The sequence below is a fragment of the Microcoleus sp. Aus8_D2 genome (assembly GCF_036702665.1).
Taxonomy (GTDB): domain Bacteria; phylum Cyanobacteriota; class Cyanobacteriia; order Cyanobacteriales; family Microcoleaceae; genus Microcoleus.
The window spans coordinates 1-57,671 of record NZ_JAUBUN010000026.1 but is presented as its reverse complement, the minus strand read 5'-3'; the positions used below and the strand labels follow the sequence as shown (position 1 = coordinate 57,671).

Below are 57,671 nucleotides of genomic sequence, written 5' to 3'. Positions count from 1 at the left end.
AGAGTTTCGGCCATGACGATGCGGTTTTCGTAGGCGACAATTACTCTGATTAATGTTGGTAAGCTATTCCGTTCTGCTTCTAAATACAGAGGTTCTACGTACAGCAAAGATTGTTCAATGGGAATTACTAATAAGTTTCCTTGAATTGCTTTTGAACCTTGCCGGTTCCAGAGAGATATTTGTTCGGAAATAACCGGATCTTGATTGATTAAAGCTTCGATTTGTTCCGGGCCATAAACTGAGCGCTGTTTGGGGAATTGGTACAAGAGCAATTTACCGTAATCATCGTCGTCCGATCGCCCTGCAATCCAAGCAATTAAGTTATTGCGACTGACTGGCGTAAATGGTAGCAGCAAAATAAACTCTTCTGATGTTTCCGTCGGTAGTTTGGTAATCAAATAATACGGTGCTACTGGCTGCTGTTCGCCACCATAAATCTCGTTGGGAACTCGCCACAAATCCTCCCGATTGTAAAATACCTGCGGGTCTTCCATGTGATATGTTATTAACCGTTCCGATTGAATGCTCAACAAATCTATGGGATATCTGATATGTTTGCGGAGAGCGGGAGGCATTTTGTCAAGCGGTTTGAACAGTCCGGGAAAGATAGCTATCCAAGTTTTAATAATCGGGTCGGAAGGATTGGCAACGTAGAAGTCTACAGACCCATTGTATGCGTCTATGACGACTTTTACGGGGTTGCGGATGTAGTTAAATTCGTTTCTTCCTGGATCTGAATAGGGGTAGCGATCGCTGGCTGTATAGGCATCGATTATCCAGTAAAGATAGTTGGGATATTTATTATTTACGGAGGGTGACGGTTTAGTTTGGTTGCTACTTTTATCTAACTTCTTTTCTATTTCACCTTTACTGAGATTGGCATTGGCTACTACTAAATACGGGTCGGAATCGTAGCGCAAAAATGGAGCGATCGCCCGGACTCTTTTGTTAATATTGCGGCGGTACAGCACCTTAGTTTGTGGCGTAAAATTGCGGGTTAGGGCGATTGGCCAATTTTTGAGATAACTAGCAAATAGCAAGCGCCGCCAGATTGAGCCGATCGCAATTCCGCCCTTACCGCTGTAGGTATTGTAAACATTGTCTTCGCCACTGGGATAGTCGAATTCCTTGACTTTTGTCGGTGCGATGGCGTCTGTATCGGTGACTTCGCCGTAGTAAATGCGCGGATAGCCGATCGGGATACTGGCCCGAATGCGATCGCTAGTTACATCTAAAGGACTTTCGCCACCATCGGCATTAATGCCAATATCTTTGACAAAATAATCGGGTAAGCCGCCGACGCCGACTGTGTTTACGGGAGAAAGAGTAAAGCCGTAACCGTGAGTGTACACCAGATGTTCGTTTACCCAAGTTTGAGCTTCCGGCGCAACTGCTGCATAATCTAGTTCCCGCGCCGCCAGAATTACTTGCTGGCTTTCCACATCTTGCTTTTGTTCAGATGCTTTTTTAACTGTATAGCGATCGATATCGGCATCAGGAAATGTATAATAAGGTCGAATTTGCTGTAACTGTCGGTTGGTTTGCAGCAGCGGTCGCTTGTCCCAGAGGCGGATGTTGCTAATCGTCAGTTTATTTTTTTCTAAGTCTTGATATGTAAGTTTTCCGACTGGATCGAAAGTTTTAATTTCGATTTTTTTGAGGTCAAATGCTTCTTGGGTAAAGGCGATGCTGCGCTGGATGTAGGGCTGTTCCCTCGCTAGTTCGTTGGGTTTTACTACGAGTTGCTGCACAATTTTGGGCAGCAGCAAACCTAGAGATAAACTTAAAGTTAAAAATACTAAAATGATGTTTTTAAAGTTATTATTGTTGATTTTTAATTGGAAAACAGGCCAAAGCATGAAAAGCGCGATCGCCCCAGCCACCACACTCAAAAATCCATACACAGGAAGCCGCACTGTCACGTCAGCATAATTCGCCCCGTAGGTAACGTCTCCACGCGAGTACAGCAAGGCGTAGCGCCCCAGCCAGTACCGGAATGCGGTGGCTACCATGAAAGCGGCGCCTAGCCCGTACAAGTGCCGCTGTTGCGATCGCGAAAACCCCAAAAATATGCCTTGACTCAGGCTGTTTCCCGCCAGCAAATAGGTTAAAGCGCAAGATACTAAACCGTACAAAGATACAACCGTCAACCCGAAGCTTAACAACTCTAAGGTTGGCAAAATAAAGACATAAAAGCTCAGATCTTGACTAAAAATTGGCTCTGTGATGTTAAAGTTACTAGGGTGGAAAAATTGCAAAAGTTTTGTCCAGCGACTGGCGACAATTAGCCCGATCGCCAAACTGAGCACGAGGGCGATCGCCCGCAGCGACAAATCCGGCTTAATTGCTACAGCAAACATCATCCCCAGCAGCAAGCCCAACTGCCACGAGTTAGCAAATAGTTGCACCACCCCAAGCTGGATTGACTTAAATCCAAACTCAATTGGCGGTGAAGACAAACCGCCAACTATCCTAAAATCGCCGATGCTATCGGTAGCTAAGAGCCCGCAGTAAATTACTGTAAAAGTTGCGATCGCACTTAATCCAAGTACCGCCAACAGCAGCCAGGGAAATCCAATTTGAGATTTAGCAGCAGGCGATTGATAATTTTTCCCCGTGTTTCTGCCACTTCCTGAAGCGATTAACTGCCACAAAACAGGTGGTTTGATGTTTTCGGTGGGATTTTGCAGGCGGTGGGCTAGGGCTAAATTTCCCAGGAGAAAGGCGGAAGATGCAGAAATTGCGATCGCGCCCAGCAATCCTTGAGTTTTCAGTTTTAACAACAAAACCTGAAGATATCCAACTTCCTCAAACCACAGCATTTCTGCCGCAATTCGGGTAGAAAATTCAAAAACTAACCACAGCCCTAGAAGCAGTAAAGTTAGTTGAGAAATTCGCTTAATACTCATTAGTCATTAGTTGGGAAGAGTCATTAGTTGGAAAGAGTCATTAGTCATTACTCATTTAAACTGGTTCCAAGGCTCTGCCTGGGAACCGATATCCAGAGGCTCTGCCTCATCTAAAAATGGAGGCAGAGCCTCCGGATCTGCGTTACCAGGCTGGAGCCTGGTAACAAGTAAAACCCTAAATTTGAGTTAAGAAACCCCATTACTTAATGAGCAAATGGGTAATATCATGTCCGGTCGATTAGCATAACAATAAAAGTTCGTAGTGCGTCCTGGCGTCCGCTCTCAGGCTGCGGACGCCAGGACGCACTACGAACTAATCTTATCGCTCTCAATCGACCGGACATGATATAAGTCCTAATTATGCAAAACATCACCAATGACCAATGACTAATGACTAATGACCAATGACTAATGACCAACTAACTATACTGCTGATTCACATCCACATCCAAATTAAACAGCGTTTGCAAAGTCTGCATCGCTTGTCGGCGCGCCTCTATATCCTGCTGAGCGCGCAACTGCACCATCGGATCGTGCAAAATTTTATTCACAATCCCTCTTGTTAAAGATTCAATCACATCTTGATGTTTTTCCGAAAATTCCGAACCCAGACGCGATAAAGCTTTTTCTAACTCTTGTTCCCGAATCAATTCGATTTTATCTCGCAAACAGCTAATAGTAGGCACAGTTTCCAGACTGCGCCACCAGACATCAAAAGCCTCTACTTCCTGTTCCAGCAAGCCTTCAGCTTCCATTGCCATTTTGCGGCGGCTTTCGTGATTTTGAGCTACCACTGCTTTCAAATCGTCCACATTAAACGACTTGACGTTAGCGACTTCCTTTGCATCCGAGTCAACGTTGCGCGGTACAGAAATGTCCACCAACATCAAAGGGCGATCGGGTTTTAAAACAGCTTCTAATTTAGCTTTATTTAACAACGGATCTGTAGCGGCTGTACTGGTGAACACCAAGTCAGAATCCGCAATCACCTGCATCATGTCCGAGAGCAAATGCAAGTGCAATGTAGCATCTTTAAACAATCCCGCCAATTCTTCAGCGCCCCGCATCGATCGATTGACGATCGCAATATGGCTCGCTCCTTTCGAGAGCAAATGCTGCACCAACAAGCGCGACATCTTCCCAGCACCAATTATCGCAATCCGGCTGGTTGCTAAATGCTGCCCTTTCATGTGAGCCAATTCTGCCGCCGCCGAACTAATTGAAACCGCACCAGTACCGATGCTAGTTTCGGTGCGAACCCGCTTCCCGGCGGTGAGAGCTTGTTTGAACAAGCGCTCTAAAATTCTGCCAACACCTTTGTATTGCTGGGCGAGTTTGTGAGTTTGTTTCACCTGAGCCAAAATTTGTCCTTCTCCCAGCACCAAACTGTCGAGGCCAGCAGACACTCGCATCAAGTGCATTACCGCATCTTCGTGCAGCAAAATGAACAGGTGAGGGCGCAAAGACTGCAACGGAAGTTTACTGCATTCGGAAAGGAACTGGATCACCTCTCGCACCCCAGGCTCCGACTCGCTGGTAACAATATAAATTTCTAAGCGGTTGCAAGTGCTGAGGATGGCAACTTCTTGGATGTGGGGGTAGCCGCGCAATTGGGCGATCGCCGCTTCAATCTTTTGTTCTGGAATGCTGAGTTTTTCGCGAACTTCAACTGGCGCTGTTTTGTGGCTGAGACCTACGACTGCAATATTCATATTTGTGATTTGTCACTATTTATTTCTTAGTTATCAACAGTCACCTGTGATTAACTCTTAGTTTATCGCTAATTGTTAATCACCGGTGACCATCAACGGTTAACATTTAAAAATTAACATTTAAAATTCAACTGTTAACCGCTAACTAATGACTAATTCAATTGCAGAGATTTCGGATGGTCAAACATATGGATTGTATCCACAAACCGAGCAGTCTTCGACTGAGAAGAAATTACCAAGCTTTCAGTACGAGCGCCGCCGCCAAAGAAGCGAACTCCGTTCATCAGCGTTCCGGGAGTAATTCCGCAAGCTGCAAACAGCACAGTTTCTCCAGATGCCAACTCTTCAGCATTGTAAATCTTGTCTGGATCTGTGATACCCATCTCTTTAAGGCGGGCGAGATTGCTCTCTTTGCTTTCACCGATCAAACCAGTTTTGACAACAGCCGGATCGTAAATCAACTGTCCTTGGAAGTGACCGCCCAAGCAGCGCATTGCTGCTGCGGAAATCACACCTTCTGGTGCTGCGCCAATACCCATCAGGGCGTGAATGTTGGAACCAGAAAACGCGCAAGAAATCGCTGCCGAAACGTCGCCGTCGCTGATCAGTCGAACTCTTGAACCCGCTGCCCGAATTTCATTAATTAAATCTTTGTGTCGGGGGCGATCCATGACCACCACCACCAAATCTTCAATACTGCGGCCGAGACAATCAGAGATAATTTTGAGGTTTTCAGTTGGTGTTTTGCGAATATCTACATGATTTTTCGCAGCCGCGGGAGCAGCCAATTTGTTCATGTAGAAATCAGGTGCAGCAAACAAACCACCTTTTTCGGAGATTGCTAAAACTGCCATCGAACCGTTTTGACCGTAAGCAACCAGGTTAGTACCTTCGCAGGGGTCAACAGCGATGTCAATTTCGATCAATTCATCAATGTTGCAGACATCTTTAGCATCTTCGCGAGTACAAATACCTACTTGTTCGCCGATGTAAAGCATGGGTGCGTCATCGCGTTCGCCTTCACCGATCACGATGCGGCCGCGCATATGAATTTTGTTCATGCGTTCGCGCATGGCTTCTACAGCTACGCGATCGGCTTCATCTTTTTCGCCTTTGCCCATCAAGCGAGCGGAAGCAATGGCTGCCTGCTCAACTACTTCGATAATCTCTAAACCGATTACATTGTCCACGAATTAGATCCTCCCAACTAAGTCCTGCGTGCCTTGTGCTCTGTTGCACTCCCAGCCATCAAGTTTATCAGAGGCGGGGATCTCTGCGAGCGCAAGCAGTTGGTTTGTTTGTGTTAACTTTTGCTTCTTTGAGACTGGGGCGTGAGAAATGGCGATCGACAAGCTGAAGGCTCGATCGCCCGAATGCTTGACTCTTGCTCGGGCGATCGTCCTACACAGCCCCGCCCGATCCTGAACTCGCGGACTCTCGGAGGTGGAGGGAGCCCAGCAGTAAGTTTCGATCGCGATCGTAAATCCGCCGTCCCACAATCGGGATAGACTAAAGTGGATGAGCTGGGAGCAAGCAAAAATGATGATGAAAGCCCAAGATATTATGACAAAGGAAGTTGTCACCATTCGTGGTTCGGCAACGGTAGCTGAAGCAGTGGCGATGATGAGCGAACTGTGTCTGCGCGCGTTAATCGTGGAACGCCGCCACGAACAGGACTCCTACGGCATTGTCACGGAAACGGATATTGTTTACAAAGTAACAGCCTACGGAGTAGACCCGCAAAAAGTCCGCGTTTTCGAGATTATGACCAAACCCTGCATCACCGTAAATCCAGACTTGGGCGTCGAATACGTGGCGAGGTTGTTCGCCAATACCCGCATCCGCCGAGCTCCAGTAATTAAGGACACACTGCTTGGCATTATTTCGGTAACGGATATATTGACAAAAAGCGATTTTGTTGAGAAGCCGAAGAGTGTTGTCTTTGAGGATGAAATTCAAAAGGCGATCGCGGATGCTAGAACAGTCTGTTCCCAGAAAGGCGCTACATCTAAAGAGTGTGCTGTAGCTTGGGACATCGTAGAGGAAATGCAAGCTGAGGCCGCTCACCAGCGATCGATCAAGCTTGACAAAACGGCTTTTGACGAGTATTGCGAGGAGAATCCCGACGCGGCCGAAGCGCGGATGTACGACAGTTAATTTAGTCATCACTAATTAAGGTTTGTAGTGAGGACTTTAGTCCTTTGACTTGGAAGAGGACTAAAGTCCTTACTACGAACCTATTTTATTCAATTACTTGAATGCACTCAGGAGTGTCTTTGGTGGGATTGTTGACGATCGCACTTACGGCATTTGCTGTCATGGCTGCGGCAGTATAGGGCTTTAATAGCGGCAAAACTTGCTGAGCGCTAACAGCAGGATCTAGCCACTCTTCCCAAGCTTCCTCAGGGAGAATCACCGGCATTCGATCGTGGACTGGCTGCACTGTGGAGTTAGCAGCGGTAGTAATTATACTGCAAGATACAATCTTTTCTGCTTCTGGAGATTCCCAATTTTCCCACAAACCGGCAAAAGCAAAAGGTGCGCCCTGGGCCATTTGAAAATAATAAGGCTGTTTGTGTTTTAAGAGCGGCAGCCATTCGTAGAAACCGTCAGCAACTATCAAACATCGCCTGTGCTTGATGGCGCTGCGAAAAGCAGGTTTTTCCGCTACAGTTTCCGATCGCGCATTTATCGTCTTGCTGCCTATTTTCATGTCTTTTGACCAACTTGGAATCAAACCCCAGCGCATAAATTGGAACTGTCGTTGAAGTTGAGGAGAAGCTGTAACTGTCGCTACTGATTGAGTTGGGGCGATATTGTATCGCGGTTTAATGTCGGGAACTTCCGACAGTTTGAAGTATTCGGCGATGATTTGAGCTGATGTAGTTAAAGTGTATCGTCCACACATAATTGCTCACATTATTTATAGTTGATAATACGGTTCGTAGTGAGGACTTTAGTCCGCATCCCGAGAAGGACTAAAGTCCTCACTACGAACCTATACGAACCTATTTGATTGCGCCTGTCGAACTCTCCTAGTAACTACAAGATTGTGCTTAATTCGGGAATTTTCGCAGCCAGCCATTCTGCGCGCAACTTTTCAATAGCTAATTCTTTGAATTTAGCTTCTACTTCAATCCAAGGAGCTTGATAATAGCTCTCAGGCATTTCGGTAATTAAATCGCTGTGGCGCGGATCGGCAAAAAATTCTTTTCCGTTCGATATGTGGACTAATTGTAATTCAGGAACTGACCAAGTAGTGCGGGCTGCTGCGAGCATTTCGGCGACGTTTGGATCGTCGTAACTTTCTAAATGTTCGTGAATGACGTGGTGGTGCGCGTCAAAAACCATCGGTACAGCAGTATCTAGACAAACTTCTATGATTTCTGAGGAACTGTAGGCGTATTCGTCATTTTCAAAGGTTAAGCGCGATCGAATAGATTCGGGTAAGTCGCGGATGACTGATTTGAGTTGCGTGGCGCGATCGCCCTTACCGCCGTGAATGTTCATTAGTGCGTAGGGCGATCGGGGCTGTTGCAACATATCTAAAATTAAAGCATGAGTTGCCAGAATTTTAATGCTGTTTTCCACGACATCCGGCTTGTCGGAACTGAGGACGACGAATTGATCGGGGTGGAGTACCAAACGGATGTTGAGGGAAATTGCGCGATCGCCCGTATGGCGCAATTCCTCAGTCATGGAGTGTAGCACCGCTTCCCCCAAATCAGTATCTGCAAAAGGGAAGAGTGCAGAAGTCATGCGGTAGAGCTTAATCCCATTAGCAGCACAGAAGTCGATCGCTTTGTCAAGTCTTTTTAAGTTATCTGCATACAACTCGCGCAACACTTTTTCTTGTTCGATTTCTGTTAGCTGCAACAGCCGCTTCCGCGTGACTGTGCGGAAACGAACTGCATCGGATGTGGTGATACAGACCAATCCTAATTCTGGCTGTTTTTTACTTAATAACACTTGGTTAATATTGCTCATTTCTCACCTAATAAAATCTATCTCTAATCTTATTTTAACATAGGTTTGTAGTAAGGACTTTAGTCCTTAGTTAGAAATTTGGAGGGACTAAAGTCCCCACTACAAACCTGAATCTAACTATAGTTTCTAGTTTAGACTTAGTTGCTGCGGGCGATCGCCTATCTTAAGTCAGAGATGTGCTTAAGTGCATCGCACAGCAGTGTGCATTAATCTGCCATAGATTTGAGCAGACAGCCAACTACAGAGTCAATCTCCCAGTAATCCTTACCGTCTTGCTTCTTATTGCCCGAACACGAGACGAGACTGAGGAGATCCGCCCATCTGAGAGTCTGCTTGACAACTTCAGGCGATACATCAGGAACAAGTTCAATTAAGTCCTCAACCGTTGCTGGTTCACCCCATTTTGCAAAATCTGTCATGACCTGTTTTCTTTGAGGTTCGCAACCGTCAAAGCCCATTGAATTAATGAATCGATCGGATTTATTAAATTGCTTCTTCAGTTGGGCCAAGGAATCTTGCCAGCGCGGATCGGCTTGGGAAAATTGATAGAATTCTTGCAGCAGGTTTGACCAATTCCCTGTGACTTCCGTAATCTTATTTCTAACTTCTAGTTCGCTGGGCAAATTAACATCTTCCAACCAATGTCGCAGCGCGGCATCGTGCCAAGGTTTTAGACTTAAATATCTCAGTTCCTTAGAGTAATCAAAACCTGTGGAATTATGATTAACTAACTGCCAAGCCTTCTGAGGATCTGCGACAAAAACAAGCTGCATAAAAGAGTCTTCTTTATTCAATCTTTTGACTTTCTTAATTGCCTCATCAACCCAATCCTTAGTCCAAAGAGTGCTAGCTGACACAACAACAATCGTCGTGGTATCTTTCTTGCGGCGGGTACTAATTTCTTTCAAATGCTGGCTAAAATCAGATCGATCTGAGAGGTTTTCTAAATAGTAGAACGGGAAATTTCTCTTACTAAATGCTGATTCCATAAAAACCCTCAAATCGTCAATCCCTGCTGCTTGGCAGCCAAATATAATAGAGACACCGTACTCGCGCAGCAGCAGATCAGATTCCTGTTTAACAGTTAAAGGACTGCGCCGAGAATCAGCTTTATTTTTCACGCTCAGAGGAGACCGAAAAGTAGCAGGTTCGTATTCAGGTGAAGCTTCGCGATCTCTGAGAAGTTCTGCTTCAATTTCTGGCTGCGTACCCATAAGTAAGGCTAAATTAGAACTTCTCAGAGTGAAGTAACCTGCATCGGTTTCTCGTAAAACTCCTAATCCGACCATTTCTTCTAGTAAAGCAAGGATCTCGTCTTCCGATGACCTTCCCCTGAATCCCTCATGCCACCAATACAAGACTTGCTCCCGAATCCAAGATACAGGAAACCCATCCTCCATACCTGTTTCATTCTCCTGAGAGCCATGAGCAATCGAGTAGGCAATTACTTCGTAGCGCTTATCTAGTCCCAGTGTCAACTTAAAGCGATCGCGAATATTGTTGCGCAGGTCTTGACTTTGATAAGCTTCTTCTACATGGCGAGAAGTAATCACGTAAGGCGGACTAATTTTCGGATCAAAAGTAGCGACATCTGGGTTAGTGATGTGATTGAGTAACTGCTCGCAATAGAGTTGAATTAAGCTCGGATAATAATTTGTCTGCCAAAGAATTCGGGGAATTAAATCTGGCGATTCAAAACGATAGCCAAGACTAGCCAGCGGACGTTCTATTAAAGCTGTTGCAGCTCGCATTTCACCATTATTCAGTAGAGGCCCAATGCAAATTGGGCTGCCAAAGTGAGCCAGCGGGTGGTTTGCTTGTCTAGTAGTTCTCAGAACATTGTGTAATCCGGCAAAAACCACCTTAAAACGTCGGTTAGTTTCCGTCATTAATATTCGGAGTTCATCGCAGCGCCGGAAATCCTCCTTACCATCAGCTTCAAGAAAATTATCTGCCTCATCCAACAACAGTAAAAAGCGCCGCCGATCGTCCAATTCCAGCCAACTTTTAATCCGCTGCAAGCTTTTTTGGCTGACGGAATTGCGCGGGTGGGGATCGGGAATGCGCAATTTATTCAATTCTTCGTTTAGTCGCACCCAAACTTCATCTAAATGTTGCTCGCTGCCAATTTTTTTAATATCCACCCATAGGGCGTTCCATCCCTTGTTGGTTGCGTGAAAATTCTGTTCTACAGACTTCAGCAAAACCGTTTTACCTAACTGCCGACCTCCATAAATTAAGCAAGAACCAAGAGCATCGATTATAGATTCCCGTTCTCGTAGTCGCCCGTAAAACATCTCAGGAGAAACCACTCCTGCTGCGGTTTTATACGGTTCTAGGAAAGTAAAGGGTAAGGTACAGTCAAACAATACAGGTAGGCGTGTTTTTTTTTCTCCGCAAAGGTAGAGCATCAGCACATCATCTATCACAATGAAAGTGCTCCGACGCTGCCGACAAAAATCAGCCAAATCTCGGCGTTTCTTTACGGTCATTCGCTGAAAATAAAAGACGAACACTGGAGAACCCAGAGCAGTTTCTCCAACCGCATTCAGGATATCCTGTTCGTTTGGTATATCCCATAGGCAAAGAATCCGGTAATAACCGTTGGCGGCTGAACCATAGGCAGACACAGGACAGCGATTTTGGTCAAATATCGGCTCGGCATTAACGTCAATCCAGGTATATTGTCCTGATTTTTTAAATGTAAGAGATTTTAGGTTAAAACCGAGGTTGCTGAGAATTTGATGAGCATCTTTCTCTGTGGCTTGATTCCTTCCCTTGGCTGCCAACCAAGCGTCGAGCATTTCAGCGGCTTTTTTGGCTTGGGCCCCCTGTGGCATCTGGATTTTGGCGATATTTCTCCCTTTGGAAATGTCTGCAATTAGCTCTTGCTTTTTGTAATCCCGAAGCACTTTTTCGATCGCAGCATACTTATCCTCGAAGAAGTCTTTAAAAGCATCTCTCTTTTCCTCTCGTTCGGGAAGCGATCGCCCCCGTTGCAGCATAGATATATATTCCTTAGCCGTCAGGATATCGCCTTGCTCCAATACACTGCAAATTCTGGTACGATCGGCATCTGCTATACCTGTTTGCTGAAGACTCTCTAATTGCTCGGATACTCGATCGATCTGTTCCTGGCGCTTGGCATTAATTGCTTCACCGATCGCCCGAAGCAGCTCAATCTTTTCGGAAAACCGCCTGGTAGTTGCCAGAGCATTTTTAATGCTTTCAATCTGTGCTGCATAAGCAGTTCTATCTGTTTCTCTTAGCAAACCAAAAGCTACCGCACTTTCGAGCTGTTTGCTAGTAGTCTCCACCTGCTCCTGCAAAATCTTTTTACACTCTTCAATCCGATTATTGCGTTCGTCATTTAGCTGAGCGATGTCTAATTTTGGTTCGGGATTGTGTTCGAGGTATTCGATGATGTGCGCCGTAAATTCATGATTTCCGACAGTTTTTGAACTACAGAGATAACTCTGCATATCGAATGCTTGTTGCCAATCCCAGATATCATTTTTGACCAACTCCAAAATTCCATCTATACCCGCTTCAGGATTAGCGATATCCATTTCCCAGTCATCGTTGATAGGCAGATACGGAATTCTTAAAATATCCGCGTGCAGGATATGTCTTGGATAAGGTTCTGCGGTTGGCAACTCAGTATCTGGATCGAAAATATTGCCGATATCTTGCACAGCTTTTCGGCAACAAACGATACCAGCTAAAATAAACACTGGAGGTTTTGTCGCCTCAAAGCTATCCAATTCTTGGAGAACAGTATCTTGAAGATTCTCAATATCTTGTTTTAACTGTTTGGCTTCTTTTTGAAGATAATTTTCGCTTTCAGCTAAGCGCGATTCTTGCTCCTTAACCCAGCGACCGACCAAATTCAAAAATTGCCGAGCGCGAGAGCGAAGCTGAATGAGGGCTTTACCTGTAATGATACCAGCACCTTTAGGGCGACGAATATTGCGCTCTGTTCGCTGAATTTCCGAGTCTAGATTGGACTCATTAGACAATCGCTCGATCTTCTCCTTGAGAAAGGGAAGTTGGCTCAAATCTCTTTGCTTGATGGGAAGCCACAGAGTGTAAAAAAGTTCACCGGGATTTAACCACTCGACCCAAACTTTCTTTGCATGACCGTAAATCAAATCTTGTTGCGGCGCTTGAGACCACCAATCCTCGATTTTTATATACAAATCGTCTAAATCTTTTTGCAAGGCTGCCAGAGTTTTTGCTTTCTTGATGGCTTTTGTATCTAGGGCCCGCTGCCCATCGCCGTGTTTGGCGATAATTTGGCAATAATCATACAGTTTATCGAGTCCAGCTTTACCGAATTGAATATCCTGGAGAAGGTGCTTGGCACCAGTATTTGGCGCTAGCAAAGATGGGCGCAGTGCTGCTGCTGCCAAGAGCAAGCTTGCAGCTTGAGTCCATTCACTTTTATCTGGTAATACATAGCTTTCGCTGTAACCAATGAAGTCATCTTTAAGCAGATTTGCCAGTTGTCCAGAGCCTATGTCATAGCGCAGGTTTTTTCCCAGCAATATTGCTCGAATTAACTGCGGTGGCAGGTGCGGAGCGAAGTGTGGATATTGTTTTTTTAAGCAGCGAGCTAAATGAAAGGCAAGGCTGAGTTTTTGTTCGAGAATCAGCCGCCAAACTAAGTCGCGCAGAAGTGGTGGGCGTTCTAGATCGGGGTCATCCAAGATGGATTTAGCGATTTTTTGAGCGGTATCATTGTGCGATGAGCTGTAAAGAGGCTGTTTTTCTTCTATTTTTTTATTACCCTGATTTTCTACTTCTTTTCCTTGCTTATTTTCAGAATTTGACCGCTCAATGTGAGTTGAAATTGGCAGTTCTATTGGTTGTTGAATATGTGGGATATCTTCAGGGCTTTTCGGCGCGATCGCCTCATTTGTCAATACCGATTTCAACTCTGCTGCGGGTGGTTGTTCGACAATAAGCACAGTTTCAGATTCCGGCTCATCAACTAAGGAAGTTTCCTCTAAATTATTGTTAGTAGAAACAGCAGGCAAATCTGGTATTGCTTCCGCCTGAATAATCAGTTTACCTCTGACTGCTGCCATCGCCAGAGTTCTTCCAAATGATTCTGCTACGGCATCCTGTAAAGAAGCCAAATGCTCATCATCTGCTGCTTCCCATTCTGCAATTAGTGTTAGCAGTTTGGAGAATGGATGATAGCCATCAGCCAAGAGTTGGGTGTCTGGATGCAAGTCAGACTCGTGGGATTCGGAGATGGCGCGTTGAAGTTCGCGCGCTTTTTCCTGACATTCCAGCAATGACTGAAAATTGCTCTCTACTCGATGGGCGATCGCTAAAATTCGTTCCAAAACCCTCAAAGCAGAGTCGCGGACAAGGGATCTCGCACTTTTTTGCTTCTGGGCCAAATCAACACGGTCAAGTACAGACTTGATATCTGCTAAAGAACCAATTTCCTCAGCTTGCAGCATTGACGATACTGCCAAAGATTCAGCCAATTCTAGCACCTTGTCGCGAAGCTGAATAAAGTTTTTACGGGACTCGTCAAGTTCTTGAATAAGCTGTTGAGATATAGGTGTACCAGGGTCAAGCAACTTTCGACTCGCGTCTGATACTCGTTGCTCCAGTTGGCAAAAAACCTGCTCCAGTTCGGCGAATTGTTGCAGTAAGTCTGTTGAATTTTGAAGCATCGGTTGAATCACTCCATGCAATTTATTTTCGGTTAGTTCGGGAATGGGAAAATTATGCTCATAAAAATTTGCCTCAATAAAATTAGTTTCACTTTCATCAGCCCTCGACAGGTATCTCTGAGCCAACGTTGCTTGTTCTATATTTGATTTGTCTGTGAAGTTGTTAAAATAAACTAATGGTTCGGTCATATTAGCTATATCAACTATTTTATCACCAACAGGCTCCTGTAAGAAAGTGTCGCGGCTGCGAGACAAGTTTTCTGAAAAGTGGAACTGTCTTGGCTGCATCGGTTGGGCGATCGATCTTTTTGTCTGAGTTTGGTCAATTGCTGGCGGGCGAATATAATCTTCTAGCAATGTGCTGCGAAGCTGCGATCGCAACTTGTTGAAAGCCTTAACCTCAATTTGCCGAATCCGCTCGCGGGTAACATCAAATATATTGCCGATTTCCTGTAGACTCTTCTGGCGGCCGTCATCCAATCCGAATCGCATCCGAATAACGTCACGCTGTCGAGAGTCCAGAGTATCTAAAACGCTTTCTAAATCTTCGCAAAACAATTTTTTATATACTTTTTTTTCTGGTGTTTCTCCATCGAATTCAATCAAATCTCCCAATATAGAACCTTCATCCTCACCCATTTTAGTATCTAAGGAAATGATAGATTTAGCCGATTGAACAACAAAGCGCAATTTTGCAATTGTTATCTCCATTTTAGTCGCGATTTCTTTTTCCGTAGGCTTATGGCCGATTTCTTGAGAAAGCTGTTTGGTAGTTTTCTTAATCTTCGAGATAGTTTCATAAACGTGAACTGGTAGGCGGATAGTCCGCGATCGATCGGCAATAGCCCGCGTAATTGCCTGACGAATCCACCAATATGCGTAGGTGGAAAACCTGTAGCCCTTCGTGCAATCAAACTTTTCTACAGCCTTGATTAAACCGAGATTTCCCTCCTGTATCAAGTCTAAGAAATCCAGCCCTCGATTTTGATATCTTTTAGCAATTGAGACTACCAGCCGCAAGTTAGACTCTACCATTTTGTCTTTAGCTTTTCGGCTGCCCTCTAACTCAGCAATTTCACGAGCTAGTTCAATCTCTTCCTCAGCTTTGAGCATGGGAATTCGACAGATTTCTTGCAGGTAAACCCGAAGCGAATCTGACGGTATACGGTCTTTTTTAAATTTGATGCTGTCAGGAATGGTTTGATGCCAAGCTTCATGAAATTCGTCAAAGTTGCTAAAGCCATGATTTTCATGCAACTCTGTCAAAAAAATCTCGAAGAGCATTTTTAAATGAGAGTTTGTCGGACTGGCGAATGGGATATCTTTAATATGTTTGACTTTTCCTAATACATCTTTAGATTCATTGCGTTTGTGTTGGCGACGGTTTATCATTGAGAAAGTCAGAGTTTCTCCATGCTGAAAAAGAACGAGCGCCGGCATCATTAAAATTTTATTAATCTCGCAGATAATGCCGTCAAGTTCTTCGATAGTGTACGCACTCCTCCGCAGTGCGATCGCGAAAAACAAGTAGGAAGTAAAAAAGGCACTCTTACCACTGCTAGTATCAAATTCGACAAGCTGGTCATTATCTGCAATTTCTGTCCCGGTAAATTGAAAGAGGAAATCGACCGACAGCCATTCCTCTAAGAGAGCTTTTTGGGAGTTGAGCTTGTGATCTATGTCAAATTCTGCAATAAAATTCTCCGAACTATTAGGATAAAACGGAAGAGTTTTATCACTGCGGTAGCCAAGAGCAAACAACAAATTACGGGCGTTATCGGCTAGTTTTCCCTTGACAAAACTACTTAAAGCTTGATTGATAGATGCTTTGGCTTGTTGTTCGCTGACGCTCATTTAATCACCAGCCAGGTAATCAGTTCAAAATCAGTTGTTGCTTTAACCTGATGCGCTTGCTCAACCAACACAGCACTGCGGCTAGACAGCAAATTTCCGATGAGCCGCTTGTTGTAAATACCTGCAATTGAATCAACCGCCCGCTTCAGCAAATCGTTATATAAACTCATATCAAATCCGTTGTTAGTTTGTCGATCGAACAAGTTGCACAACTCTTCATAGGGAACAGTACACCCCGCGCACAGCAACTGATATATTTCAAGTATTTGTTTGGGTTGAGCAAAAGTTAATCGCACTTCCTTATTTTCTCGAACGTAGACTAAAAAGTATGGTTGCAGCGGGTTGACGGTTTTATTATCAAGACAATCGCCTTTTTGTTTGAGGCAAAAAATTACGCCCGGAGCAATTATCGGGTACTCCGAGTTAGTTGGAACTACTGCATAGAGTCCTAAAGGGGCATCTTGGAGTAGTTTGCGGTTGCTCTCAATATATTTGGCTAGTTCCATTCGGAAATCATCGAGAGTGAATTCCGTTAGGGCTACAGTCTCGGTGAAATCTTCGAGATCCAGCACCTCGTCTTTCAATCGCAGCAACTGCTTGGATCGGTATTTCAAATCACTCTCAATCCGTTCTTGAATCTCCTTTACCTCCAGCAGGTTATCTTCAAATGTACCAGCTATGTCCGCTAAAGCCATCCGTGCTTCTACTCGATTTTTCAGATTGATGTACTGATCCAAGTCCTCTGTAGGCCAAAAATTAATTAATTGTACCGTGTGGTTGGGGCTACCAATGCGATCGCACCTACCGAACCGCTGGATAATTCGGACTGGGTTCCAGTGAATGTCGTAGTTAATCAGATAATCGCAATCTTGTAAATTTTGCCCTTCTGATATACAATCTGTGGCAATTAATAGGTCAATCTCGCCGTCTTGCTGCATAGATGGCATTTGAGCGCGTTTCTTGGCGAAAGGCGAAAAATTTGTCAGGACGCGATCGAACTCATTTTTGCCAAAGGTAGTCTTATTTGCCGCCGAACCACCAGTCACCAAAGCTAAGTTAATTTTCAAGTCTAATGTTGCCCATTCCCGCAATCCTTCGTAGAGATAGACTGCCGTATCTGCAAAGGCAGTAAAAACTAAAACCTTGCGATTTAGTTGACCCTGCTTGTTAGTTGTAGGATTCCTAACTTTCTCGGCGATCAGTGCTTTTAACTCAGCCAGCTTGGCATCGCGTTCAACAGAAATGCTTTGGGCAGAATTGTAGATTTTTTCAAGCTGTTCCTTGTCACGTTTCAGGTCTTTTAACCACGTTTCGACATCGAGGTACGCCATTTGAAATATCAGCTTTTGACCTACTTGCATGGCATCTTGCAACTCTTCATCGTCGAAGTCTTCAATCATCAAATCGCTGAAAATAACTGTCTCGTTAGCGTCACGAGATTGCTGCAATTGCTGAAACTTTTGAATTTTGGTCTCTAGATATTCAATTTTGGTAATTGTGCGCTCTATTGTTAGCGCAAAGGAATGGATGGAGCTTTCTAAGCGTTTAAGAAAATTGACTTTCATCATACCAATCAAACACCGTTCGCGATCGCTCTGTTTGAAATTTCGCACTCCTTTATTTTCATACACCGATCGGTATGGCGACAGAACATATTTTGAAGGGTTGAACAGGGAGAGTTGATACTTAGAAATTTCGCTGTTAAGCTGTTCGTAAGACATGAACTCACCCTTTAGGTCAATCTCAGGAAATACGGAGATGGGTTTGAGCCGTTCTGGAAAGCCGCCTAATTGGGCGATCGCATCTTTATAGTATTTTTTAATGTGCTTGCGAGAGCGCGCGATTGTCAGTTCATCAAGCAGTTTGAAGAAAGCAGAACTTAGTTCTTCCAGCAGTTCGCTAGTTTTGCGATCGCGACTTTTCTTAGCCCACTTGGTAAATTTCCCCTGAGCATCAGCTAGTGTATCGCGCAGACTGACAATTCCCAGTGATTCGCGAAACGCAGCGTCGCCACCTTCTGTTATAAAATAAAGTTGATTCCGCAAATCCTTTAAATCATTGTTAACCGGAGTTGCTGATAAGAGTAGCACCTGAGTTTTGACACCGCTCTTGATAATATCATCCATCAACCTTTCGTAACGGCTCTTTCTAATTAGATTGCCAGATTCGTCCCGTTTGCTCTTGATGTTATTGCGAAAATTGTGCGATTCGTCAATAACTACCAAGTCATAGTTACCCCAATTAATCGTTGCTAAATTAATGTCCCCAGAGTAGCCAGAGTCACGGCTCAAGTCGGTGTGAGACAGGACTGTATAGTTAAAGCGGTCTTTAACCAAAGGATTGAGATCGCTATTATTCTGTGCTAGATATACAGTCCAATTCTCGCGGAGTTTTTTGGGACAAAGAACTAAAACTTTTTCATTGCGAAGTTCAAAATGTTTAATCACCGCTAGAGCTTCAAATGTTTTACCTAAACCAACGCTGTCAGCAATAATACACCCGTTATATCGTCGGATTTTATTGATGGCTGCCTTAACTCCGTCTTTTTGAAATTCAAATAGAGCTTTCCAGATTTCTGTATCAAATAGGTGTAGCTGTTCGCTGAGGATATCGCTTTTTTCTAGGTCATCTAGGAAGGTCTCGAAGATATGAAACAGAGTTTTGTAGTAGATAAACTCAGGAGAATTATTCTGGTAAAGTTGCTCTAGGTACAGCAGCACGTCTTGTGTGACATCTTCGATTAGTTCGGCATCATTCCAGAGTTCATCAAACCAGGCTTTAAGGTCGCGGGTATCCCGTTTACTATCTACTTCTAAATTGAGTTCAATATTGTTGTTTTTCCTACCTAATCCCAGTCCCCGCATGGTAAAATTAGAACTGCCCATAATAGCATTTTCAGTTCCGTTACGAGCAATGTGATACATTTTGCCGTGCAGTAAATTAGATTGCTTGACCGACCGTATTTGGACTTTTTTTTCAATCCATGCTGCACATTCTTTCGCAACCTGTTTTTGCTGCAACCGATTCTGTAGCTGCAAGCCCTCATCCTCAATTTGGAACGCCTTTTTATCAGTTTTACTGGGGTCAAGGGATTTGATGAAGCGCGGTTCGCCAAACAGAAATTTCAAGCTTTTAATACCTAGAAGTTGTTCCTTCAAAGCATCAAAGGCATAAATTGTAAAGTAAGCAGAAACAATGGATAGGGTTGAGTTTTCCTCGACCTTGGATTTCAAAAAATCGCCCACAGTTCCGCGGTGGCGGTTGTCTCTAATTGCCGACTTTGGGAGAGAAGAATCATGCTGTGACATAGCCTATCTTTATGCGGTTGTTGCACTTGGGTATATTCTACATCTCCCACGATTCTTAGGAACGGGCAAGATGCCCGTTCCACAACATATACCTATCTTGTACCAATCAACTCCGCAAACGACCCGATCGCATAATACTAATAATCAACCAAAAACCCAAAAAACTCGCCGCCCCAAACAAACCGTTGCTCAAAAAAGATAGCTGAGCAGTTTGCGCGTTAGAAGAAATAATTGCCGCCCCCACAATCAGCGAACCTACGACAATACTAAAAGAAAGTCGGTTCGCAGAATCACCCACAGTGCGGCGCAGCGGGTCGAGTTCTTTTAGGGTCAAGTTCCACTTCAAAGTTTCTGAAGTAACCCGGTCTAAAAGCACTTCCACCTGTCGCGGAGATTGCAAAGATAAGCTTTTCAGATCCAGGGCAGTTCTCAGCAGAGCTTGCACCGGGTCATCTCCCAATAACTGACGCCGAAACATATCAGTCATCAGCGGTTTTACCTGCTCTACAATATTGAATCTGGGATTGAAAGAGCGCGCCAGTCCTTCTAAATTAGCGAGAGTTTTTGCATACAAACCGAGGTTGCTGGGGAGTCTAATTTTATTGCTCCTGGTGATTTCCAGCACCTCATAAAAAATCTCCGATAAGTTCATTTGCGACAAGCTGACATTGTAATACTTGCGAAGCATTCGAGCCAAATCGTTTTCGAGAACAGCTAAACTTTTAGGCTGAGCAAATTCTGCCATTTGCAATGTTAGTTGAGCGCAGCGCTGGGCGTCTAAATCGACAATTGACAGCAACATTTCTGTCAAATTCTGCTGGGTGCGCGGGTCTAATCTGCCGACCATACCGCAGTCGAGTAAAGCTATCCGACCGTCTTTGAGATAAAATAAATTGCCGGGGTGCGGGTCGGCGTGAAAGAAGCCGTCGATATACAACTGTTGGAAGAAAACGCGGCAAAGCAGCGTGGTAATTTCTTCGCGTTCGGCATTAATATCTCCTTTGTGACCAATTCCTTGCAAATCGCCTAACAAAATCGGCACTCCGTTCAGCCATTCCATGACTAAGAGTTTTTTTGTAGTCAAATTCCAGTGAATTTCTGGTAGCACAACTTGTTTGGGGTCAAACCATTTACTTTTAGCTAAGTTGTTACGCAGCTCGTCTGTATAGTTGGCTTCTTGAATGAAGTCTAATTCTGCACGCAGGGCGATCGCAAATTCTTCGGCTAGGGCGACAATATCGTATTGTTGACCGAAGTCTGTGAGCATGACAAGCTCTGCCAAACCTCTGAGTACGGCGATATCTTGTTCGATGACAATATCGATACCGGGGCGCTGAACTTTGAGGGCGACTTCGCGGCCATCTTTTAAGGTAGCTTTGTGAGTTTGGGCGATCGACCCTGCGGCGATCGCCTGAGTGTTAAATTTAGCGAAGGTATCTTCGAGAGATTGCGTGAGTTCCTTGCGGACGATAATTTCGACTTCCGACCACGGTACGGGCGGCACTTCCGCTTGTAGGGTGGAGAGGATTTCGATGTAGGAAGCCGGCAACAAGTCGGGGCGGGTACTCAGCAATTGCCCCAATTTGACAAAAACCGGGCCTAATTCGACTAGGATGTTGCGGAGAACTGCGGGAGTGGGGAGACTGGGGGCGTCGGTTTTGCGGCCGGTTAGGAGGCTTTTCATGTAGTCCCAACCGTTGCGGAAGACGACCTCTAGAATTTCTCCTTTGCGAGAAGTGTTTTGAACTAGGCTGAACACGTGGCCTCCGGGTCGATCGGGTTTAAGGGCTATATAACTACTAGGATAGCGCTGTTAACCGGGCTGACCTTGGTCTTGAGGAATAACTTTGGGGAAAATCGCACGAAAGCGGTTTAATTGTCTTTGGGTTCAATGATTCTTTTAAAGAACTCCCAATCTTTAGGATTTGTCACTGTCGCTGTTTTGTGGAAATCGATCGTCTCTGGGAATTCTCCCCTCAGATTTAGCTTGTTCTATTGCTTCTTGGATTAGTGACAGCACCATATTTGAAATCGGCCGATAGTGCGATTTGGCCAGCAGTTCTAGGTCTGCTTTGACTTCTTCTGGAAGATAGACAACTATTCTTGGTAATTTGGCTGGCAAGGCTGTTGTTTTTGCAATTACTACCCTATTGTACCTTGTTTTAACCTGCTACAGCGTCTATTTTACCCGGAAGGGTTGACTCGGAGTGCCTACCGTGGTAGTTTGGAGTTGACAAACAAACCAAACCCCCACCGCTGTGACTTGCAATCGTTCGGTGGGGGCTGGTACTCCCACATTCAGGAGGAAGCTCAATGATATCACCACCAAAGTCTGTTCCCGAACTGCTTCGCGAAGAAATTCCCGACGCGCCTACCGGCAAACAACCCATCCGGTTGCTAATTTGTGGTATTCCCAAAGGAGTAGAAAGCATCATCAATCTGCTGCACGTTTTGGGTTTTGCAAAAGTTGACGAGTGGAGTCCGCCTTTACCATCGCCGATCGCAGGTGAGATAATGCGGATCTTAACCCGTTACTGGAAAGAGTAATTTTTCAGGTCGATCGCCTTTTTGTGCGAAGGGCGATCGCTCTTTTTCTTGTTGAAGGGCGATCGCTCTTTGTCAAGCTCAAACCGCTTCTTTATGCTAAAATACAGGTTAAATAGAAATAATCTGCTTGTAATTAGATTGATTTACTTTAAAAAAATATCTCGAAAACTTGACTGATTAAGTAATTTAAAAATTATTTTCAAACTGTTTCAAATCGGATAGAGAGTATGATTGCAACCAACTTTCCTGCAACCTCGATCGAATTATCCATCAACTTAACTGACGAGCAATTCTTTCAGCTTTGTCAGAACAACCGCGATTATCAATTTGAACGTACAGCATCAGGGGAATTAATTATTATGCCACCGACAGGCAGTGAAACTAGCAAGCGCAATATCGATTTATCATATCAACTTCGAGCCTGGAGCAGGCAAAATAATCTAGGAGTTGCGTTCGACTCTTCTGGAGGCTTTACGCTCCCGAATGGGGCCGATCGCTCTCCTGATGCCTCTTGGGTCAAAAAAGAACGCTGGGATGCTTTAACCGCCGAACAAAAAGACAGTTTTGCTCCGTTGTGTCCAGATTTTGTTGTCGAGTTGCGCTCGAAGACTGATTCGTTCAAAAAGCTGCAAGACAAAATGCAAGAATATATAGATAACGGTGCGAGATTGGGTTGGTTAATTGACAGGCAAAATCGGCGGGTAGAAATTTATCGCCCCGGTCAAGATGTGGAAATTCTCCAAAATCCCGCCACTATTTCGGGGGAAGATGTACTGCCTGGTTTTGTGTTGGATTTAGCAGAAATTATGTAGCCAGTGGCAGCATAACTCGGTTTGACTCCCAAAGTGGCGATCGCACCTTCATTGTTCGCCAACAGGGCCGCCGACTCCCAAGTCCCGACAAACTCCTGTTCCCAATTCAGCCATCCGCCAGGAAAAAAACCGACAACTGCATCCTCACCCTAAGGCTGGCTGTTAACCGGGTTGACCATCGTCTTGAGGAACAACTCAGAAGCCGCGGGGCGATTCCCTTCAGCCTATTTTAAAGATTTGGTATTGTGCTTGATTAGCCTTTCTCAAGACAGATGTCAAGCTGTACAATACCCAAAAGGGTAAAAGAGGAAGGTAGCAAAAATGACTTGGAGTTGCGACGGCGTACCCAAAAATACTAAACAAGCATATAACGGTGGTGGTCAGCACCCACCGCGGGACAACTCCTCACCATTCTGCGAAGAGTGCTATTTGCCAAAAGAGGCTATGGATGTCGATAAAAGGCCAGATCCGCCGTGGCCCAAAATTCTGATGGCTGTAGCAGGAGTATTAGTCATCGGCGGTGGCGGATTTGGTTTGTACAAAGCGTTTTCAGGCCAAAAGTCAGGGGGTACCGGGGGAACGGGAGATCCCACATCTACTACCTCAACTCCTGCTTCACCCGGAGAACTCCTGAGTTCTAAAGCAGTAAGCGCCGCGCTGATTAGTCAAGGAGAAAAAATCCTGGTAGCAGGCGGCAAAGCTGATGCTGAGAAACAAGCTGGGGCGGCAGCATTTGTAGCCAAGAATTGGGATGAGGCGATCGCCAAATATCAAGCAGCAGCCAAAACCGACCCTAACGACCCCGAAACTAAAGTTTACCTGAACAATGCCACGGCTCAAAAAACAGGCAATCCCCTGACCATCGCCGTAGTCGTTCCCATCGGTGCTAGCGCTGATGCAGCTAAAGAAGTCCTGAGAGGAGCAGCTTTATATCAAGATCAATACAACAAAAGTCCGACTGTTCCCGGTCGGTTATTAGAAATTGTAATCGTTAATGACGAAGCTGGCAAAACTCAGTCGATCGCCCAAGACTTGATTAACTCTCCTAACGTGTTGGGAGTTTTGGGACACGGTATTGACAGCAGTTCTCAAGATGCGATCAAAAGCTATGAAACCGCAGGATTAGCTGCCATTTCGCCGGTCAGTTCCAGCGTTTCCATCGACGCTTCCAACAAAGCCACCTTGAAATTGACCAAGGTGCTGGAAAAAACCGATGAAATGCTGAAAGTTTACCTCCAAAAACTTGGGGAAACAGTCGCGAATTATGCTAACAAAAATCACTCGCCCGCTGCGATCGCCATTTTTTACAATTCCGACAGCGTTTACAGCAAGCAACTCAAGGAACTGTTAGTGCTGGAAGTACCCAAAGCTAGCGGCAAAATTGTTAAAGAAGTCGATCTCAAAGCTGGTGCTACCTTTGATGCTAAATCTGCTGTAGCTGATGTCAGCAAAGCAGGAGCCAATGCGATCTTCATGGCGATGAGCAAAGACCAAGTAGAACAGGCGATCGCGATCGCTCAAGCCAACAAAGATACAGTACCGCCTTTAGCATTAATGGGAGGCAGCGAACTTTACAATCCTACTACTTTAGTCAAAGGAGCAGATGCCATTAAAAATTTAGTTCTAGCAGTTCCTTGGAGGTGGGAAAAAGACGATCCTTTTTCCAAACAAGCCTCCGAAATTTGGCAAGGGCGAGTCAGTTGGCGGACAGCAACTGCTTTCGATGCCACCCAAGCTTTAACAGCAGCAGTCAGCAGCAATCCGACCCGCGAGGGAACAGTTAAGTTTCTCACCGCAGGAACTCAGATATCGGGAACGGCTAAGGAATTTAACCTTTTGAAAGAGATTCCGTTAGTCAAAGCTGTCGAAGGTAAAGACGGCCCTCCAGGGTCTAAATATCAGTTCGATGCCGTTAAATAGTTTCTCAACTAAGTTAAAACTACTATAGGTCGATCGGTGATGAGAAATCAACGCCCGCTGTGGCAACATCCTTTATTTCAGAGACCGTTAATCCTGCTGTGCTTGTGTTTAATTGCCACAGCACTGTTTGGCATATTAGGGTTGGGGAGACCAAATATTGCAGTGGCGATCGCCCTCGATTTGAGCAGCAGCACCTACCAGCCCCAGCCCTTCAATGCTCCAGGCACAATTATGCAGCAAGAAGTGGCAGCAGTCAAAGCCTATCTAGAGGTAAATTCTAAATTAAGCACCAATCCAAATACAATTCAAGTTTTTGGCATTGGCGGTGGAAAAGCTCCAGCTTTAACCAGTAACTTTAGTTCAGATACCAAAAAGGTAGAGACAGAATTAGTCAGAGCTTTGCAAGACCCCAACTTGCCGAAATCTATCCAACCAGAACCACCCCGAGACATCCTTGATGTTCCGATCCGGGAGGCATTAAACGCTTTTAAAACCGTGCCGAGTACCTGTCGCGAAATAGTGGTTGTTAGCGATGCAGGCATTGAGCTTTCTCCACAAACCGTCATCGAAGCCGTAGCTCAAAAAGTTAAAATTAATGGCATCACTTTCGGAGGTAAAAGTTTCGAGCCGCTCAAACAAGCTACCGTACAAACTGGAGGAATTTATATTTCCGGTGCCGATGTTAATCTCAATACCTCATTCACCGAAAAAATATTTCCCAAACTCAATAGCAATATTAAATGGGTAATTTTTTGGTTGGGTGCTGCTTGGATTGCCTTGATGTGGACGCTGACTATGCCGCTCGATCGCTGGTTGTTTCAAGGCATCATGAAAATGAACATGACTTTGGCGGGTAAGGCGGCATTGGGAAATGCCTTTTTCTGGACTGCTTGTACTCCTAGTATTATCTGGAAATTAGTTGGTTTACCCATTTTTGGTGACGGTTGTTAACCTTAGCCAAAAATAAGATTTGTTCGTAGTGCGGACTTAAGTCCGCAAGAGAAGAGCGGACTTAAGTCCGCACTACAAACTGTTTCAATTATCAACTATTTAGGAGGGAGTTATGGCTGCTGTTGATGAAAAAAGTATGGTTCCTACTATCTTAATCGGAGTAGGAGGAACAGGTAATGAGGTGCTGGCAAGAGTGCGGCGCTTAGTTGAAGAAACCTATGGAAGTTTGAAGAATTTTCCGATTATCAGTTTTCTGGTCATTGATACAGACAAAGAATACAAATTAAACAATCCTGGTGCGGGTGGAACTCCGTTCAAGGACAACGAGAAATACTTTGCTAAGGTCAGCGGTAATGAAGTTGAAAATATCATGTCTAACATGGACAACTTCCCCTGGATCGCAGATTGGTTTCCTAATGAATTAGAGCGCAATATGACGGCTTTAGAAGCAGGTGCCGGACAGATTCGTGCCTGCGGTCGGTTTGCTTTTTTCTGCAACTATCACAAAATTAAGCAAGCATTTAACTCGGCGTGCGATCGCGTCAAAGGTCACGAAAATTGGATGTTGGACAAATACAACGTCAAAGTCAACGGTAATGCCGTCAACGTGTTTATCACCGGCTCGATTTCTGGTGGCACCGGCAGCGGGATGATTATCGACATCGGTTATGCTGTCCGCAAGTGGCTGCAAGGACAAGGAAGTGCGACTACTACGGCTATTGTGCCGATGCCTAATGCTTTTCAAGGTATCAATGTGGGCGATCGCGTTTTAGCAAACGGCTACGCGGCCTTAATGGAATTGAGCTATTTTTCCGACTACCGCACAGAATATGCAGTGCAGTACAGTGCAGGTTTGATCGATGAGATCCGCGATAAAAGACCAGCCTTTGATTTCACTTATTTAGTCGGGATTAAAAACGGTGAAGCTGAATTTCCCCTCGACCAAATTCGGGAAATGATCGGCCAGAATATCTTTCTGGACTTGACCTCGGATTTTGCTCCCCACAAGCGATCGATCCGAGATAATATTAAAGGTTCTTGGGCCCAAGCAGATCCGGGCGGCCGCGGCTATTCCAAACAATTTATGAGTTTTGGGCTGTCAGCAATTGAAATTCCCATCGCCCAAATTCGCACATCTTTATCCAATCGTCTAGCTGCTGATTTTGTGAGTTGGTGGATGAACGAATCTGTGGTATTAGTTCCCAATCTTTTGGAGACGGTACAAAGTGACCTCAAGCGGATTCGGCTGACAGAAATGGAAATGTTGACTGACTTGAGTGCTGCGGGCGATAAGTCTTATTTAGCAGAACTGTCCGGCTGGGTAAACAGCATTCGCAATGAAATTAATGCAGATAATAAACTGCAATCCACTCAACAAGGATTGTTGGGTATTTTCGGCTCAGAAAAGGGTAAAATCCTGCAATTTGTCAGTTATTTACAAAAGAAAGTCGAGGAATATCGGGGCGATCACCTGCGTGAAATGAGTCCGGACGAGCGGCTGCACGGCGATTACTTGCAAAAAATGTACGATAACCGCAACCGCATTATCAAAGAAGGACGCAAAAACCTAGAAGCCGAGTTTTACACGATTCTGGAAGACCGCAACAAAGGGCCGAAATTTGCTGATGCTTTTATCGCAACAGTCCGACAAATCTTTGAGAATGCTGTTGAGAAGTTTCGCCGGGAAGGAGAAAAGATTTGGGAGCCAAATGAGGCTCGTTTTCAGCAACAATACCAAAAAGGTTTGGAAGATATTGTCCATTACCTAGAGAAGTTTGGTTTGAGCAAACAAGACGCTATGGAAAAGTATTGTGCTACGGCTCTCAGCGGGTTAGAGGGGAGTTTGATCGCAATTATTCAGCGCAAAAGCCGATCGCTCGGATTAGAGGTCATTATCAGGCTGCAAGAGCATTTGACGGAATTGGAAACTCGCTTAGCTCGCTTAAATCAAAAGTTGCGCCAAAATCGGGATGACTTTCAAAAAGCCGCAGACCAACAAGCAGCCAGTGCGGATGTGCTGGTAATTAATGGTATCAAATTGTTTGACCGCCAACAACTAAATGACTTGTACCGAGATATGGTCGAGCAATTAGCAGGTGCTTCCGAAGGTGCAAAAAGTAAGTATGAATTGGGGATGGATGGAACTTGCAGCAATTTGTCGAGTCAAGTGCTCGCAGAAGCTAGTCCGCTGTGGAAACAAAACCGGGAGGCGGATGAGGTGATGCGCCTGTTTGACTTGCCACAATTGCAGGATGTCCAAGATCCAGATTTCAAGGAAATTATAGATCAAAAAACGCGGTTGGTGATAGATAATGCACCTAATAGCTGTCGATTGAAGCGAGATTTGGCAGCTTGCGACGGACTGTTCAAAATGTTTAAGAATGATGAAACAGACATCCGCAATCAATTAGCGATCGCCTACGACAAATCTAAACCCCTAATTTTGCTTTCCGGGCCAGTCATGAGCGGGAAAGATGCAGGCTTTACGCCAGCACTCAACACCAAAGCCGCTCTCGTTGGCGGACGTAACAGCACCGAACCAGCAGCTATCAAATTAATTCCTTTGATCAAAGAACGGGTTGGTAGCAGCGATGCAATTACCCCCCTGGGAGAAGCAGAACGCCACCGCATTATTTTTGTACAAGAAGTCGGCGGTTTTTCGCTGCGCTGTATTGAAGGAATGCGGGAATTGCGGCAGTCTTATCAAGATTGGAAAGGCCAATCAATCCAAGCAAAACGGGCAAAAGCCAAGGGAGAAAGCAAAGACCCTCCGATCCCAGTTCACATTCAAAAGGAAGCACCTTTTTGGGATGTATTTCCAGAGGATGAGAAAATTTTAAAGTTGGTCGTGCAAGCACGAGCTTTAGATGTTTTGCGACGGGAAGAAAACCGCAATACCAAGGAAAAAGTAATCCGTTACACAATCAAAAATGTGATTGGTGGTAAAGAGAATGTCGATCTTGCTTCTACCTGGGAAGAAACGGTGCAACTTTTGGAAGTTGTGGCCTGTCGTCCTGACAAAGAAGAGATTCAAAAACAGGTAATGGCTATCTTGACTGCGACGGAAACTGTGCCGCAAAAACAACAGCTATTCAGCCAATTGAAAGCTTATATCGACGCGCGGGCGACTGAATTAGACAAAGAAGGAGGGGATGAAAGTCCAGTTTATAAACGAGAGCTCAAGATTATTCAAGAGGTGATCCAAACTTACAAATTGTCTGCGCCGGAACCGGGTCAAACTCCGCCGCCGCCTCAACCAGTTGCAACTCCAGTACCTCCAGGATTGGACAACATTTATACCGTTCCTACTTTGATTAATCCTCCGGGTGGTATTTCGTCACCGCCAATTCAACCACCGACTTCTCCTCAGCAGGATTTTGTGTTTTGTACTAGCTGTGGCCACAAGAATCCAACTAGCTCGAAATTCTGTGCTAAGTGCGGTACGCGGCTGACTTCTGTTTGTTGAGGGTTTTGGTAGTTATGTTATTTACTCGTTTACTCGTTACCAGGCTGGAGCCTGGTAACGAAGATCCGGAGGCTCTGCCTCCATTTTCCCAGCCGAGGCAGAGCCTCTGGATCGGGGTTCCCAGGCTGGAGCCTGGGAACCAGTTAATCTACGCAGAAACCCGGTTTCTGATGTCATATAGCTAGGGCGAGAAACCGGGTTTCTATGAGTTTTGCGTTGGGTAACGAGAGATTTAGGAAGAAACCCGGTTTCTGGGGGCACAAATTGGTTCGCGAGGAAGTATAGAAGCAGGATGTAAAAATAGTGATACCAGAACTATCGGCTGGAACTTCGATCAAACAATGCTACCGAATTGACAGAATTTTGGGTCAAGGTGGATTTGGTCGGACTTATTTAGCGTTAGATAAACAAAATAATAATTGCGTTCTCAAGGAGTTTGCTCCGAGCAATACTAAGCCGGAGGCTTTGCGAAAAGCTCGCCAACTATTTGAGCAAGAAGCAGAAATTTTACGCAAGCTCAATCACCGCCAAATCCCGGAGTTTCTGGATTGGTTTGAGGATAATGGGCGCTTGTTTATTGTGCAGGAATTTGTCAATGGGAAAACTTATTCTAATTTAGGGCAAAGCAAAATATTTTCAGAATATGATATTAGTGAATGGCTGCGGCATCTGCTGGAAGTGCTGGAATACATTCATGGAAAAGGGATTATTCATCGGGATATTTCGCCGGATAATATCATGCTGCCAAATGGTAATAATCCCAAACCGGTGCTGATTGATTTTGGTGTGGTTAAATATGCTGGGACACAGCTTATAAGTGGCAATCAGGGTGCTGCTAATTCTAATCAAACGCGCGTGGGAAAAGGAGCTTATGCTCCATCTGAACAGTTGCGGAGCGGGAAGTGTTACCCGAACAGCGATCTCTATGCTTTGGCTGTGACGGCGATCGTCCTTTTGACTGGTAAGGAACCCGATGCTTTGATGAATCATCACAATCTGGAGTGGGAATGGCGATCGCACGTAACTGCGAGCAACCCACTCGCTGACATACTTGACAAGATGTTGCAGGAAAAACCGAGCGATCGCTATCAATCAGCTAGAGATGTATTAAATGCTCTCGATAATAGCCAAAAACAAGGAAAAACTATTATGAGTGAATCAAATACTGAAATTAGTCCACCTCCTGGACAATCTACAACTGAAATTTCTACAGGAAATCCATATGCAGGAAATTCCTATGCAGGAAATCCATCCCAGCCGACAAAGCCTCAACAGACTCGAAGTCAATGGAAAACGATCGCCCTAATTGCCGCTCCAATTCTGCTCTTAGTCGGTGGAGTCCTCGCCCTGGAGTCGCCTCGCATCGGTTTTTTGTGTGGCCCTCTCAATAACTGTGCTGCGGATAAACCGTTTAACGAAAGTTACAACAGCGCGGTCAAACAGGCTGGTGACGCCCGTGTTTTGGGGCAAAATGCTCAAACAGACCAAGAGTTGCAGACGGCTCGCGATCGCATGAAAAGCGCGATCGACGAGTTATCAAAGATTCCGTCAACGGCGAAAGTCCACCCCGACGCCCAAAAGTTGTTACCTTCCTATCAAAGCGAGTTGACGGCGATGGAAGCGCGTTTGAGTAGGGAGCAACAAGCTCAGAAACAATTGGAAGAAGCAGAGGCGATCGCCACCAACGCACCTAAAGAAACCGATTTATCAAAAAAGAAAGCTGCGTGGACTCAAGCAGCAGACAAACTCAAAGCAATTGGTTCCGATTCCTTCGTTGCTGACAAAGTGAAAGCTCGTTTAGCAGAATGCGATCGTCAGATTAAAGACATTGAAACTTCCATTCCCCAAGCAGCGCCCAGCCCACGACCCCCCAGCCCGCCAGCCCCCAGCCCCGAACCAACACCAACTCCTGCTGACGACCTTTTTAAACTCTCACCTAATAGTAGCAAGTCCGCACCAGCGCCAGAACCCTCGCCATCTCTCCCTAACGATCCAACTCCTAAAGACGACAAACCCCTGTTCTAAAAAAAACAGAATACCCAGAATCTCGCAGCACTTAGAATGCTGCGGGCTTCTAAGAGAAGGATATTTTATTAAGACTTACAGGCGAGAGTCAGAAACCGGGTTTCTTCGTTGATACTTCGATACTCAACCAAGATTTATCGGAGAAACCCGGTTTCTTCGGCGCTATTCGTGAGTCAGAAACCAGGTTTCTTCGTTGATACTTCGATACTCAACCAAGATTTATCGGAGAAACCGGGTTTCTTCGGCGCTATTCGTGAGTCAGAAACCAGTTTTCTTCGTTGATACTTCGATACTCAACCAAGATTTATCGGAGAAACCCGGTTTCTTCGGCGCTATTCGTGAGTCAGAAACCGGGTTTCTTCGTTGATACTTCGATACTCAACCAAGATTTATCGGAGAAACCGGGTTTTTTCGGCGCTATTCGTGAGTCAGAAACCAGGTTTCTTCGTTGATACTTCGATACTCAACCAAGATTTATCGGAGAAACCGGGTTTTTTCTGGGCACTCGTGCGCCCAGGACAGTGATGTGAAATCTTTAAGTTTGATTTCTAAATTTTGGTTTATAATTCAGAGAAGCAGGCATATATACAAAGATAGTCAGCGGACAGCGATAGCAGGTTGAATCAGGATGTTTGCTGCGAGTCAGCAAACCCATTCAAAAGCTGCTGCGACTTGTCGCACTGATTTAATATCCACCGACTCAGAATCAGCAATCATTTCCATCCAACAAATCCGTCTCATAATTCATCTTACAAATAAGGAATAAAATTGCCAATGAAATTTCAGCCACTGACATCACTGATTACTGCATCAGCGATCGCACTTGCTACTACTATTCTCGCCAGCATTCCGACACCCGCGCAAACCACAAGCTTCGTCTGCGGCAAAAGTGGAGGTCAACCCGCCACTATTTTGCAAAGATCGAGCGGCCAAGTCACAATAATCAAGTGGGTCTCTAATAGTTTTGCAGACTCGGGATTCGATGCTCAGCGCCGATGCGAACAGGTATCTGACAGATTTCAACAGTATCACAAAACAGGCAATCTTAAATACCTGACAACCGGAGTAATCAACCGGCAAGCAGTAATTTGTGTTGCTACCAGTCGGGGCGGCGACTGCGCCCGCGAGTTGCCCAATAACGGCTTGTTGTTTACCGTTAAACCGGGTAGCAATCCACAAGATACATTGAAACGCTTGGTGAATTTGCGCGATCGGGCGAGCACCAATTCACTCAATGAAAGCGCGCCTTCTCGCCGAATAGATGTCGAAAATGGCGATCGACTTTACATCGACATGGGCGAATATCTCAACAGCCAACCGACAGAATCTGCATCCCCGCAGTCTGTGGAATCCGATGCTAGCAACCAACTTTTTTAAGATGAGATAAGACGGCGGTTTCAACCGCGTCTACACAAATGAAGTCCATGCCAAGCGGACTGAAGAGGAACACGTAATTTTAACCGCCCACTCTTCAACCTGCGGAGGCAGGTTTTGTTTGTGTAGGCGCGATTTCAATCGCCCGGTATTCTCAAGGAGGTGATTTGTGAAACTTCGAGTATTGAATTCCATTCCAACAACGTTAGCATTAACCTTGGCAAGCACAATTATTTTTAGCAGTGCCAGCAAGGCTGAAAAACTCACTTTTTTTTGCGGTACAGTTGATGGCGAACCCGCAATCATCGCTCAAACACCGCAGGGCAATATACCAGCAATTAGATGGGTGTCGAGCGATTTCCAAGTTTTAGGTGTTAATTCGCGATCGCAGTGCGAACAAATGGCCGAAAAACTTCAGAGAGATTGCGCCCAACCAACTGGTATCAGCCAGCAAAGAGCAGTTTGCACAATCATTCAAGCAGGCAATTCCTCCGCTGGAAGTTCGCTAAACTCCGATTTAGGAAGTGATACTTCTGAGCAATTGGCACCTCTTTGGGGTTCGGACATTCAACTCTCCCAATCCCCGGAAAAATCGCCAATATTTCCTGTTTATATTCAGATGAATGTCTTTGTAAACGGGTTTCCCCCAGCGGCCACAGTTCCTGGCGAACCAAATATTTTCGCGAATCCCGCATCTGGGAGCAGCACCAAGGGGAAACCTGATCCGCAAGCTCCTTTGTGGTGAAATTTCTCTCGATAGCTAGGTATATCGAGCCAAAAATTATTCCTTAAAATTAGGTATGGAGTGTATGACAATTAAGTTTAAATACGGACTTTCGGCGGCGCTTGTCGGTGCTACAATTGCGGTAGTGCAAGCGCAAAAAGCCGTAGCACAAACAGCAGAACAAGTCAACAAAATTGCCGAAGAAATTACAGTATTAATCGAAGGACAAAATCAGGGTTCTGGGATAATTATTGCTAGGGAAGGAAGTACCTATTATGTACTGACTGCCAAGCACGTAGTAGGGGGAGGAGGGGAATTAAAAATTACGGGGCCCGATCGCAATTCCTTCCGAGTAGACAGTAGCAATATTATCCAATTGCCGGGAGTCGATTTGGCGATCGTCTCCTTTGTCAGTTCGAGCAATTACGAGATAGCGCAATTGGCAGATTCTAAAAGTGTCACCGTCGGAGAGCAAGTCTACGTTTCCGGCTGGCCGAAACCGGGAGACACGATTAACAGACAGATCCGTCAGATGACAGCAGGACAAATTTCCGCTCGCGAACGAGTCAATGACGGCTATGAATTGATTTATACAAACCCAACTCGCCAAGGAATGAGCGGAGGGCCGATCCTCGATACTCGCGGCCGCGTGATTGGCCTTCACGGACGTACAGAAGGGAGCGCAGACGATCAAGTCGTTAAAGCTTGGGTAAACTTGGGAATTCCGATCAACACCTTTGTAGAACTGGCTCCTAAAGCTTACGCGGAACAGGGAAAAGAAAAACTCAAACGGCAAAATTATCAAGGGGCGATCGCAGATTTCAGTCAAGGATTGCGATTCAATCAAAAATCCGCCGATGTTTTCAACGGTCTAGCCTATGCTAACTTTGCTCAAAAAAATTACAGAGCTGCTCTAGAAAATGCCCTCAAAGCTATCCAAAGTAACCCACAATTAGCCGAAGCTTACCGCATTAGTGGCGCTAGCAATGCTCAACTGGGAAATCATAAAGAGGCGATCGCGGATTTCGATCGGGCTATCCAAATTAATTCTAACTTTGCAGATGCCTACGGCCTGCGGGGAGTCAGCCGAGCTCAAATCAAAGACTACATAGGAGCCAACTCCGACATCGCCCAGGCGATCCGCCTAGCTCCCAACAGTGCGGTGGGCTACAACCGCCGCAGCGAAGTGCGCCGCATCGTCGGGGACAGCGAAGGAGCCAATGAGGACGCTCAAAAAGCAGCATCGCTGGATGGCTCGTCAGGGAATGAAGACGGCTTCCAAATAGCACTCAACAGCGGACTGGGAATATCTGCGCCGAGAAACCAACAAGTTGCGAGAGTTGAGCCGCAGCAGCCGGTACAGCAGCCGGTGAGGAATGTTCCCCAACCGCGTCCAACACGAAATAATTCCCTAGTAGAAGCAAAGCAACCAACAGCCACACCTACACCGACACGAGAGCCGCAGCCGCGCATTCAGCCAGCACCTCAAGCAGTGCGACAAGCCGCAGCGCCAGGAGCGGAATCAGCAATTCAAGCCTTAATTCGCGGCCAGCAAACCTTCCGCACGCGCAACGGTGTATTTACAGGTACTGTCAGTTTGCTGGAACGATCGTTTAACATTCAACTTCCCATGTCAAAGTTTAACTTTGCCATCCACACTACTACTAGGGGAGCATATCACTATGCTATACCTCTGAACCGCAACCAAAAAGCCTATGTGGGAGCGGTGTTTTTGACGGAAGCAGCTACTAATAATAATCCTGTAACAGTATCAATTGTTTGCGAAACCGATGAAGCCAGCACCATTCGCCCGCCAGATCCATTATATGTACAGGGTCAGCCGATTTGCCGTCCGGGTACGTCGCCGGTGGGTGCGAGTAATTTGCAGTCTGGAAATCCTGAGTCTTTAACGAACAATCAAGCTGTTTCCGAAAAGGAATGGTAACTTTTACAGGCAAAAAACTAGAGATTTAAAAGGTAGAATCCCAGAAAAAATTGTTTTCTACCTTGAATTTTTTAACTTTTAACTTTGAACGCAAGGAGTGGTAATCATGATGAACAAACACAAGTTATCGAGTTCGATCGCCATTGCTGGCTCGATCGCCATTGCTGTAAGTGCGATCGGCACTGATGCTAGCGCTCAAAAAACCACCGTTCAAACCACAGCATTTGTCTGTGGTAGAAGCAACGGCGCTCCCGCAACCCTTGCTCAGACCGATCGGGGTGATATACCGGTGATTCTATGGACTTCCGATCGTTTCCGCGATGCCGGCTACAGTCCAGAACGGCGCTGTCTGGAAGTATCAGCCAGATTCCAGCAATACTTCCGCAATGAAAAACTCAACTACCTGACTACTGGTATTATGAACAACCAGCAAGTAGTTTGCGTTGCCGATCGAGACGGAGGTGATTGCACTGGATTGCTGTTCACCCTAAAACGAGGGAGCGATCCCAGTCAAGTATTAAAAAATTTACTTGCTGTGCGCGTCCGCGCCTCTTCTTTACCGCTCAATGAAAGCACATCTCGTGTTTATATAGATATGAGCGAATATCTCAAACAGGCTGCTGTAGAAAATCAGCGGAATTCGCAATCTGATAGTCCTGTCTGGTAAGACTGCCGTAAATTCTGTAACATTAATATTAATGAATTGGTTTCCCCTAGCGTTCTTAACTTGTACTGCTGGTTTGTTAACCGGAGTGGCAGTTCAACTACACAATCGAGGTTTCTCGGCTGGTGAACTTGTCCGCACAGATTTATCGCAGCAATCTCAAGGAGGTATATTTCAACTAAGCAAGCCACCTGTGAAATCGCCAGCGGCGCAACCGCTGAATTTGCCTGCCAAACCCCTAAAACGATTGTCAGGAGAGAATCAGAGAGAATCGCTTCCCCAGAGAGTAGGAGATTTATCGGCAAAAGCTATACTCCAAAAAGCCCGTTCAATTACTGTAAAGGTGCTTTCTGGAGATAGTTGGGGTTCGGGGATTGTCATTGGGCGGCAAGAACAAGTTTATACCGTGCTGACAAACGACCACGTATTAGAGTCAGGAAAAACCTATCGCATCCAAACTCCAGACGGTAAGATTTACTCCGCCACCCGATATTTAGCAACTCTATTTACAGGCAAAGATTTAGCACTTTTGCAGTTTAGCAGTACCAAATCCGACTACAATATAGGCGTGTTTGGAAGTTCTTCGGCAGTCAAAGAAGGAGACCAAGTATATGCTGCCGGCTTTCCTTTTGAAGGTGACAAGTCAGATACAACTGGATGGAAATTCACTGACGGACGAGTATCGCTAATACCTGAAAAATCCCTCGAAGACGGCTATCAACTGGGTTATAACAATCAAATTGAAAAAGGCATGAGCGGCGGGCCCGTGCTGAATAGGGCGGGTGAGGTGGTAGCTGTGAACGGAATGCACGCTTATCCGCTTTGGGGAGATCCTTATGTGTTTCAGGACGGCTCTAAACCTTGTGAACCAATGCGGCAGTTAATGGTGCGATCGAGTTGGGGAATTCCCAGCGAAAAGTTTTTGCAATTAGCACCGCAGTTCTCAACAAAAATGGCTGATAAAACGCCTAAAGATATGAGATTTATTCAGCAGCCGGGGACATCAAATTTAAAAGTTTCCCCACCAGATTATAACACTGCTACGCTGATGCGGCAACAGGCTGCGGCGGCTAAAAGTTGCACTCAGCTTTAGTCTCATTGATATATTTTGAATATTCAGAACTCAGACAACTTCTGCGAAGTCGGGGATATATTTCAATACGCTGGGGTTAACAATACTTCGGACAGTTTCATTGCCCGCACCCACAGGCGAGAAACCCGGTTTCTACGAGTTTTGCGTTTGGTAACGAGAAATTTAGGAAGAAACCGGGTTTCTGAGGTCGTCGTGTCTGCCCTTACAGCAAATCTTTCAATTTCTCGTCTTCTCCCAACAGTTTGATTACCTGTTTAATCTCCTGCGTCCTTTCTTTTTTCACAATTAAAGTAACATTGCCATCCCTAACAACGACAACATCTTCTAAACCGATCGTGACAATCACTTCATTGTCATCCGCTGCATAAAGAATGCTATTCTTGGTATCAATTCCGACGTGTTTTGCTAACTCGACATTTGGCTTGTCTCCTTGCAGCAAACGCCCGATCGCATTCCAATCACCTAAATCGTCCCAACTAAAGCCTACGGGTAACACACAAGCCTTTTGTGTCTTCTCCATCAGCGCGTAATCGATGCTAATTTTGGGCAATTCGGAGTAAGCAGCAGCACCTTTAGCTTCCAAAGCTGCCATCATTTCGGGTACATAATTTCGCAATTCTGTCAAGACTGTGCCGACTCGAAACACAAAAATTCCGCCGTTCCAGCTAAACTTACCGCTGGCTACGAATTCCTCAGCCGTCGCGCGATCGGGCTTTTCGGTAAATCTCGCCACCCGATACGCCGGAAAACCGCCAAAACTGCCAATTTCCTCACCTTGTTCGATGTAGCCGTAACCAGTAGAAGCATAACTCGGTTTGACACCCAAAGTGGCGATCGCACTTTCCTTCGTCGCCAAATCCGCCGCCGCCTCCAAAGTCTTGATAAACTCCTGCGGTTCCCCAATCCAGTGATCCGCCGGGAAAAAACCCACCACTGCATCCTCACCGTAACGCTTCGCAGTTTCTATAGCAGTCCAAGCCACCGCCGGCGCAGTATCCCGGCCCTCCGGTTCCGCCAGCAAATTCTGGGGAGGTAAAAGCGGCAATTGTTCTCGCACTCCATCGGCCAACATTTCCGATGTTACCACCCACAAATCCTCCCAACCGTTACCTAATTCCAAAAGTCTTTCCGCAGTAGCTTGTAGCAAACTCTTGCCGCTACCGTCGAGACTCAAAAACTGCTTGGGGCGCTGTTTGCGACTCAGAGGCCAAAAACGTTCGCCTTTACCGCCGGCAAGAATCACAGGAATTAAGGTTCTACTCATGGTTTAAATTTTAAACAGTTCACGTCCATTTTGCCTCGATCTCCGTAGGAAGACGGCATTATCCATTAGTGTCAACTTAAGACTAAAACTCTTGATAAATCTCGTTTGTAGCCAAGGTCAGATCCCCCTAAATCCCCCTTAAGAAGGGGGACTTTGAGAAGAATTCTCTCCCCTCCCCGAATCGTTGCGGGGACTTTGGCCGCTTCTTGTCCCCCCCTTCCTAAGGGGGGTTAGGGGGGATCTTGGCCTAATCGCCAAACAGCAGTCTGTGAATACGTTTGAGATCCAGTTGACACTTATGGGCAATGCCGCATCCTTACCCGTAGCTTAATTTTTAATTCTACCTTCTATCTTCCACCTGTCACTTTGTCAATCCAATTCGCATAAAATGATACCCGCGTGTCGCCGGAAATTTCGCCAAAACTGCCATTATCGTCAATTTTATCAATATCGCCGATATTTGTTTTGAAAAATCCGCGATCGCTATAACCCCAAGAACTGATCCCGGCAATTTTCCCGCCCACAAACGACGGCCCGCCGGAATCTCCGCTAGCTGTGGCGATTTCATTTTTTCCCAAACCGCGATCGGCTAATTTAGGAAAATGCCTCCCCAAAGTATCATGTTTGGCAGTGCCGTCATCAAAATCAAAAATTAACTGACTGCCCAATACTAACTCGGACATATCAGATTCTGTAGCATTTTTGAAAATATCACCGAGTGCATCGTAGCGGTTTTGACCTGCATATCGTTTCGCCTCAGAATTAGAATTTTCATTTTGTCCTTTGCTACCCACGCCAGTATATCCATAGCCAACTTTTGTAAATAACTGACCGACTTCATTTTTGTTCCGATAAATTTCGTACTGTTCCGCAGTCGGTGGCGCTGCTTTTTTCAACTTTAAAATAGCAATATCGTTACCCACTTCTGATTCGTAACCAGTCCATCCGGGATGAATGTAATAATTGCTGACAGGGATAGTAACTTGACCTCTGGGCAATTTAAAAATTGCCGTTACTGCCGTGCCAGCCGGAACCTTGACTCCGCCTTCATTCAAGCAGTGGGCGGCCGTGAGAATATGCAATCCTCCGGTTAACAGGGAACCCGTACACTGCACCGGTTCTAGGTAGGCGACACCTGTATGTTGCTCTAAAGCTAGGGGTTTGCGAGAACTGCTATCGCCAAAAGCACTAATTATCGATCGCCCTACTTCTGCTGCTTCTAAAACTAAAAGTACGGTCAAAACAGTCATTAATAATATTTTTATAACTTGCTTCATTTGAGGATGTTGACAATTGGTGAAAAACTTAGGACTTTTCAGGACGCACTCGGACTGAAGAAACCGGGTTTTTGGCAGAATTACGGGCTGCAACCAATTATTTTGGTGAAAAACCCGGTTTCTGGCTAACCGTTCGTCAGAGTGGAGAAACCGGGTTTTTGGCAGAATTCACGGCTGGAACGAGATATTTTGGTGAAAAACCCGGTTTCTGGCTACCCGTTCGTCCTATATAATGCGTAATTCATGAATTAGCTATCAGCAATTAGATATTACTTCGACAACTCGATGTTGAGTTCGTTGACGACACGGCGCTTCAGCGGGACAGATTTTTCTCTGGGTAGCAAGTCAAACACTTTCCTAAAGGCATCGTCTACCTTCTCAAAAGGTATTTGTCCTTTTTCGTTAAAAACTACTTTTCCCGATTGATCGAGAATGACTGTTTGAGGTACAAAACCTTCGTAATAATGACCGGGTTCGGTCAGTTTAGGTGACGGTTGCGAAGGCAAAGAGTCAATGCTTACGGGGATAAAATCGGCTTCGCGGCCGTAAAATTCCTGGAGTTGAGAAACGACGATCGCGTATTGCTTGGAGTCGCTGCTGTCGTCTGTATAAAAAACCAACAAGGCGGGTTTTTTGCGATTGAAAGAATCTGTCAGCTTGACTTTAGGAGGGACAAGGGAACCGTTGCCGGCGTAGAGGGCAAAGATTGTACCGTCGAAGCGATCGTCCGTGAGTGTTGCGAAGGCTGGCTGCTGGCCGGCGAACAGTATCAAGCTAAGTGCGATCGCGACAGTAAAAATACTGGCCGACAAGATTCGCCGCAGCGAGCTGATGCCAGAAGCAGCAGTAAAAATTAATTTTTTGGATTCGGAAAATATCATAGGTTGTTGGCACTTGCTGTAAGCTGGCTTCACTAGATGCAAAAACTTTTCTAATTGTATCAGCAACTGTAGGCAAATGTTGCTGAGTAGGTTAAGGTGGTTTTTGATTGAAGATCTTAATTCTCTTTTAGTTGCAATCTACAGTAGGATTCAACTGACAAATTGCACCTGTCGCAATCAGCCTTTCAGGCGCCAGAACCCGTACCCGATCCACCAGAAAATTTATGTGCTGTGGAATGGGAACAGGAACTCGTTCCTGAGAATGGTGGAAGATCTTAGATTAAACAAACAACTGACAACAGAGAACTGACAACAGAGAACTGACAACTTATGATAGCTTTACTTGACGTACTCCTGGCCCAGACGCCGGCCGTCCCTAGCAACGCGCAGCATGAGATTAATATCTTGCAGGCGATTGTTTTAGGTATCGTGCAAGGGTTAACAGAATTTTTGCCCATCAGCAGCAGCGCTCATTTGAAGGTAGTCCCGGTGGCCCTGGGATGGGGCGATCCCGGCGTTGCTTATGTTGGTGTAATTCAATTGGGCAGCATTGTGGCAGTGCTGTGGTATTTTTGGAAAGACTTGACAAATATAGCTATTGGTGCATTTAAAGCTATTACCCGATCGGACTACGAATCCCAAGAGTTTCGGATGGCCCTGGGAATTGGTTTGGGAACTATACCGATTATCTTTTTTGGACTGCTGATCAAGATATTTGTTAAAGATTTTGATAAATCACCGCTGCGGAGTTTAGGGGCGATCGCCATTGCTTCGATCGTGATGTCGCTGCTGTTAGCGATCGCCGAAAAAACTGGCAAGCGCGAACGGGATTACGAAAAATTAGATATCAAAGATGGTATTTTAATGGGATTAGCTCAAGCAATGGCAATAATTCCTGGTGTTTCGCGATCGGGTTCCACCCTAACAGCAGGATTGTTCATCGGATTGCAAAGAGGCGCCGCCGCGCGGTTTTCTTTCTTGTTAGGAATTCCGGCAATTACTCTGGCTGGTTTAGTGGAATTGAAAAGTGCTTTGGGTGAAGGCGCCAGCGACGCTGGAGTTGTAGCTTTGATAGTCGGAACAATTTCAGCTTTTATTTTTTCCTATATTTCGATCGCCTGGCTGATGAAGTTCCTGCAAACTCAGAATACTTGGGTGTTTGTGTGGTACCGGCTGGCCTTTGGCGTGGCGATTTTAACTGCTCTCGCAGGTGGTGTATTGCAAAATCCACAAGGATAAAATAAATTTTGTAGGAGTGGCAAAAGTCGCTCCTACTATACCCGCTAGTCGCAAAAAATGACAGAATTAGATCCTACAATGTGCGTCAAGCCCAACTCCCGATCGATCGCGAGAAATTTGCCTTGATTCTGATTGCAAGTTAAAACAGTATAATTAAGTCTAGTAGCACATGGAACTGCGATGACTGCTCTTAAACTCCGTTATACTAAGCAAGAGTTTGCACGACTCGGCGATGAGATTGACGCTCGCACTGTGCGATAGCAAATTGAGCCGAGTAACAAAGATAAAATTGTGGCGATCGATATTGAGACAGGTGTATGGGAAATAGATAGTAAGGAGCAGCAGATTTCTCAAGGCAGCTATTAATCGTAGAATGCAGCGGACTCGAAAAGTCGATCGCCCTAAATACTTGTTCGCAAAGTCGATCGGCTAAACTTAAACTAGAACTCGGTCAAAGAAGAGTAACTATGCAAAAAGTAGCCGTATTTGGCAACACTGGAGGCGGTAAATCCACTCTCAGCAAGAGATTGTCGGACATCACTGGATTGCCGCTTCACATCTTAGACAAGATTCAATATCGATCGGGTGGCGCTGAGGTTTCACAGGAAGATTATAAGCGCGCCCATCAGGAAATTTTGCAGGCTGACAGATGGATTATTGACGGATTGGGTTGCATGGAAACTCTCTGGCTGCGGCTGGATGAGGCGGATACTCTGGTTTTTGTGGATCTCCCGCTATACGTGCATTTTTGGTGGGTGACTAAACGAATGATCTCGGGTAAGATTAAACCGCCCGCAGGCTGGCCGGAAAACAGCCCAATATTAAAGAGTTCGATTACCAGTTACCGCGTGCTTTGGTTGTGTGACAAATATTTGACCCCAAAATATCGCGAATATATCGATCGGGCGCGCAGTACCAAAAATGTCTATCACATCACATCGGCTGAGCAGATTTCGCGATTTTTTGAATCAGTTAAAAATCAGATTAACTTTGAAGATGGTGCACCAGCCTAACGACTCAACTGAACTAAACCTGTAGGTCGGATTTGAACGGGACGTGCTATAGTTACCGTTAATATTGATGTAGCACCACGATTCGGCTTTCGCCGGCGCTAAGCGATGTCTACCGAAACATTAGTTAACTGGCTCGAACAGAGTACCGAATTAGGCAGATTATCCCGCGAGATTTTACAGGCGATCGCCCGTTCCATGGAACCGGCAACTTTTCCCCCTGGATTTCGAGTCGTCATCGAAGATACACCCGTCACTAATCTCTACATCCTAGAACGAGGACAAGCCGATCGCTACCGCCGCAAACAACCTGGTTTAATGTGGGCGAGTAGCTTGTTACCGGGGGCGATCTCGAAACCCAATTCCGATACCAGACTGAAAGCCTTTAATAAAGATCGAGAGATGGCTGCAACTACCCGCCAAACTGTGCTGTCAAAAATTGCGGGCGATCGCACGTTAATGTTTGCCGCTCATTTTCCCGCTCCGGGAATTGGAAATTTGCGATCGATCGCGTGGGGTGGATTTGATTGGCTATCTGTCAACTGGCAATTTAAAAGTTAATTCTGCTTGTGAAAGTCATGCAAAGGTTATCTGCCACTACTAACCTTTGCCGTTAGACAGCTATCGTCCATAATGTAGTATGATAAAATATAATCGATTTCTAAGATTTGGGATTGGTAGCTCAATTGGAAGAGCGCTGCGACGGCATCGCAGAGGTTGGGAGTTCGAGTCTCCCTCAGTCCCACCTTTTTGGGGCATATAATTCAGATGAATATCCCACCAGACCAATTAGAAATCTGCCTCAATGTTCTGCAACAAATTTCCGAAGATCCAGCGGTCATTGGCAAACACGATCGCTTCAAAAGTTTGATTGCCAAAATCTATAAAGAGCAACGCAAAAGTTCGCGTCAAACTCAAAAACAACAACGACAAATAGAAGATCGCCAACTCAAAGCATCAACCGTCATGGTGCGGCACCAGCACCAACAACAGCCATTCGCTGCGTTACCAGAATCAACAACCAGAGCGCAGCATTTGCACAAGCCGAACCTTTGTTACATTTGCAAAACACCCCATACACAAATTCATTTTTTTTATCATTTACTCTGCCCAAAATGCGCCCAATTCAATTACCAAAAACGACAACAGCGAACCGATTTAGTTGGGCGAACTGCATTAGTGACAGGCGGACGGATCAAGATTGGCTATCAGATGGTATTGCGGCTGTTGCGAGATGGTGCTAAGGTGATTCTCACTACAAGATTCCCCTATGACTGTGCCGATCGCTATAGTCGAGAACCCGATTTCGAGCAATGGCGCGATCGCCTGCAAATTCACGGACTAGATCTGCGAAATATTCCAGCAGTCGAAACATTTGTACGGGATTTACTCGATACTGAATCGGCTCTGGATATTATCATCAACAATGCAGCTCAAACTATTAAACGTCCATTGGCATTTTATCAGCATCTCTTAGATCGAGAACGAGAAGCATCACAAATACTCAGCAAAAACGCGCAAGCATTAATCTCGATCGATGGCAATATATTAACAGGAAATTCTCCCCGACACCAATCTATTTTACTCGAAAGTCAACTCAATGACAAAGATAGTACACCGAGTGCGATCGCCGATTACTTCCCGCGCGATCGCTTCGATGCTGACGGACAACAACTGGATCTTCGCCCCGGAAATAGCTGGTTGCTAAAACTCGATGAGGTAAACACGATCGAGTTACTTGAAGTACAGTTAGTGAACGCGATCGCACCCTTCATTCTCAACAGCAAACTCAAACCATTACTACTTCGTTCCTCCTTTCCCAGACGCTTTATCATCAACGTTTCGGCAATGGAAGGACAATTCAATCGCGAGAGTAAAAAATCCTATCATCCCCATACAAATATGGCAAAAGCAGCTTTGAATATGATGACGCGAACCTCGGCGGTTGATTATGCCCGATCTAATATTTTCATGAACAGCGTCGATACGGGTTGGATTACCAATGAAAATCCTTATCCTAAGAAAATACGAGTTCAAGCAAAAAAAGGTTTTTACACGCCATTAGATGCGATCGATGGGATGGCAAGAATTTACGATCCGATCGTTCAAGGTATTGAAAACCCCGATCCTCCCATGTACGGTCATTTTCTTAAAGACTATGCCCCCTATCCCTGGTAGCAAATGATGGTAAATACCGATCTTCACTGTCCGTTACCCAATCCTATAGAGTCTTCCTCCGAGGTGGTAATCGAGCTAAAATCCTTAATTGATTACCTGCAAACCGATCGGTCTATCGCTCAAAAAACAGTCTTCCCGCGCGGCACAGTCATGCCCGATGGACGACTCGATTTGTGCAAGCAAGGTTTAGGTGTAATGGGATGTCATTTAGTAACTGAAGCATTGGCCAATAATGATGCGATCGCTAGCTTATTACTGGGAACCAATGGTATTGGCGATCGGGGTGCTAAAGATGTAGCGCGATTGATTCAATGCAACAACCGTTTAGAGATTGTCTATTTAGGTTGCAATGCGATTTCATCCACAGGTATTGCTGCACTTGCCGAAGCGCTGACGCACAATCAATCTGTAACTGGGTTGTGGTTAAAACGCAATCCTATCGGCGTAGCAGGTGCATATTATCTAGCGGAAATGTTGCGTCGCAATACAAGTATCCGCACGCTGGATTTAGTCAATACCCAAATCGGAGCTCGGGGAATAGCAGCCATTTTAGAGGTTTTGACTTACACCAATCGTACTGTTGAACGGCTGTACTTGGGCGGCAATCAAATTCAGGCAAACCAGGCTGCTTTACTGGCTAATCTTTTAGCTGAGAATCCTGTAATTACTGGCTTATTTATTAATGTCAATCATCTGGGCGATCGAGGTGTTACAGTTTTAGCGGGTGGATTGGTAGAAAATAAAACACCGATCGATTTAGGATTGGCTAGCAATGGCATTGGGGTAGAGGGTTGCGCTCGATTATTAGCAGCACTGCAAACTCACCCCGCGATCGGTAATCTGGATTTAGGTTACAGTCCTTCTACACAAGTGTTAAAAGCAAAGCCCAATCAGATTGGAGATGTAGGTGCAAGTGCGATCGCGAATTTTCTGAGAGACAACCAAACTCTATTTAAGCTCAATCTGGCAAAAAATGGAATTACTGAGGAGGGTAAAATAGCATTAATTACTGCATTATAAATAAATCAAAAATTACGCCATCTGATGTTAGATGGGCGATCGGATCGACGAATTGAGGTTTTGTTAAAGCGTAACCGAATGCTGAATTTGGGTGAGGAATCACAAAAGCCTCGTAGTGTTTCTTTAATCCAGAGTGTATATCGTTGAGTTTAACTCTGTTTGGTGACTCTGGGGAATGAAAAGAATAACAGTCAGAGCAATATATTTTGAAATGCTGTGTTGGTTATGCAAAAACAAATTCCCATAAAATATCCCAAAATGGCTGAAGAATGGTTGTCGAGTTTTTGAATATAATATATCCTACACCAACTACCACGATTCGGCTTTCGCCGGCGCTAAGCGATGTCTACCGAAACATTAGTTAACTGGCTCCAAGAGAACACGGAATTAGGCATATTATCCCGCGAGATTTTACAAGCGATCGCGCTTGAAATGTCCATGTCAACTTTTCCCCCGGGATTTCGAGTGGTAATCGAAGATACGCCTGTCACCAATCTCTACATCCTAGAACGAGGACAGGCCGATCGCTACCGGCGCAAACAACCGGGCTTAATGTGGGGGAGTAGTTTGTTACCGGGGGCGATCGTCAATTTATCAGCACTCCAGCGATCGCAACCGGCAGATAGTAGAATTATTACTCGTACAGAATGTCAATTTTGGGTAATTAGTGCCGATCGCTGGCGCAGTTTGCTAGAAAGATATCCACGCATCACCGAAGCCTACGCTCAACGTTTGGCCGCGAAATTAGAGCAGCTAGAAGCAGAAATCGCCTACGAAAGAGAGCGTCAAAACGCCCTGCGCAGCTATCTAGTACCGCAGGCGAAACGGGGAGTCATCGGGAATAGTCGTTATGCGGTGAAATTGCGCCAACAAATTCGGGCTGCATCCAGTGACGAGCGATCGGTGTTAATCTCTGGCGAACCTGGTTTAGAAAAGGATAATTTAGCTGCTTTAATTCATTTCGGTTCAAGTCGTCGCAGCCAGCCAGTTGTTCAGATAAAAAGTGCCTTGCTTCAGACAAATGGAGCCGAATTATTCGGGCGTTTGGGCGGTAAGCCAGGGTTGTTGGAATGGTTGGGAGAAGGGACGTTAATTTTAAATGACGTGCAAGAATTACCAGCTCAATTAAGCCCCAAAATACAGCAATTATTAACCGATGGAACCTATACACCCGCAGTCAGGGAAGGACAAATACCGCCGCCACCGCGTTCTAGTAATGCCCGGATAATTTTAATCTCAGAAATCGTCCAACCCCAGCTAGATAAGCTGACGCAACACAAGATTAAAGTCCCATCATTGCGGGTGCGCAAAGAAGATTTAGAGGCACAAGTTAACTATTATCTCAACATCTTTTCTCGCCCAAAGAAATTAGTCAAGCCCCAAGTCACGCCGGAAGCAATTCGCCGCTTGCAAGCCTACGATTTTCCTGGGAACTTGCAGGAATTGCAGGGAATGGTCGATCGCGCCTTAGTTCAAGCACAGGGGAGTCAGGTATTAACAGAAGAAGTGTTTTGGGCGCAAGCGGCAAAGCAACAAAAATTTAGACTCAATTTATTCAAGATATATCCCAAATTTCGGCAATTTTTACGGAGCGATTGGTATCCCGATCGCGTAAATTATTGGTTTACCACTTGGGTATTTGCATTGGTGGTAATTATCCTGTTTGTCGCCCCCCAAGATCGACAGCATAATTTTGCCCTAAATATATTTTGGGCGTGGTGGTGGCCGTTAATTTTATTATTATTCCCGATCGTCGGGCGATTGTGGTGTGCTTTTTGCCCTTTTATGATTTATGGAGAAATCGTCCAAAAACTATCGCTGAAAGTTTTCCCGCGAACTCTCAATAAATGGCCGCGCCAACAAGCTGAAAAATGGGGCGGATGGTTTCTCTTCGGAATGTTTACTTTGATATTTCTGTGGGAAGAGTTGTGGAATTTAGAAAATACCGCCTATTTATCCAGTTGTTTGTTATTGCTAATCACCGCCGGAGCGGTAATTTTTTCGCTGATATTCGAGAGGCGGTTTTGGTGTCGTTATTTATGCCCGATCGGGGGAATGAATGGATTATTTGCTAAACTCTCAATTATCGAACTGCGCGCCCAACAAGGAACCTGCGCGGCGGAATGCAGCACCTACCATTGCTATAAAGGAGGCGAAGGTTTTGGGGAAGGATTAACTACTAATGGATGTCCGGTTTATTCCCATCCCGCCCAATTAACCGATAATAAAGATTGCGTCTTGTGCATGACTTGCTTAAAAGCTTGTCCCCATCGCTCGGTAGAATTAAATCTGCGCCCTCCCGGAATAGAATTATGGACTACCCACGTTCCCCACAGCTATGAAGTCGCCCTGTTATTCCTATTATTAGGCGGTATCTATCTGCATCGCTTACCGGAGATAAATAGTTTGTTGGGGCTGGGCATCAATTTAGAGCAATTTTTTCCTCATTTAGGACTGTCGATTGCGGTGTTAATTATCCCGCCACTGATTCCCTTAGTTGCCTATGCCGTCATGCAAGCAATTTACCGATTGGGAAAAGCAGAAACTATCCCATTTAAAATTACTAAACCCCTTTCATTTGTCTGTCTCGCCTACGGTTATTTACCTCTAGTTTGGGGCGGTAGTTTGGCTCACTATTGGCGATTGGGTTTGCAGGAAGGCGGGCGAGTGATACCCGTAACTTTTGCCACTTTCGGGCAAATTAGAGAGGATTTACCGAGTTTTATCGGCGATCCGGCGGTGATTAGTTTCTTGCAAGGTTTGACTTTGATTGTATCGTTGTTAGTCACACTATTTGTGACTCAAAAAATTGCCAAGCGCTCGATTAAATCTTTGATGCCGCAGCATTTAGCGAGTTTGTGCCTGATGGTGAGTTTGTGGTATGCGATCGTGGCAAATTAATGTAAAAGAAAACAAGGAGGATTGACTATGACTTCACAACTTCAACAAGCGATCGATCTTGCTCAGTCACTATCGTTGACAGAACAACTTGAACTGCTTAAAACACTATCCGCTATTATCCAACGCACCCATTCTCGGGAAACTCAAGCTGCAATAACAGAGGAAGATACAGATTTTTAAATAGCAAGCTTTCGCCAATCTTGGCAGCAAGCCATAACCGAACAAACTTTACCCCTTTCTCAACTGTGGGATTGAGATAGATGAGATTCTTGATAGTTCCTGTTGGGAGTTGGCGACCTTTAATGATGCCTTGTTTCCACCAGTTCCACGCTGTTGAATCTGATGATTGTGCTGAGTTAAAGCCAACTATGTTATTATTAAGATCTTGCAGCATTTTCAATAACCTGTAGGGGCGGGTTCGCCAACAGGTCTGGAGGCAGCAGACAGGTTAAATAAACCCGCCCCCACCAATGAAAAATGCCCAATTTATCTGGGTGGAAGATATCAGTTATTACCAAAAATTTGAGATTTTTATGCAAGTCGTTGTTAGTCCATACTTTGAAGCGCCCGGACCTGGCCAACTACTTTATAGAGGAAATTTTGTAGCGCATCACGATGTATCGCAAAGGGGACGGCAGTACGATCGCGCTGATGCCGAGTGGGTTGAGTCGGTTAGAACTAAAATTGACGCAGCGATTGAAGCCTCTACCCATACCCCCCAATTGATGGCGAAACCTTTGTTTATTGGCGCAACAACTTAACCGCGTCGCGTAACGGCTGCGGTTGAGCTAAACCGTTCTGCCTCATGCGCTCATGCGCGGTGACGAGTGCGGTAAAATTAGAGGTATGAAAAAGGCAATTCTCAACGCAGGTAATGCGGCATGGATTTTTGAAGAACACGCGCAGCGTTTAGCGCGTGTAATGACTCTTGAGATTAGTGCAACGCCCTCAGACCATAATTATCTGCTCGGTTGGGAAAGTTCAGAACCTCCAACAGGCAAATGTTTCATTCCATTTACAGCAATTCAGTGGGCGTCAGACAAGCGCCAACTTGCGGAAATTTTCACCAAACATCAGGTCGCTATCCCCAGAACATATCTACTTGAATCAGAGGAGGAAGTTAAGCAACTAATCGAAAAGGAAGCGAAAAGTCAATGGCTTGTCAAGTGGCCGACGGGTTGCGGTGCTTCAGGACATCGCTTGCAAGAACTAAATACGCCAATTCCGCAGGACTGGCCTCGCCCTTATGTTCTTCAAGAATTCATTCGTGTCGAAGTGCCGGAAGTATATCGGCTCTACTGCGTGCGAGGCGAAACTTTTGGCTGGAACGCCAGACGTTTTCCTTCAGGTGCAAAGGCTTCTCTATTTGTTGCTCATGCTCGAGGTGCGAGATACGAAGCAGAGGGTTCTGCTCCACCTGAAGCGGAGTTTCAAGCTCGCCAAGCCCTGACTTGCACAAACCTTATCAATTCATTTGGATGTGCCGATTTGATGAAAAATGAAAAAGGTAATTGGCTTGTTCTTGAAGTCAATACGGACGGTATTTATAATCACGTTGACCGCGACATAAACATCGGCAATATTGCCAACGAAATTGACGAACGCATAGCCAGAGCTTTCCATGCTTGGAGCCGCTGCTAAAAGCGACCCACATTGTCACGCTAGATATTGAGACAGGTGCATGAGGCATAGTATAATAATTATATTTACACATTCAAATATACAAAAAACTCATACATAATTTATAAAAAATAATCCCGAACTTATGAGCGACTCATCAACCAGACCAGCCCTAATCACAAAAGTTATCCCCGACAGCATCTGCGCCGAAATGGGATTTGAACCCGGAGACTCCATCGTCGCCGTCAACGGCCAAAAACCCAGAGACTTGATCGACTATCAATTCCTGTGCGCCGATGAATTTCTCGAACTAGAAGTTTTAGATGCTAAAGGCAAAACTCACAAGTTAGAAATAGAAAAAGAGTATGACGAAGACTTGGGTGTGGAATTTGAAACCGCCCTCTTCGACGGACTAATTCAGTGCAACAACCGCTGCCCTTTTTGCTTTATCGACCAGCAGCCTCCGGGAAAGCGCGAAACTTTATATCTCAAGGATGATGACTACCGCCTTAGCTTTCTTTATGGCAGCTATCTCACTCTGACAAATTTGACTGAAAAAGAGTGGAACAGAATCGAACAAATGCGGCTTTCTCCTCTCTATGTTTCCGTGCACGCTACGGAACCGGATGTGCGCATTCGGTTGCTGAAAAATTTTCGGGCTGGGAAGATTTTAGAACAAATTAAATGGTTTCAAGAGCGCCGCTTGCAAATTCACGCTCAAGTTGTGGTTTGTCCCGGGATTAATGATGGCGAACATTTGGAACGCACTTTGCTGGATTTGGCAAAGTTTCATACGGGAAATATCCCGGCTGTGGCTTCGGTGGCTGTGGTGCCGGTGGGTTTGACTCGCTTTCGTCCTGCGGAAGATGAATTGATTGCTGTAACTGCCGAAAAAGCGCGGGAAGTTATCGCGCAAGTGCAGAAAATTCAAGGGGTTTTGAGTCAGGGGAAAGGTGGCGGAAAAACTAAGAAAAAGAAGGCAAAATTCACCCCCCCCAGCCCCCCCTTGCTAAGGGGGGGAGAAGATTTAGAAGATTTAGAAGATTTAAAATCTCCTTGGGAGAGGGGGAATTCAAAATCTGGCTGTATTTGGCTGGCTGATGAATGGTTTTTAATTGCTGGTTTGGATTTGCCGTCGGCGGCGGATTATGAAGATTATCCGCAAATTGGTAATGGTGTGGGTTCGATTCGCCAGTTTATTGGGCAGTTTGAAACGGCTTTTGCTAAGCTGCAACCGCTGCCGGTTATTGGGCCGCGCCGGTTGGTTTGGGTGGTGGGAAATGCTGTTGAAAAGGCTTTTTTGCCGATCGCACAACAACTCAACCAAATTCCCGGCTTGTCCGTCAACATGGCAGCATTGTGCAGCCGCTACTGGGGACAAACTATCACTGTCACGGGATTGCTAACCGGGCAAGATTTACTCGAAGCTTTGCAGGGAAAAGACTTGGGAGATGGCATCCTCCTGCCGTCGGTGATGCTCAAACAGGGGGAACCGCGTTTTCTCGACGACATGACCGTAGAACAGCTAGAAAACTCGCTGAAAACCCGGATTTTGCCTGTGAGCGGAGTAGAGGAACTAATCTCGGTGGCGATCGGTCTGGCAACTGCTGAAGTTCGATTGTAAATGTCGATCGAACATTCAAAAGTAACATGAGTAGAGTAATTGTGACTTGTAACTGTCGGGTTCAGGCTACAAACTAGAAACTTGAGACCTCAATCTTGCTCTAAAATTGTCTCTAGAATTGCAAAGTAATTAAAAAATTATGCGTGTTTTTCGTCAAATCGTGGTGGTCGGAGTGGGCGCTGCAATTACTTTCAGCAACGCCGGAGCCTGTGCAGAAGCACAGGCTCCGGCCCAATCTCAGGACAGTTCTGCCCTTAGCAATCAGATCGAATTAACGCAGGATATTCGATCGACCTCGAACACATCGTCAGAACTAGCATCAGATCCCTCCAAGTCGATCGCCCTTAAAGGGCCAATCTCCGAGTCTCAGAAGCCCGGGGAAGCTACTATCGCATCAACTCTCCCAACCGCTCCCCTGCCACCTGTGCCGCAACAGGCTGCTCCGGCTGCCCCCTCAACTCAGCAGCAGGAGAATTTGGCGCAGTCTCGAATACCGGTACCAAAAGGCGCTCAGCAGAAACCTGCCCCGAGCCGCCCCAACAATGTTCCGGTGCCTTCTTTGCCAACACCAGCTCCCCGCGGCACTCCGAATGAAAGTTTCCCCCCTCTCACCCCGAAGGGCATTTTAGACACCCGGCCTCCGGCTTCCCTGGAACCCAACCCGAATCCGCTGCTGTTTCCGACAAAGCCCGAGGATGTCAGGATCGAGCAAACTCAGTCAATTAGCTTGCAACAGGCGATCGATCTCGCCCGCCGCAACAGCCAAGTTTTGCAAATCGCCCAACTGCAATTGCAACAAACCAGATCCGCTGTGCGCGAACAGCAAGCTGCTCTGTATCCCGACCTGAATTTTCAAATGGCCGCCAGCCGCCAAGTGAGCGCCGGCGGAGAACTCTCAGTCCGGGCTGCACAGCGCAGGGAAGACTTTACGGCTGCCCAAAACCAACGGCCCGCCACCACTATTGGGCCCAATTTCGGCAGCAACAGTCTCAACAGCACTTTGGAGTTGAGTTACGACATCGATTTGTTCGGAAGGCGACGCGCTAACATCCGGGCGGCAGAGGAACAGTTGCGCCTTCGGGAACTGGATGTGGAACGCCAAGCCGAGCAACTCCGCTTCGACACTGCTGAGGCTTACTACAATTTGCAAAACTCCGACGGACAAGTTGCTATCCGCCAAGCTTCGGTGAGAAATGCCCAGCAAAGTTTGCGGGATGCCGAAGCTTTGGAACGGGCAGGGGTGGGAACCCGGTTTGCTGTGTTGCAGGCTCAGTCAAATGTGGCTAACGAACAGCAGCAACTGTCAGTGGCCCGTCGCGATCAGCGAGTGGCCCAACGGCGGCTGGCTGAGACTTTGAATATCAGTCAGTCGGCAAACTTGACGGCGGCTGACCCGGTAGAGCAAGCGGGCTCTTGGCGGCTGTCTTTGGAAGAGAGTATCGTGCAGGCTTTTAAGAATCGCCCTGAGTTGGAACAGCAGTTGGTACAGAGGGATATCGGCAAGCAGCAGAGGCGATCGATTTTGGCGGGGCGTTTGCCTCAAGTGAGTGTCTCGGCTGCCTACAACGTGCAGGGGGTAGTCCCTGACGATCCGGCCCCGTTTGCTGCTCGCGGCTGGGCGGACGGCTATTCGGTGCGGGCGAATCTGACTTGGAGTATCTTCGACGGGGGCGCGGCGAACGCGAGGGCTAAACAGCGGGAAACTGATATTACGATCGCCGAAAGTCGATTCGACCAACTCCGCAATCAGGTGCGCCGGGAAGTGGAACAAGCGTATTTTGGTTTGGAGTCGAGTTTTGAGAATATTGAAACTTCTGAGGCGGGGGTTTTGCAGTCGAGGGAAGCTCTGCGTCTTGCTAGATTGCGGTTTCAAGCTGGTGTCGGCACTCAGACGGATGTGATTCAGGCGGAAACAGATTTGACTAGGGCTGAGAGAAACCGATTGTCGGCAATTGTCAACTACAACCTGGGGCTTTCGTCTCTCCAGCGGGCTGTGAGCAATCTTCCGACGAATAACCTCTCGGATGCTCCTTGAGCTTGGGTTGGGTTGGGTTGGGTTCGGGCGATCGACCGAAAACCGCCAACGGCATTGGCCATCGTGTATTTGGCAACTCAAAACTAAGACCCAGAAATCCGGTTTCTGGGCAAAATATTCGTTTGGCGACGTGAAATCTAGGGATAAACCGAGTTTCTGACCCCGCACGCGGAGCGTCATCTCAAAATCACCAATGCAAAAATCAGGAGCCAGATTTTTGCATTTTGAGTTGCCCCACGAGCAATTTCCACTTTCTGGGCCCTAAATATTCTTAATAACCGACACATTAGTTAATATTTTGTAATAGAGTTCTATGTCAACTGCGTTAAGGGATCGGCAATGGCCAATATCAAGTTTGTGAAGGAAAATCAGGAAGTCATCGCAGCAGACGGAGCCAATTTGAGGTTCAAAGCTCTAGAAAACCGCATCGACTTGTACACGTTTTCGGGAAAAATGATGAATTGCGGGGGCATCGGCCAATGCGGCACCTGCATTGTGGAAATTGTTGAGGGCAGTGAAAATCTGTCCCCCCGCACTGACTTTGAGAACCGCAAGCTCAAGAAAAAACCCGCAAACTATCGGTTGGCTTGTCAAACTATGGTCAACGGCCCGGTGAGCGTCAAGACTAAGCCGTAGCTGGGGTTTCCGAAGGAACAAGGAAGTTCGGCAACGAGCAATGTACGGGATGTAACGGATGTAACGGATGTAACGGATAGAAGGAAGACTTGTCCGATCGCGTAGCCGAAGGAAGGAAGAGGGAAGAGGGAAGAAGAAGCAGACATTCTCCCGTTCTCCGGCTCTCGGACTCTCAGGGTGCATCGAGCGTGCAAGCATTTGTAGTGCTGTCGCGAGCTCGCGTGCTGTGTAAAGCACGCTCTTCGTGGACAGCACTATAAAAAAACATCCTTTTTGCGAAAATGAGATGCTCCCGACTCTCCCAAGTTCCGAGACTCGGGCTCTGGGACGCTCCTTCTGTCTTCGAGTTTGCCTTTTGCCTTTGAGTGGTATCCTAGTTGTGTGTAATTTCTTATTTTCCGATACAGGCGGGGGTCTTCATGGAAGTTAACGATTTAGGGTTTGTGGCAACCATTCTGTTTGTATTGGTTCCCAGTGTTTTTCTAATCATTTTGTACATTCAAACCGCTAGCCGTCAAGGCGGAAAAGAGTAGCAACTGCTGCTATTTGTTTCTGGCGAAAGCTAGTTGCAAAAAAAGCGCCAACAGCTTTTTGCTGGGGCGCTTTTTTTGTTAACTGTTAGTGTTGAGAGTTTAAGCGACGATCGTCCTGGCTAGCAAGACGGGACAGTTGGCGTAGACTCGCACGTAGTCTGATAGGGAATTTCCCAGGAGTCGATCGAGATCCAGGAAATTTTTGGCAACATTCGGTCGCCGATCCGGGGAACCGATCACCAACAAATCGGCATTCAACTCGTCTGCAATCTGACAAATTGCTTCGCCGGGCTTACCTGTAGCACTCACGCAGCGGTAGCGAACTCCCATTTGTTTCGCCAGTGCTACTCCGGGAGCCAAGACAGGGTCTTTTTCAGCACTTGCTGTTAAATCTGCGCTGTATTTTCCCGTCAAATCTTTGGTGACGTGTACTAGAATTATCTCTCCGCCGCTGACTTCTTTGACGAAAGATAGCGCAAGCTGCAATGACTGTTTCGCAGATTCTGAGTTGTCGAGCGCCACCATGACGCGCTTAATTCTTTTGACGTAGATGTCGTCTTTTACTAACAGCATCGGTCTGGATGTTAGCTGGAAAACGTACTGGCTGACTGAGTTTTCCAAAATCGATTGCAGCCGTCCGAATCCCCGGGAACCCATAATCACTAAGTCGGATTGCTCTTCTTCTGCGACTTGGCAAACTGTGGTTTTCGGGTCTCCCTGCTTCAGCCGCGGATTGACTTTGCTGGGATCTATTTTCAAAGACTGCACTGCTTGTGCTAAAATCTTGCCTCCTTCTTCCAACTTGTCGGCCATGCCATCGGAAGTTACTTGCTGTGGCACGACGTGCAAGACTGTGACAGAGCTTTGTTGCAAAGAAGGGATGTCCATCAACATATTAAACATCTCTTCGCACAAGCCGCGACCGGCGACGGCTACTAAAATTTTTTCTATCATGGTTTTAGGGGTAAAAACAGTTGAGTTTTCTTGTGCGGCGCTCTCACTAGGGCGTTGTTACTCTAGTCGCTTAATGTTAAGCATAAGCCTGAAGTTTGCTTTATGATTTGTAGAAATGTAGCGTTTTGGAACAATTTGTAACGTGTTAGAGAACGATCGAACTCAACCAGAACTCGCAGCGGCTGGTGCTATTCAAAACCGGCCCGGGATGGACTCTGAGGGCTGGTTTGAATATTTGGTGCGAGTCTACCCCCACCATACTGACTACAGCGGCGCGGTGTGGCACGGGACTTATCTGGCTTGGATGGAGGAAGCTAGGGTGGAAAGTTTGCGCTCTCTCGGCATTGAGTATGCAGAGTGGGTGGCGCAGGGTGTGGAATTGCCCGTGGTTGAGCTTTCGCTGCGCTACCACCGCTCTGTACAAATGGGTCAATCTGTGGCAGTCAGAACGCGGATGGCTGCTAGCGAGGGTGTGCGGCTGCTTTGGGATTACGAAATTCGATCGCCCGATGCTCAAGAATTATACGTGACTGCACAGGTAACTTTGGTTGGTGTCGATCGCGACAAGGGCAAAATTATCCGCCAATTACCGTCGGCGCTCAAGGAGGCTTTGACAAGGCTTTCTGTTACACCTTCAACCTAAGCTGCTGTTAACTATAAAAAATAGTTGGTGCAACCCTCATCAGCAGAGTGCATGACTTTTGAGTGCGATCGAATTCAGTGACATCGGAATAATACGAGAGTGCCGTCCCCGCGCAGCAAAGATATATCACCAAGGGAGCGGGGACAGCACTCAAACAAAAAAAACTTTTTAACAGTTCGCGATCGCATTTCCGACTTCTCGAAACCCAGTTTATCGTCACCCGTACGTCAGTCAGAACAAAAGTGAGATGTCCCCCTGTCTTCAGCTTTCATGGCAACTTTTAATTATGTCAAAAAAACAGTAAGTTTCAGCTAAAAATATTGCGATTTATTTCAACATTGTGAATAATCAATAATTTAATTTGATTAATTTTAAAAATAAATATAATTATTAGCTGGCAAATACATGATAATTGTTAAAATGGTGAATTAGCCGAATCAAGGTAAGATTGACCGGAGGAACATAAACTCAAAAAGCAGTTAACTGAGTTAGCTATAAAAAAATCTTGGGAGTTGAGTTTGAACAGTATAGTGCGAATTGATGTCCCCAGTGATGCTGATAGCTCATATCATGTCCCCTAGAACCACCATAATAAGATTGGTTTGAGCGTTCGGAATGCAAGTCCTGGGATGGATGCGGACTTGCATTCCGAACGCTCAAACCGTTTTTATTACGGGTAATTCACTGGACATAATATCACTTGATGTTTGAGAAGCAAATCCGCAAGCGGAGCTAAAGCATCCAGGAGAAAAGGTGACGAGTTTGGTTGCTTTGGGTTGGGCGGAATACGGAATGATGATATCGTGTGCGATCGATTAACCGCAATCATATTAGTTCGCGCGTGCCCCCTGTCCGCAGCATGAGAGCGGACA

At 45.9% G+C, this 57,671-nt stretch carries 40 protein-coding genes and 1 tRNA gene (1 of these 41 running past the window's edge); 27 read left to right on the top strand and 14 right to left on the bottom strand.

Features of this window, described 5'->3' with window-relative positions; genetic code table 11:
* The 3 genes from QUB64_RS20180 to glpX all read right to left on the bottom strand — a co-directional run.
* On the bottom strand, positions 1 to 2,909 hold the 5' portion of the coding sequence (locus QUB64_RS20180) for a UPF0182 family protein (protein ID WP_333272371.1). 94 nt of this gene lie to the left of the window's left edge; only the first 2,909 of its 3,003 coding nucleotides appear in the window; the start codon lies at positions 2,907 to 2,909; its stop codon lies off the left edge, out of view.
* 419 nt (positions 2,910 to 3,328) lie between these two features.
* Positions 3,329 to 4,621: a glutamyl-tRNA reductase gene (locus tag QUB64_RS20175; RefSeq protein ID WP_333272369.1), complete on the bottom strand. Its 1,293-nt coding sequence runs from the start codon at positions 4,619 to 4,621 to the stop codon at positions 3,329 to 3,331.
* A 152-nt stretch (positions 4,622 to 4,773) separates the two neighbouring features.
* Positions 4,774 to 5,811, bottom strand: a complete 1,038-nt coding sequence (gene glpX / locus QUB64_RS20170; protein WP_333272366.1) for a class II fructose-bisphosphatase — start codon at positions 5,809 to 5,811, stop codon at positions 4,774 to 4,776.
* A gap of 141 nt (positions 5,812 to 5,952) precedes the next feature.
* Here glpX and QUB64_RS20165 point away from each other — a divergent pair, with 141 nt between their 5' ends.
* Positions 5,953 to 6,129 carry a hypothetical protein gene (locus tag QUB64_RS20165; RefSeq protein ID WP_333272363.1) on the top strand — a complete coding sequence of 59 codons (177 nt, stop codon included), beginning with the start codon at positions 5,953 to 5,955 and terminating at the stop codon, positions 6,127 to 6,129.
* A gap of 31 nt (positions 6,130 to 6,160) precedes the next feature.
* A complete protein-coding gene (locus tag QUB64_RS20160) occupies positions 6,161 to 6,778 on the top strand; it encodes a CP12 domain-containing protein (protein WP_333272433.1) in 618 nt (205 codons plus the stop codon).
* Between the two features lie 85 nt (positions 6,779 to 6,863).
* Here the strand turns inward: QUB64_RS20160 and QUB64_RS20155 are convergent, their stop codons facing one another.
* The 6 genes from QUB64_RS20155 to QUB64_RS20130 all read right to left on the bottom strand — a co-directional run bounded on the left by QUB64_RS20155 (position 6,864) and on the right by QUB64_RS20130 (position 21,585).
* Entirely contained in the window at positions 6,864 to 7,529 is a 666-nt protein-coding gene (locus QUB64_RS20155) for an SOS response-associated peptidase (RefSeq protein WP_333272361.1), read from the bottom strand.
* 134 nt (positions 7,530 to 7,663) lie between these two features.
* Positions 7,664 to 8,608: a UV DNA damage repair endonuclease UvsE gene (uvsE, locus tag QUB64_RS20150; protein WP_333272359.1), complete on the bottom strand. Its 945-nt coding sequence runs from the start codon at positions 8,606 to 8,608 to the stop codon at positions 7,664 to 7,666.
* Positions 8,609 to 8,814: 206 nt separating this feature from the next.
* Complete coding sequence (locus QUB64_RS20145) at positions 8,815 to 16,155, bottom strand: sigma-70 family RNA polymerase sigma factor (protein WP_333272436.1); 7,341 nt, start codon at positions 16,153 to 16,155, stop codon at positions 8,815 to 8,817.
* The gene (locus QUB64_RS20140) at positions 16,152 to 19,463 is read right to left on the bottom strand and encodes a helicase-related protein (protein ID WP_333272356.1); all 3,312 of its coding nucleotides are present in this window, start codon (positions 19,461 to 19,463) and stop codon (positions 16,152 to 16,154) included. The genes QUB64_RS20145 and QUB64_RS20140 overlap by 4 nt, the downstream gene beginning before the upstream one ends.
* 106 nt (positions 19,464 to 19,569) lie before the next feature.
* Positions 19,570 to 21,222 carry an ABC1 kinase family protein gene (locus QUB64_RS20135; RefSeq protein WP_333272354.1) on the bottom strand — a complete coding sequence of 551 codons (1,653 nt, stop codon included), beginning with the start codon at positions 21,220 to 21,222 and terminating at the stop codon, positions 19,570 to 19,572.
* A gap of 159 nt (positions 21,223 to 21,381) precedes the next feature.
* Positions 21,382 to 21,585 (bottom strand): ribbon-helix-helix domain-containing protein, encoded by a 204-nt coding sequence (locus tag QUB64_RS20130; RefSeq protein WP_333272352.1) that lies wholly within the window; start codon positions 21,583 to 21,585, stop codon positions 21,382 to 21,384.
* A 191-nt stretch (positions 21,586 to 21,776) separates the two neighbouring features.
* On the opposite strand from QUB64_RS20130, the gene QUB64_RS20125 reads away from it, so the two are divergent.
* The 11 genes from QUB64_RS20125 (at position 21,777) to QUB64_RS20075 (ending at position 36,984) form a co-directional block, all read left to right on the top strand.
* Positions 21,777 to 22,010 (top strand): hypothetical protein, encoded by a 234-nt coding sequence (locus tag QUB64_RS20125; protein ID WP_333272349.1) that lies wholly within the window; start codon positions 21,777 to 21,779, stop codon positions 22,008 to 22,010.
* Between the two features lie 227 nt (positions 22,011 to 22,237).
* A complete protein-coding gene (locus QUB64_RS20120) occupies positions 22,238 to 22,822 on the top strand; it encodes a Uma2 family endonuclease (RefSeq protein ID WP_333272347.1) in 585 nt (194 codons plus the stop codon).
* A 321-nt stretch (positions 22,823 to 23,143) separates the two neighbouring features.
* Positions 23,144 to 24,742, top strand: a complete 1,599-nt coding sequence (locus tag QUB64_RS20115) for an ABC transporter substrate-binding protein (protein ID WP_333272343.1) — start codon at positions 23,144 to 23,146, stop codon at positions 24,740 to 24,742.
* Between the two features lie 39 nt (positions 24,743 to 24,781).
* The gene (locus tag QUB64_RS20110; protein WP_333272340.1) at positions 24,782 to 25,693 is read left to right on the top strand and encodes a VWA domain-containing protein; all 912 of its coding nucleotides are present in this window, start codon (positions 24,782 to 24,784) and stop codon (positions 25,691 to 25,693) included.
* 112 nt (positions 25,694 to 25,805) lie between these two features.
* Positions 25,806 to 29,159, top strand: coding sequence for a tubulin-like doman-containing protein (locus QUB64_RS20105; RefSeq protein ID WP_333272337.1), 3,354 nt, complete (start codon positions 25,806 to 25,808; stop codon positions 29,157 to 29,159).
* A gap of 303 nt (positions 29,160 to 29,462) precedes the next feature.
* Positions 29,463 to 31,184, top strand: a complete 1,722-nt coding sequence (locus QUB64_RS20100; protein ID WP_333272336.1) for a protein kinase domain-containing protein — start codon at positions 29,463 to 29,465, stop codon at positions 31,182 to 31,184.
* Positions 31,185 to 31,958: 774 nt separating this feature from the next.
* The gene (locus QUB64_RS20095) at positions 31,959 to 32,561 is read left to right on the top strand and encodes a COP23 domain-containing protein (protein WP_333272334.1); all 603 of its coding nucleotides are present in this window, start codon (positions 31,959 to 31,961) and stop codon (positions 32,559 to 32,561) included.
* A 166-nt stretch (positions 32,562 to 32,727) separates the two neighbouring features.
* Positions 32,728 to 33,303: a COP23 domain-containing protein gene (locus tag QUB64_RS20090; protein WP_333272331.1), complete on the top strand. Its 576-nt coding sequence runs from the start codon at positions 32,728 to 32,730 to the stop codon at positions 33,301 to 33,303.
* A gap of 64 nt (positions 33,304 to 33,367) precedes the next feature.
* Complete coding sequence (locus QUB64_RS20085; protein ID WP_333272327.1) at positions 33,368 to 35,227, top strand: trypsin-like peptidase domain-containing protein; 1,860 nt, start codon at positions 33,368 to 33,370, stop codon at positions 35,225 to 35,227.
* Positions 35,228 to 35,333: 106 nt separating this feature from the next.
* Positions 35,334 to 35,894: a COP23 domain-containing protein gene (locus tag QUB64_RS20080; protein ID WP_333272325.1), complete on the top strand. Its 561-nt coding sequence runs from the start codon at positions 35,334 to 35,336 to the stop codon at positions 35,892 to 35,894.
* 31 nt (positions 35,895 to 35,925) lie between these two features.
* A complete protein-coding gene (locus QUB64_RS20075; protein ID WP_333272323.1) occupies positions 35,926 to 36,984 on the top strand; it encodes a S1 family peptidase in 1,059 nt (352 codons plus the stop codon).
* A gap of 202 nt (positions 36,985 to 37,186) precedes the next feature.
* Here QUB64_RS20075 and QUB64_RS20070 read toward each other — a convergent pair whose 3' ends face one another.
* The 3 genes from QUB64_RS20070 to QUB64_RS20060 all read right to left on the bottom strand — a co-directional run bounded on the left by QUB64_RS20070 (position 37,187) and on the right by QUB64_RS20060 (position 40,406).
* Entirely contained in the window at positions 37,187 to 38,248 is a 1,062-nt protein-coding gene (locus tag QUB64_RS20070; protein ID WP_333272321.1) for a mannose-1-phosphate guanylyltransferase, read from the bottom strand.
* Between the two features lie 347 nt (positions 38,249 to 38,595).
* Positions 38,596 to 39,525, bottom strand: a complete 930-nt coding sequence (locus tag QUB64_RS20065) for a trypsin-like serine protease (RefSeq protein WP_333272318.1) — start codon at positions 39,523 to 39,525, stop codon at positions 38,596 to 38,598.
* 269 nt (positions 39,526 to 39,794) lie between these two features.
* Complete coding sequence (locus tag QUB64_RS20060) at positions 39,795 to 40,406, bottom strand: thylakoid membrane photosystem I accumulation factor (protein WP_333272315.1); 612 nt, start codon at positions 40,404 to 40,406, stop codon at positions 39,795 to 39,797.
* A gap of 330 nt (positions 40,407 to 40,736) precedes the next feature.
* Here QUB64_RS20060 and QUB64_RS20055 point away from each other — a divergent pair, with 330 nt between their 5' ends.
* The 7 genes from QUB64_RS20055 to QUB64_RS20025 all read left to right on the top strand — a co-directional run bounded on the left by QUB64_RS20055 (position 40,737) and on the right by QUB64_RS20025 (position 48,754).
* Positions 40,737 to 41,645, top strand: a complete 909-nt coding sequence (locus tag QUB64_RS20055; protein WP_333272312.1) for an undecaprenyl-diphosphate phosphatase — start codon at positions 40,737 to 40,739, stop codon at positions 41,643 to 41,645.
* A 467-nt stretch (positions 41,646 to 42,112) separates the two neighbouring features.
* Positions 42,113 to 42,658, top strand: coding sequence for an adenylate kinase (locus QUB64_RS20050; RefSeq protein WP_333272309.1), 546 nt, complete (start codon positions 42,113 to 42,115; stop codon positions 42,656 to 42,658).
* 105 nt (positions 42,659 to 42,763) lie between these two features.
* On the top strand, positions 42,764 to 43,216 hold the full coding sequence (locus tag QUB64_RS20045; protein WP_333272306.1) for a hypothetical protein: 453 nt from the start codon (positions 42,764 to 42,766) through the stop codon (positions 43,214 to 43,216).
* Between the two features lie 109 nt (positions 43,217 to 43,325).
* A tRNA-Ala gene (locus tag QUB64_RS20040) sits at positions 43,326 to 43,400 on the top strand.
* Positions 43,401 to 43,423: 23 nt separating this feature from the next.
* On the top strand, positions 43,424 to 44,833 hold the full coding sequence (locus QUB64_RS20035; RefSeq protein ID WP_333272304.1) for an SDR family NAD(P)-dependent oxidoreductase: 1,410 nt from the start codon (positions 43,424 to 43,426) through the stop codon (positions 44,831 to 44,833).
* 3 nt (positions 44,834 to 44,836) lie between these two features.
* Positions 44,837 to 45,853, top strand: coding sequence for a ribonuclease inhibitor (locus QUB64_RS20030; protein WP_333272302.1), 1,017 nt, complete (start codon positions 44,837 to 44,839; stop codon positions 45,851 to 45,853).
* Positions 45,854 to 46,195: 342 nt separating this feature from the next.
* Entirely contained in the window at positions 46,196 to 48,754 is a 2,559-nt protein-coding gene (locus QUB64_RS20025) for a sigma 54-interacting transcriptional regulator (protein WP_333272300.1), read from the top strand.
* 115 nt (positions 48,755 to 48,869) lie between these two features.
* Here the strand turns inward: QUB64_RS20025 and QUB64_RS20020 are convergent, their stop codons facing one another.
* Entirely contained in the window at positions 48,870 to 49,148 is a 279-nt protein-coding gene (locus QUB64_RS20020) for a hypothetical protein (RefSeq protein ID WP_333272298.1), read from the bottom strand.
* A gap of 76 nt (positions 49,149 to 49,224) precedes the next feature.
* On the opposite strand from QUB64_RS20020, the gene QUB64_RS20015 reads away from it, so the two are divergent.
* The 6 genes from QUB64_RS20015 (at position 49,225) to psbM (ending at position 55,202) form a co-directional block, all read left to right on the top strand.
* Positions 49,225 to 49,515 (top strand): hypothetical protein, encoded by a 291-nt coding sequence (locus QUB64_RS20015; RefSeq protein WP_333272295.1) that lies wholly within the window; start codon positions 49,225 to 49,227, stop codon positions 49,513 to 49,515.
* A gap of 85 nt (positions 49,516 to 49,600) precedes the next feature.
* Positions 49,601 to 50,395, top strand: a complete 795-nt coding sequence (locus QUB64_RS20010; RefSeq protein WP_333272293.1) for an ATP-grasp domain-containing protein — start codon at positions 49,601 to 49,603, stop codon at positions 50,393 to 50,395.
* 124 nt (positions 50,396 to 50,519) lie between these two features.
* On the top strand, positions 50,520 to 51,998 hold the full coding sequence (locus QUB64_RS20005; RefSeq protein ID WP_333272290.1) for a DUF512 domain-containing protein: 1,479 nt from the start codon (positions 50,520 to 50,522) through the stop codon (positions 51,996 to 51,998).
* A 139-nt stretch (positions 51,999 to 52,137) separates the two neighbouring features.
* On the top strand, positions 52,138 to 54,033 hold the full coding sequence (locus QUB64_RS20000; RefSeq protein ID WP_333272287.1) for a TolC family protein: 1,896 nt from the start codon (positions 52,138 to 52,140) through the stop codon (positions 54,031 to 54,033).
* 339 nt (positions 54,034 to 54,372) lie between these two features.
* Complete coding sequence (locus QUB64_RS19995) at positions 54,373 to 54,669, top strand: 2Fe-2S iron-sulfur cluster-binding protein (protein WP_333272284.1); 297 nt, start codon at positions 54,373 to 54,375, stop codon at positions 54,667 to 54,669.
* A gap of 419 nt (positions 54,670 to 55,088) precedes the next feature.
* Entirely contained in the window at positions 55,089 to 55,202 is a 114-nt protein-coding gene (gene psbM, locus QUB64_RS19990; protein ID WP_193970859.1) for a photosystem II reaction center protein PsbM, read from the top strand.
* A gap of 99 nt (positions 55,203 to 55,301) precedes the next feature.
* Here the strand turns inward: psbM and QUB64_RS19985 are convergent, their stop codons facing one another.
* Positions 55,302 to 56,156 carry a universal stress protein gene (locus tag QUB64_RS19985; protein WP_333272282.1) on the bottom strand — a complete coding sequence of 285 codons (855 nt, stop codon included), beginning with the start codon at positions 56,154 to 56,156 and terminating at the stop codon, positions 55,302 to 55,304.
* 142 nt (positions 56,157 to 56,298) lie between these two features.
* On the opposite strand from QUB64_RS19985, the gene QUB64_RS19980 reads away from it, so the two are divergent.
* Positions 56,299 to 56,799: an acyl-CoA thioesterase gene (locus QUB64_RS19980; RefSeq protein WP_333272278.1), complete on the top strand. Its 501-nt coding sequence runs from the start codon at positions 56,299 to 56,301 to the stop codon at positions 56,797 to 56,799.
* Positions 56,800 to 57,671 lie beyond the last annotated feature (872 nt).

What these genes read in the sequence shown, in the direction of transcription:
- QUB64_RS19985 (WP_333272282.1), bottom strand. Translation starts at nt 56,156, where the DNA reads ATGATAGAAAAAATTTTAGTAGCCGTCGCCGGTCGCGGCTTGTGCGAA.
- QUB64_RS20070 (WP_333272321.1), bottom strand. Translation starts at nt 38,248, where the DNA reads ATGAGTAGAACCTTAATTCCTGTGATTCTTGCCGGCGGTAAAGGCGAA.
- QUB64_RS20065 (WP_333272318.1), bottom strand. Translation starts at nt 39,525, where the DNA reads ATGAAGCAAGTTATAAAAATATTATTAATGACTGTTTTGACCGTACTT.
- QUB64_RS20095 (WP_333272334.1), top strand. Translation starts at nt 31,959, where the DNA reads ATGAAATTTCAGCCACTGACATCACTGATTACTGCATCAGCGATCGCA.
- QUB64_RS20175 (WP_333272369.1), bottom strand. Translation starts at nt 4,621, where the DNA reads ATGAATATTGCAGTCGTAGGTCTCAGCCACAAAACAGCGCCAGTTGAA.
- QUB64_RS20045 (WP_333272306.1), top strand. Translation starts at nt 42,764, where the DNA reads ATGTCTACCGAAACATTAGTTAACTGGCTCGAACAGAGTACCGAATTA.
- QUB64_RS20155 (WP_333272361.1), bottom strand. Translation starts at nt 7,529, where the DNA reads ATGTGTGGACGATACACTTTAACTACATCAGCTCAAATCATCGCCGAA.
- QUB64_RS20125 (WP_333272349.1), top strand. Translation starts at nt 21,777, where the DNA reads ATGATATCACCACCAAAGTCTGTTCCCGAACTGCTTCGCGAAGAAATT.
- QUB64_RS20000 (WP_333272287.1), top strand. Translation starts at nt 52,138, where the DNA reads ATGCGTGTTTTTCGTCAAATCGTGGTGGTCGGAGTGGGCGCTGCAATT.
- QUB64_RS20085 (WP_333272327.1), top strand. Translation starts at nt 33,368, where the DNA reads ATGACAATTAAGTTTAAATACGGACTTTCGGCGGCGCTTGTCGGTGCT.
- psbM (WP_193970859.1), top strand. Translation starts at nt 55,089, where the DNA reads ATGGAAGTTAACGATTTAGGGTTTGTGGCAACCATTCTGTTTGTATTG.
- QUB64_RS20075 (WP_333272323.1), top strand. Translation starts at nt 35,926, where the DNA reads ATGAATTGGTTTCCCCTAGCGTTCTTAACTTGTACTGCTGGTTTGTTA.
- QUB64_RS20140 (WP_333272356.1), bottom strand. Translation starts at nt 19,463, where the DNA reads ATGTCACAGCATGATTCTTCTCTCCCAAAGTCGGCAATTAGAGACAAC.
- QUB64_RS20020 (WP_333272298.1), bottom strand. Translation starts at nt 49,148, where the DNA reads ATGCTGCAAGATCTTAATAATAACATAGTTGGCTTTAACTCAGCACAA.
- QUB64_RS20050 (WP_333272309.1), top strand. Translation starts at nt 42,113, where the DNA reads ATGCAAAAAGTAGCCGTATTTGGCAACACTGGAGGCGGTAAATCCACT.
- QUB64_RS20015 (WP_333272295.1), top strand. Translation starts at nt 49,225, where the DNA reads ATGAAAAATGCCCAATTTATCTGGGTGGAAGATATCAGTTATTACCAA.
- QUB64_RS20145 (WP_333272436.1), bottom strand. Translation starts at nt 16,155, where the DNA reads ATGAGCGTCAGCGAACAACAAGCCAAAGCATCTATCAATCAAGCTTTA.
- QUB64_RS20110 (WP_333272340.1), top strand. Translation starts at nt 24,782, where the DNA reads ATGAGAAATCAACGCCCGCTGTGGCAACATCCTTTATTTCAGAGACCG.
- QUB64_RS20160 (WP_333272433.1), top strand. Translation starts at nt 6,161, where the DNA reads ATGATGATGAAAGCCCAAGATATTATGACAAAGGAAGTTGTCACCATT.
- QUB64_RS20010 (WP_333272293.1), top strand. Translation starts at nt 49,601, where the DNA reads ATGAAAAAGGCAATTCTCAACGCAGGTAATGCGGCATGGATTTTTGAA.
- QUB64_RS20030 (WP_333272302.1), top strand. Translation starts at nt 44,837, where the DNA reads ATGATGGTAAATACCGATCTTCACTGTCCGTTACCCAATCCTATAGAG.
- QUB64_RS20035 (WP_333272304.1), top strand. Translation starts at nt 43,424, where the DNA reads ATGAATATCCCACCAGACCAATTAGAAATCTGCCTCAATGTTCTGCAA.
- QUB64_RS20115 (WP_333272343.1), top strand. Translation starts at nt 23,144, where the DNA reads ATGACTTGGAGTTGCGACGGCGTACCCAAAAATACTAAACAAGCATAT.
- QUB64_RS20120 (WP_333272347.1), top strand. Translation starts at nt 22,238, where the DNA reads ATGATTGCAACCAACTTTCCTGCAACCTCGATCGAATTATCCATCAAC.
- QUB64_RS20055 (WP_333272312.1), top strand. Translation starts at nt 40,737, where the DNA reads ATGATAGCTTTACTTGACGTACTCCTGGCCCAGACGCCGGCCGTCCCT.
- QUB64_RS20025 (WP_333272300.1), top strand. Translation starts at nt 46,196, where the DNA reads ATGTCTACCGAAACATTAGTTAACTGGCTCCAAGAGAACACGGAATTA.
- QUB64_RS20005 (WP_333272290.1), top strand. Translation starts at nt 50,520, where the DNA reads ATGAGCGACTCATCAACCAGACCAGCCCTAATCACAAAAGTTATCCCC.
- QUB64_RS20080 (WP_333272325.1), top strand. Translation starts at nt 35,334, where the DNA reads ATGATGAACAAACACAAGTTATCGAGTTCGATCGCCATTGCTGGCTCG.
- QUB64_RS19995 (WP_333272284.1), top strand. Translation starts at nt 54,373, where the DNA reads ATGGCCAATATCAAGTTTGTGAAGGAAAATCAGGAAGTCATCGCAGCA.
- QUB64_RS20060 (WP_333272315.1), bottom strand. Translation starts at nt 40,406, where the DNA reads ATGATATTTTCCGAATCCAAAAAATTAATTTTTACTGCTGCTTCTGGC.
- uvsE (WP_333272359.1), bottom strand. Translation starts at nt 8,608, where the DNA reads ATGAGCAATATTAACCAAGTGTTATTAAGTAAAAAACAGCCAGAATTA.
- QUB64_RS20105 (WP_333272337.1), top strand. Translation starts at nt 25,806, where the DNA reads ATGGCTGCTGTTGATGAAAAAAGTATGGTTCCTACTATCTTAATCGGA.